This is a genomic window from Mesorhizobium tianshanense (assembly GCF_007830515.1).
Lineage (GTDB): Bacteria > Pseudomonadota > Alphaproteobacteria > Rhizobiales > Rhizobiaceae > Mesorhizobium > Mesorhizobium tianshanense.
Window position 1 is genome coordinate 1 of sequence record NZ_VLKT01000039.1, and the last position, 55,580, is coordinate 55,580.

58 protein-coding genes and 1 pseudogene are annotated in these 55,580 nt (G+C 62.3%); 26 read left to right on the plus strand and 33 right to left on the minus strand.

The window, feature by feature from the left end; translation table 11 throughout:
- Positions 1-63: 63 nt before the first annotated feature.
- From IQ26_RS26430 to glk, 5 genes and pseudogenes are all read left to right on the plus strand, one after another.
- Positions 64-1,407, plus strand: a complete 1,344-nt coding sequence (locus IQ26_RS26430; RefSeq protein WP_145721322.1) for an IS1380 family transposase — start codon at positions 64-66, stop codon at positions 1,405-1,407.
- Between the two features lie 232 nt (positions 1,408-1,639).
- Positions 1,640-2,362 (plus strand): annotated as a pseudogene (locus IQ26_RS26435) (GMC family oxidoreductase); the annotation flags it as partial.
- Between the two features lie 234 nt (positions 2,363-2,596).
- Positions 2,597-5,026 carry a phosphoenolpyruvate synthase gene (ppsA, locus tag IQ26_RS26440; protein WP_145721323.1) on the plus strand — a complete coding sequence of 810 codons (2,430 nt, stop codon included), beginning with the start codon at positions 2,597-2,599 and terminating at the stop codon, positions 5,024-5,026.
- On the plus strand, positions 5,013-5,705 hold the full coding sequence (locus tag IQ26_RS26445) for a CBS domain-containing protein (RefSeq protein ID WP_145721324.1): 693 nt from the start codon (positions 5,013-5,015) through the stop codon (positions 5,703-5,705). Before ppsA ends, IQ26_RS26445 begins: the two co-directional genes overlap by 14 nt.
- Positions 5,706-5,909: 204 nt before the next feature.
- Positions 5,910-6,890: a glucokinase gene (glk, locus tag IQ26_RS26450; protein ID WP_162458080.1), complete on the plus strand. Its 981-nt coding sequence runs from the start codon at positions 5,910-5,912 to the stop codon at positions 6,888-6,890.
- A 27-nt stretch (positions 6,891-6,917) separates the two neighbouring features.
- Here the strand turns inward: glk and IQ26_RS26455 are convergent, their stop codons facing one another.
- Genes IQ26_RS26455 through acsA form a run of 6 tightly spaced genes read right to left on the minus strand, consistent with a single transcriptional unit; the run spans position 6,918 to position 13,119 of the window.
- Positions 6,918-7,865 carry a 1-phosphofructokinase family hexose kinase gene (locus IQ26_RS26455; RefSeq protein ID WP_145721326.1) on the minus strand — a complete coding sequence of 316 codons (948 nt, stop codon included), beginning with the start codon at positions 7,863-7,865 and terminating at the stop codon, positions 6,918-6,920.
- On the minus strand, positions 7,862-8,125 hold the full coding sequence (locus tag IQ26_RS26460; RefSeq protein WP_145721327.1) for an acyl carrier protein: 264 nt from the start codon (positions 8,123-8,125) through the stop codon (positions 7,862-7,864). Before IQ26_RS26460 ends, IQ26_RS26455 begins: the two co-directional genes overlap by 4 nt.
- Entirely contained in the window at positions 8,122-9,348 is a 1,227-nt protein-coding gene (locus tag IQ26_RS26465) for a dihydrolipoamide acetyltransferase family protein (RefSeq protein ID WP_145721328.1), read from the minus strand. The genes IQ26_RS26460 and IQ26_RS26465 overlap by 4 nt, the downstream gene beginning before the upstream one ends.
- Entirely contained in the window at positions 9,345-10,352 is a 1,008-nt protein-coding gene (locus tag IQ26_RS26470) for an alpha-ketoacid dehydrogenase subunit beta (RefSeq protein ID WP_145721329.1), read from the minus strand. The genes IQ26_RS26465 and IQ26_RS26470 overlap by 4 nt, the downstream gene beginning before the upstream one ends.
- Positions 10,349-11,335 carry a pyruvate dehydrogenase (acetyl-transferring) E1 component subunit alpha gene (gene pdhA / locus IQ26_RS26475; protein ID WP_145721330.1) on the minus strand — a complete coding sequence of 329 codons (987 nt, stop codon included), beginning with the start codon at positions 11,333-11,335 and terminating at the stop codon, positions 10,349-10,351. The genes IQ26_RS26470 and pdhA overlap by 4 nt, the downstream gene beginning before the upstream one ends.
- On the minus strand, positions 11,332-13,119 hold the full coding sequence (acsA, locus tag IQ26_RS26480; RefSeq protein WP_240547248.1) for an acetate--CoA ligase: 1,788 nt from the start codon (positions 13,117-13,119) through the stop codon (positions 11,332-11,334). The genes pdhA and acsA overlap by 4 nt, the downstream gene beginning before the upstream one ends.
- A gap of 508 nt (positions 13,120-13,627) precedes the next feature.
- Here acsA and IQ26_RS41600 point away from each other — a divergent pair.
- The 5 genes from IQ26_RS41600 (at position 13,628) to IQ26_RS26505 (ending at position 16,133) form a co-directional block, all read left to right on the plus strand.
- Positions 13,628-13,921 (plus strand): YARHG domain-containing protein, encoded by a 294-nt coding sequence (locus IQ26_RS41600; protein ID WP_407660287.1) that lies wholly within the window; start codon positions 13,628-13,630, stop codon positions 13,919-13,921.
- Positions 13,922-14,022: 101 nt separating this feature from the next.
- A complete protein-coding gene (locus IQ26_RS26490; RefSeq protein ID WP_145721332.1) occupies positions 14,023-14,502 on the plus strand; it encodes a hypothetical protein in 480 nt (159 codons plus the stop codon).
- 17 nt (positions 14,503-14,519) lie between these two features.
- Positions 14,520-15,224: a DUF6636 domain-containing protein gene (locus IQ26_RS26495; RefSeq protein WP_145721333.1), complete on the plus strand. Its 705-nt coding sequence runs from the start codon at positions 14,520-14,522 to the stop codon at positions 15,222-15,224.
- Between the two features lie 274 nt (positions 15,225-15,498).
- Positions 15,499-15,924, plus strand: coding sequence for a L,D-transpeptidase (locus IQ26_RS26500; RefSeq protein WP_145721334.1), 426 nt, complete (start codon positions 15,499-15,501; stop codon positions 15,922-15,924).
- Between the two features lie 17 nt (positions 15,925-15,941).
- Positions 15,942-16,133, plus strand: coding sequence for a ChaB family protein (locus IQ26_RS26505; protein ID WP_145721335.1), 192 nt, complete (start codon positions 15,942-15,944; stop codon positions 16,131-16,133).
- Between the two features lie 499 nt (positions 16,134-16,632).
- Here IQ26_RS26505 and IQ26_RS39230 read toward each other — a convergent pair whose 3' ends face one another.
- Positions 16,633-16,872, minus strand: a complete 240-nt coding sequence (locus IQ26_RS39230; RefSeq protein WP_156090954.1) for a hypothetical protein — start codon at positions 16,870-16,872, stop codon at positions 16,633-16,635.
- 193 nt (positions 16,873-17,065) lie between these two features.
- Between IQ26_RS39230 and IQ26_RS26515 the strand changes: the two genes are divergently transcribed.
- The 3 genes from IQ26_RS26515 (at position 17,066) to IQ26_RS26525 (ending at position 18,763) form a co-directional block, all read left to right on the plus strand.
- Positions 17,066-17,392 carry a hypothetical protein gene (locus IQ26_RS26515; protein WP_208760217.1) on the plus strand — a complete coding sequence of 109 codons (327 nt, stop codon included), beginning with the start codon at positions 17,066-17,068 and terminating at the stop codon, positions 17,390-17,392.
- Between the two features lie 62 nt (positions 17,393-17,454).
- Positions 17,455-18,078, plus strand: a complete 624-nt coding sequence (locus IQ26_RS26520; protein WP_145721337.1) for a dienelactone hydrolase family protein — start codon at positions 17,455-17,457, stop codon at positions 18,076-18,078.
- A gap of 4 nt (positions 18,079-18,082) precedes the next feature.
- On the plus strand, positions 18,083-18,763 hold the full coding sequence (locus IQ26_RS26525; protein ID WP_145721338.1) for a phosphoribosyltransferase: 681 nt from the start codon (positions 18,083-18,085) through the stop codon (positions 18,761-18,763).
- 71 nt (positions 18,764-18,834) lie between these two features.
- Here the strand turns inward: IQ26_RS26525 and IQ26_RS26530 are convergent, their stop codons facing one another.
- Positions 18,835-19,302 carry a YbhB/YbcL family Raf kinase inhibitor-like protein gene (locus tag IQ26_RS26530; protein WP_145721339.1) on the minus strand — a complete coding sequence of 156 codons (468 nt, stop codon included), beginning with the start codon at positions 19,300-19,302 and terminating at the stop codon, positions 18,835-18,837.
- Between the two features lie 214 nt (positions 19,303-19,516).
- Entirely contained in the window at positions 19,517-19,690 is a 174-nt protein-coding gene (locus IQ26_RS41605) for a CapA family protein (RefSeq protein ID WP_208760221.1), read from the minus strand.
- A gap of 220 nt (positions 19,691-19,910) precedes the next feature.
- Between IQ26_RS41605 and IQ26_RS26540 the strand changes: the two genes are divergently transcribed.
- Positions 19,911-20,462: an HPF/RaiA family ribosome-associated protein gene (locus IQ26_RS26540; RefSeq protein WP_145721340.1), complete on the plus strand. Its 552-nt coding sequence runs from the start codon at positions 19,911-19,913 to the stop codon at positions 20,460-20,462.
- A gap of 240 nt (positions 20,463-20,702) precedes the next feature.
- Here the strand turns inward: IQ26_RS26540 and IQ26_RS26545 are convergent, their stop codons facing one another.
- The 6 genes from IQ26_RS26545 to argH form a co-directional block, all read right to left on the minus strand.
- A complete protein-coding gene (locus IQ26_RS26545) occupies positions 20,703-21,581 on the minus strand; it encodes a polysaccharide deacetylase family protein (protein WP_145721341.1) in 879 nt (292 codons plus the stop codon).
- A gap of 10 nt (positions 21,582-21,591) precedes the next feature.
- Positions 21,592-22,983 carry an MmgE/PrpD family protein gene (locus IQ26_RS26550; RefSeq protein WP_145721342.1) on the minus strand — a complete coding sequence of 464 codons (1,392 nt, stop codon included), beginning with the start codon at positions 22,981-22,983 and terminating at the stop codon, positions 21,592-21,594.
- Positions 22,984-23,100: 117 nt separating this feature from the next.
- Positions 23,101-23,931, minus strand: coding sequence for an ABC transporter substrate-binding protein (locus tag IQ26_RS26555; RefSeq protein ID WP_162458082.1), 831 nt, complete (start codon positions 23,929-23,931; stop codon positions 23,101-23,103).
- A 64-nt stretch (positions 23,932-23,995) separates the two neighbouring features.
- Positions 23,996-24,766 (minus strand): amino acid ABC transporter ATP-binding protein, encoded by a 771-nt coding sequence (locus tag IQ26_RS26560; protein WP_145721344.1) that lies wholly within the window; start codon positions 24,764-24,766, stop codon positions 23,996-23,998.
- A gap of 8 nt (positions 24,767-24,774) precedes the next feature.
- Entirely contained in the window at positions 24,775-25,647 is an 873-nt protein-coding gene (locus IQ26_RS26565) for an amino acid ABC transporter permease (RefSeq protein WP_145721345.1), read from the minus strand.
- Complete coding sequence (argH, locus tag IQ26_RS26570; RefSeq protein ID WP_145721346.1) at positions 25,647-27,110, minus strand: argininosuccinate lyase; 1,464 nt, start codon at positions 27,108-27,110, stop codon at positions 25,647-25,649. Before argH ends, IQ26_RS26565 begins: the two co-directional genes overlap by 1 nt.
- Before the next feature lie 189 nt (positions 27,111-27,299).
- Between argH and IQ26_RS26575 the strand changes: the two genes are divergently transcribed.
- Entirely contained in the window at positions 27,300-28,202 is a 903-nt protein-coding gene (locus IQ26_RS26575) for a LysR substrate-binding domain-containing protein (protein ID WP_145721393.1), read from the plus strand.
- A gap of 636 nt (positions 28,203-28,838) precedes the next feature.
- Here the strand turns inward: IQ26_RS26575 and IQ26_RS26580 are convergent.
- Genes IQ26_RS26580 through IQ26_RS26595 form a run of 4 tightly spaced genes read right to left on the minus strand, consistent with a single transcriptional unit; the run spans position 28,839 to position 30,344 of the window.
- Positions 28,839-29,141: an SDR family NAD(P)-dependent oxidoreductase gene (locus IQ26_RS26580; RefSeq protein ID WP_145721347.1), complete on the minus strand. Its 303-nt coding sequence runs from the start codon at positions 29,139-29,141 to the stop codon at positions 28,839-28,841.
- Positions 29,138-29,452, minus strand: a complete 315-nt coding sequence (locus tag IQ26_RS26585; protein WP_145721348.1) for a DUF6522 family protein — start codon at positions 29,450-29,452, stop codon at positions 29,138-29,140. Before IQ26_RS26585 ends, IQ26_RS26580 begins: the two co-directional genes overlap by 4 nt.
- Positions 29,453-29,484: 32 nt before the next feature.
- Positions 29,485-29,820, minus strand: coding sequence for a metal-sulfur cluster assembly factor (locus IQ26_RS26590; RefSeq protein WP_145721349.1), 336 nt, complete (start codon positions 29,818-29,820; stop codon positions 29,485-29,487).
- Positions 29,817-30,344 carry a DUF2249 domain-containing protein gene (locus IQ26_RS26595; protein ID WP_145721394.1) on the minus strand — a complete coding sequence of 176 codons (528 nt, stop codon included), beginning with the start codon at positions 30,342-30,344 and terminating at the stop codon, positions 29,817-29,819. The genes IQ26_RS26590 and IQ26_RS26595 overlap by 4 nt, the downstream gene beginning before the upstream one ends.
- A gap of 1,719 nt (positions 30,345-32,063) precedes the next feature.
- Here IQ26_RS26595 and IQ26_RS26605 point away from each other — a divergent pair.
- Positions 32,064-32,267 carry a DUF1858 domain-containing protein gene (locus tag IQ26_RS26605; protein WP_145721350.1) on the plus strand — a complete coding sequence of 68 codons (204 nt, stop codon included), beginning with the start codon at positions 32,064-32,066 and terminating at the stop codon, positions 32,265-32,267.
- Between the two features lie 6 nt (positions 32,268-32,273).
- Here the strand turns inward: IQ26_RS26605 and IQ26_RS26610 are convergent, their stop codons facing one another.
- Positions 32,274-32,978, minus strand: coding sequence for a Crp/Fnr family transcriptional regulator (locus IQ26_RS26610; protein ID WP_145721351.1), 705 nt, complete (start codon positions 32,976-32,978; stop codon positions 32,274-32,276).
- Positions 32,979-33,184: 206 nt separating this feature from the next.
- On the minus strand, positions 33,185-34,537 hold the full coding sequence (gene hemN, locus IQ26_RS26615; RefSeq protein ID WP_145721352.1) for an oxygen-independent coproporphyrinogen III oxidase: 1,353 nt from the start codon (positions 34,535-34,537) through the stop codon (positions 33,185-33,187).
- Between the two features lie 93 nt (positions 34,538-34,630).
- On the opposite strand from hemN, the gene IQ26_RS39235 reads away from it, so the two are divergent.
- Entirely contained in the window at positions 34,631-34,792 is a 162-nt protein-coding gene (locus IQ26_RS39235; protein WP_156090955.1) for a hypothetical protein, read from the plus strand.
- A gap of 758 nt (positions 34,793-35,550) precedes the next feature.
- Here IQ26_RS39235 and IQ26_RS26620 read toward each other — a convergent pair.
- The 3 genes from IQ26_RS26620 to IQ26_RS26630 form a co-directional block, all read right to left on the minus strand.
- Positions 35,551-36,006: a c-type cytochrome gene (locus IQ26_RS26620; protein WP_145721353.1), complete on the minus strand. Its 456-nt coding sequence runs from the start codon at positions 36,004-36,006 to the stop codon at positions 35,551-35,553.
- A 204-nt stretch (positions 36,007-36,210) separates the two neighbouring features.
- Complete coding sequence (locus IQ26_RS26625) at positions 36,211-37,692, minus strand: ATP-binding protein (protein ID WP_145721354.1); 1,482 nt, start codon at positions 37,690-37,692, stop codon at positions 36,211-36,213.
- Positions 37,689-38,408, minus strand: coding sequence for a response regulator (locus IQ26_RS26630; RefSeq protein WP_145721355.1), 720 nt, complete (start codon positions 38,406-38,408; stop codon positions 37,689-37,691). The genes IQ26_RS26625 and IQ26_RS26630 overlap by 4 nt, the downstream gene beginning before the upstream one ends.
- A gap of 316 nt (positions 38,409-38,724) precedes the next feature.
- Here IQ26_RS26630 and IQ26_RS26635 point away from each other — a divergent pair, with 316 nt between their 5' ends.
- From IQ26_RS26635 to soxA, 8 genes are read left to right on the plus strand one after another with little or no spacing between them, the layout of a single operon-like run.
- On the plus strand, positions 38,725-39,195 hold the full coding sequence (locus tag IQ26_RS26635; protein WP_145721356.1) for a (2Fe-2S)-binding protein: 471 nt from the start codon (positions 38,725-38,727) through the stop codon (positions 39,193-39,195).
- A gap of 12 nt (positions 39,196-39,207) precedes the next feature.
- Positions 39,208-41,382, plus strand: coding sequence for a xanthine dehydrogenase family protein molybdopterin-binding subunit (locus tag IQ26_RS26640; protein ID WP_145721357.1), 2,175 nt, complete (start codon positions 39,208-39,210; stop codon positions 41,380-41,382).
- Positions 41,369-41,713, plus strand: a complete 345-nt coding sequence (locus IQ26_RS26645) for a c-type cytochrome (protein ID WP_208760218.1) — start codon at positions 41,369-41,371, stop codon at positions 41,711-41,713. The genes IQ26_RS26640 and IQ26_RS26645 overlap by 14 nt, the downstream gene beginning before the upstream one ends.
- Entirely contained in the window at positions 41,700-42,962 is a 1,263-nt protein-coding gene (locus tag IQ26_RS26650; RefSeq protein WP_208760219.1) for an NAD(P)/FAD-dependent oxidoreductase, read from the plus strand. The genes IQ26_RS26645 and IQ26_RS26650 overlap by 14 nt, the downstream gene beginning before the upstream one ends.
- Before the next feature lie 5 nt (positions 42,963-42,967).
- Complete coding sequence (gene soxX, locus IQ26_RS26655; RefSeq protein ID WP_208760220.1) at positions 42,968-43,411, plus strand: sulfur oxidation c-type cytochrome SoxX; 444 nt, start codon at positions 42,968-42,970, stop codon at positions 43,409-43,411.
- A 2-nt stretch (positions 43,412-43,413) separates the two neighbouring features.
- Positions 43,414-43,896, plus strand: a complete 483-nt coding sequence (locus tag IQ26_RS26660; RefSeq protein ID WP_145721359.1) for a SoxY-related AACIE arm protein — start codon at positions 43,414-43,416, stop codon at positions 43,894-43,896.
- The gene (soxZ, locus tag IQ26_RS26665) at positions 43,896-44,216 is read left to right on the plus strand and encodes a thiosulfate oxidation carrier complex protein SoxZ (RefSeq protein ID WP_145721360.1); all 321 of its coding nucleotides are present in this window, start codon (positions 43,896-43,898) and stop codon (positions 44,214-44,216) included. Before IQ26_RS26660 ends, soxZ begins: the two co-directional genes overlap by 1 nt.
- A complete protein-coding gene (soxA, locus tag IQ26_RS26670) occupies positions 44,216-44,995 on the plus strand; it encodes a sulfur oxidation c-type cytochrome SoxA (RefSeq protein WP_145721361.1) in 780 nt (259 codons plus the stop codon). The genes soxZ and soxA overlap by 1 nt, the downstream gene beginning before the upstream one ends.
- A 231-nt stretch (positions 44,996-45,226) precedes the next feature.
- Here soxA and IQ26_RS26675 read toward each other — a convergent pair whose 3' ends face one another.
- The 8 genes from IQ26_RS26675 to IQ26_RS26710 all read right to left on the minus strand — a co-directional run bounded on the left by IQ26_RS26675 (position 45,227) and on the right by IQ26_RS26710 (position 54,022).
- Positions 45,227-46,306 (minus strand): ABC transporter ATP-binding protein, encoded by a 1,080-nt coding sequence (locus tag IQ26_RS26675; protein WP_145721362.1) that lies wholly within the window; start codon positions 46,304-46,306, stop codon positions 45,227-45,229.
- Positions 46,303-47,103 (minus strand): ABC transporter permease, encoded by an 801-nt coding sequence (locus IQ26_RS26680; RefSeq protein WP_145721363.1) that lies wholly within the window; start codon positions 47,101-47,103, stop codon positions 46,303-46,305. The genes IQ26_RS26675 and IQ26_RS26680 overlap by 4 nt, the downstream gene beginning before the upstream one ends.
- Before the next feature lies 1 nt (position 47,104).
- Positions 47,105-47,965 (minus strand): ABC transporter permease, encoded by an 861-nt coding sequence (locus tag IQ26_RS26685; RefSeq protein ID WP_145721364.1) that lies wholly within the window; start codon positions 47,963-47,965, stop codon positions 47,105-47,107.
- Positions 47,966-48,034: 69 nt separating this feature from the next.
- A complete protein-coding gene (locus IQ26_RS26690; protein ID WP_145721365.1) occupies positions 48,035-49,039 on the minus strand; it encodes an ABC transporter substrate-binding protein in 1,005 nt (334 codons plus the stop codon).
- Between the two features lie 66 nt (positions 49,040-49,105).
- Positions 49,106-50,581, minus strand: coding sequence for an aldehyde dehydrogenase (locus IQ26_RS26695; protein WP_145721366.1), 1,476 nt, complete (start codon positions 50,579-50,581; stop codon positions 49,106-49,108).
- Complete coding sequence (locus IQ26_RS26700) at positions 50,578-51,630, minus strand: LLM class flavin-dependent oxidoreductase (RefSeq protein ID WP_145721367.1); 1,053 nt, start codon at positions 51,628-51,630, stop codon at positions 50,578-50,580. Before IQ26_RS26700 ends, IQ26_RS26695 begins: the two co-directional genes overlap by 4 nt.
- 6 nt (positions 51,631-51,636) lie before the next feature.
- Positions 51,637-53,442, minus strand: coding sequence for an alpha/beta fold hydrolase (locus IQ26_RS26705; RefSeq protein ID WP_145721368.1), 1,806 nt, complete (start codon positions 53,440-53,442; stop codon positions 51,637-51,639).
- Positions 53,435-54,022, minus strand: coding sequence for an amino acid synthesis family protein (locus IQ26_RS26710; RefSeq protein WP_145721369.1), 588 nt, complete (start codon positions 54,020-54,022; stop codon positions 53,435-53,437). The genes IQ26_RS26705 and IQ26_RS26710 overlap by 8 nt, the downstream gene beginning before the upstream one ends.
- Positions 54,023-54,168: 146 nt before the next feature.
- Between IQ26_RS26710 and IQ26_RS26715 the strand changes: the two genes are divergently transcribed.
- Positions 54,169-54,840, plus strand: coding sequence for a GntR family transcriptional regulator (locus tag IQ26_RS26715; RefSeq protein WP_145721370.1), 672 nt, complete (start codon positions 54,169-54,171; stop codon positions 54,838-54,840).
- A 42-nt stretch (positions 54,841-54,882) separates the two neighbouring features.
- Here IQ26_RS26715 and IQ26_RS26720 read toward each other — a convergent pair whose 3' ends face one another.
- Positions 54,883-55,563, minus strand: a complete 681-nt coding sequence (locus IQ26_RS26720) for a GntR family transcriptional regulator (protein ID WP_145721371.1) — start codon at positions 55,561-55,563, stop codon at positions 54,883-54,885.
- Positions 55,564-55,580 lie beyond the last annotated feature (17 nt).

A 55,580-nucleotide genomic window follows, 5' to 3' on the forward strand; every position in this document is an offset into this window, starting at 1 on the left:
TTTGGCGTAGGATTCGGTTGTCTAAGCCAACCCTGCCACCACATTTCGCGAGCCACACCCGCCATGACCGACGATACGTTGCTGCAGCTCTCATTTCCAGCCGTTGGACGCAAGAAGATCACAGCTGCGTTTGACGGCGGACGCATCACCTCGGATGGTGGCGTCATGCTTTTGGCCGCGGCCGAGCGACGCCTGCAACTGGCCGACAGGCTGGCCGCTGCGATCGACGATCCGCGCGACCCCCAGCGGGTGACGCACGCCATGGCCGACATTCTGCGCGCCCGCATCTTTGCGATCGCATGCGGCTACGAGGATGCCAACGATCTCGACCGACTGCGCACCGACCCGGCCTTCAAGCTCGCCTGCGGGCGGCTACCCGACAGCGGGATTGATCTGTGCTCGCAGCCGACCTGCTCGCGCCTGGAGAACCTGCCCGACCTGCGCACCGTCATCCGGCTCGGCTGGGTGCTGGTCGATCTGTGGCTGTCGAGCTATGCCGCGCCGCCAAAAAGCGTGACGCTCGACATCGACGACACGGTTGATGTCGTTCACGGCCATCAGCAGCTCTCGCTGTTCAACGCCCATTACGACGAGCGCTGCTTCCTGCCGATCCACATCTACGACGCCGCGACCGGACGTCCGGTCGCCATGATCCTGCGTCCTGGCAAGACCCCGACGGGCAAGGAGATCCGCGGCCATCTGCGCCGGCTTGTCCGGCGCATCCGCGCCCGCTGGCCGGCCACCCGCATCCTGGTCCGCGGCGACGGCCACTATGGCCGGGCCGAGGTCATGGCCTGGTGCGAGAACAATGCGCTCGACTACCTCTTCGGATTGCCCGGCAACAAGGTTCTCCAGCGTCTCGTTGATGAAGCCGCCGACGATATCCGCACCCGCCGCGCGCTCGAGCAGAGGCCGGTGCTGCGCGGCTATGCCGAGACCCGATACAAGGCGAAATCCTGGAAGACGCAACGTCGCGTCTGCGCCCGCATCGAGGCAACCACCCGCGGCCTCGACATCCGCTTCGTCGTCACCAATCTCGACAAAGGTTCCGACGCGCATGTCTACGACGTGCTCTACTGCGCCCGCGGCCAGGCCGAAAACCTGATCAAGATGCACAAGAGCCAGCTTGCCTCCGACCGCACCAGCTGCCGCTCACCGATTGCCAACCAGGTGCGCCTCGTCCTCCACACCGCCGCATACTGGCTGATGCTCACCCTGCGCGAGGCGGTGCCCACAACCGATCATCTCAGCAACGCCGAGTTCGCCACGCTGCGGCTCAGGCTCCTCAAGCTCGGCGCCCGCGTCATCGAAACCGTCTCGCGAATCCGCCTGGCCTTCGCCGCCGCCTGTCCCGAGGCCAGCCTGTTCCGACAAATCGCTCTCACGCTGCAGCCCGCAGGACCATGAGCGCCGGGGCATCAAAGCCCCGCCGAAACCCAAACCTTGACCTCCAGCGCGTTCCAAAGTCCAGTCTCAGCTGCGGTGAAAAAGACGCCTCACACCTGCATGACCGAATGCTCAGCGGCGCTCGAACCACAAGGCTCATGAATAGGACGGGCTAGGCATCGAGCCAACTCGGAACCTCGCCCGGGTTGCCGGAACGGAGTATTACCGTACCGTAATCACCGGCCAACGTACGGATGTCGATGTCGTCGCCGAGCTCAACGGGCCGCACGGCATCGATCGCTACAAGAAGAAGCGCTGGCAGGCGGTCGCCGGTCTCGAATACGCGCTGTTCGGCAAAGGACCGGTGGCGTCCAACATCGTCGAAGCCGGCGGCTTCTGGTGGGGCGACCGCACTGAGAAAACTCCTGACATCCAGTTCCATTTCCTGCCTGGCGCTGGTGTCGAGGAGGGCATCGGCTCTGTTCCCGGCGGCAATGGCTGCACGCTGAACTCCTATCACGTGCGGCCCCGTTCGCGCGGCAGCGTCACGCTGCAATCGGCGGATCTTCTCGATCCGCCCGTCATCGACCCCAACCCCTTTGCCGAACACTACGATCTCGACCGCGCCGTCGATGGCATCGAGATCAGCCGCGAGATACTGTCCCAGCCGGCCTTCGCCAAATACATCAGCCGGGAGCACCTTCCGGGTGCGGCAACCAAGGGACGCGCGGCACTCGAGGCTTTCGCCCGCCAGCACGGGCGCAGCGCCTATCACCCGGTCGGCTCTTGCCGGATGGGCAGTGATGCGGACAGTGTCGTCGATCCTGAACTTCGCGTGCACGGGCTTCAGGGCCTGAGCGTCTGCGACAGCTCGGTGATGCCGCGCATCGTTTCGTCGAACACCAATGCCGCTGTCATCATGATCGCTGAAAAGGCCGCCGATATGATCGTCGGGCGAGGCCAACTGCCAGCGTAAGTATCTCACTCGTCCGGGAACATCGAAAGCTCCCTCAACTCAAGACGAAAGCGATCTGCTCTCAAGGAAAAGTAATTCGAGGCGCGGGTGGTTCTCGCTTGAGAAGACGCTGCGCTGGGACAGGTTGCCGATCTGCAAGCTGCGGGCAACAGCGTTCATCAAGATTCTTGACCGGGATCAAGGCTTATGGCCGCGAAATCGGCAGACTGACTGTGAATACCCGAGGGATAATTGATGAATGGAAAACCTCTGAGGTCCGCCAAGTTAACGGTACGATTTGAGGAAATCGGACGCGGTGATGTCGGCAGTGTCGGTGGCAAGAATGCTTCGCTGGGCGAGATGGTGCAGGCTTTGGCGCCGAAAGGCATTCGTGTTCCGCCTGGTTTTGCGACGACGGCTGAGGCCTATCGGGATTTCATACAAGCGAACCAGCTGAAGGAGCGCATCCAAGAGTTGCTTGGCGCATTGGATGCGGGCAAGGCTGCTCTTGCCGAGACGGGCCAAGCCATTCGGGAATTGTTTCTGCATGGCGATTGGCCCGACGAGACCGCGGCCTCGATCACGACCGCTTATCGCGAACTTTGCCAGCGAACCGGAAAGGCGGAAGTCGACGTTGCCGTCCGATCGAGCGCAACCGCAGAGGACCTGCCCGACGCGAGCTTCGCCGGCCAGCAGGAGACCTTCCTGAACATTCGTGGTGACGAGGCGTTGCTGGTGGCATGTCGCCGCTGCTACGCATCGCTCTTTACCGATCGAGCCATCAGCTATCGCCAGGCAAAGGGCTTCGACCACATGAGCGTAGCCCTTTCAATCGGCGTTCAGCAGATGGTCCGTTCGGATATCGGCGGGTCGGGCGTCATGTTCTCGATCGACACGGAAACCGGCTTCAAGGATGTCGTCGTGATCGACGCCGCCTGGGGACTGGGCGAAAACGTCGTGCAGGGCGCGGTGGATCCTGATGAATATCAGGTCTTCAAGCCTCTGCTCTCCGCTCCCGCTCTCGCACCCATTATTGGCAAGAAGTGCGGCGGCAAGGCGCAGAAGATGATTTACGCCGTCGGCGACAAGCCAACCCGCAACGTGCCAACCTCGAAGATCGAGCGCACGGCCTTCGTGCTCGAGGATCGGGATATCCTGGCGCTGGCCAGATGGGCGGCTGCGATCGAGGCCCATTACAGCTGCCCGATGGATATGGAATGGGCAAAGGACGGCGAGACGGGCGAGATCTTCATCGTCCAGGCGCGCCCGGAAACGGTCCAATCACGTCGCGATGCTGCAGCATTCAGGTCCTACACGATCACGCGAAGGGGCAGAAAGCTCATCAGCGGCCTTGCTATCGGCGATGCGGTTGTCGCGGGTCGCGTCTGCCTGATCGAAAATGCCCGCGATATCGCCAACTTCGTCGACGGCGCAATACTCGTCACCGGGACCACCGATCCGGACTGGGTGCCGATCATGAAGCGGGCAGCGGCGATAGTCACCGATCACGGGGGACGTACGTCGCATGCCGCCATCGTCAGTCGCGAACTCGGCCTTCCGGCAATCGTTGGCACCGGCAATGCGACCGAAGTGCTGCACGGCGAGCAGATGGTGACGGTTTCCTGCGCTGAAGGCGACCAGGGATTTGTCTATGAAGGCACCGCGGATTTCGAAACGGAAATGGTCGACATGACCAACCTTCCGCAGACGCGCACAGAGATCATGCTCAATCTGGCAAATCCGGCCGCGGCGCTGCGCTGGTGGCGTCTTCCTGCCGACGGAGTCGGTCTTGCCCGCATGGAGTTCGTGGTGAGTAACCACATTCGCATCCATCCGATGGCGCTGGTGCACCATGACCAGCTCAAGGACGAGGCAGCCAAGCGCGAGATCGCGGAACTGACGGCCGGCTATGCAGACAAGACGGAGTATTTCGTCGACCGGCTGGCGCGCGGACTGGCGCGCATCGCGGCGGCGCTTTACCCGAAGCCGGTCATTGTGCGCATGAGCGATTTCAAGACCAATGAATATGCCGGGCTGATCGGCGGCGCCCAGTTCGAGCCAGAAGAGGAAAACCCGATGATCGGGTTCCGGGGCGCGGCCCGCTACTACTCGCCGCGCTATCGAGAGGGGTTTGCCCTCGAGTGCCGAGCTATCCGCCGGCTGCGAAACGAAATGGGATTTCGAAACGTCATCGTAATGATCCCGTTTTGCCGCTCGACGCATGAGGCCGACCAGGTGCTCGAGGTCATGGCCGCGAACGAGCTGAGGCGCGGCGAAGACGGATTGGAGGTCTTCGTCATGTGCGAAATTCCATCCAACGTCATTCTTGCATCGGAATTCGCAAAACGCTTCGACGGCTTCTCGATCGGCTCGAACGACCTTACGCAGCTTACTCTCGGCGTCGACCGGGATTCCGCCGAGCTCGCGGGCCTGTTCGACGAACAGGATGCCGCGGTCAAATGGATGATCTCAAACGTCATCAGTGCAGCCCGCAAGTCTGGCGCCAAGATTGGCCTATGTGGGCAAGCGCCGAGTGACCATCCCGAATTCGCGACATTCCTCGTCGACTGCGGCATCGACTCGATTTCGGTCAGCCCCGACAGCTTCATCGCGGTGAAGCGGAAGGTCGCCATGGCGGAAGCGGCAATGAAAAACGGTGGGAAAAGAAACAATGAAGGCGCGTGACATCATGACCATGGGGGCGACGATGGTGCGCCCCGACACCACAATCGAGCATGCGGCGCGTGTCATGCTCGAGCACCACATCAGTGGCCTGCCGGTCGTGGACGCACAAGGCAAGCTGCTCGGCATCGTTACCGAGCGCGACCTCTTGCGCCGGGAGGAGATCGGAACCGAGCGCCGTCGCCCACGATGGCTCGAAGTCTGGCTGAGTGCGAAACGGCTGGCACAGGAATATGCGCAGGAGCACGGGCGCAAGGTCGAACACGTCATGAGCCGTGGGGTCGCAAGCGTTGGACCGGATACGCCTCTCAGCGAGATCGTCGATCTGATGGAAATGCGCGGCGTCAAGCGGTTGCCCGTCGTCAGCGACGGCAAGGTGATCGGCATTGTGAGCCGCCCCAACCTTTTGTTGGCGTTGTCGCGACATATGGGTGAAATCGCTCCATCGGTCGTCAGCGACCTGGCAATCCGCAAAAGCATCATGGACGAAGTCGAAAGCAAGGCCTGGAGACCTAGCGCGACGATCGACATCGTCGTTCGCAACGGCGTCGTTGATCTGAATGGAACCGTCACGGATGAAAGTGTGCGGAGCGCATTGCGTATCGCGGCGGAAAATACGCCGGGCACCGTTCGGGTGGTGGACAATCTCCGCGTTGTCTCCTTGCCGGCAGGCTACATGTAGGCGTCCGTTGGAGCGCCGCCGCCACGAGAGTCATCGCGGTTGCCGTGAGCACAGAGACCCGGATTGTCTTGTTGATGTGAATCAAGATGGTTCTGGGTGTTCGTGCTAGCGTTTATTGGTTTCCGGATGATCAGTTCGGCGGAAACATACCGCTACGTCGAACAAATGCATTTTGATTGAGTGCCAGGAAAGGTGACCCCAACAGTGAAATCTCGCACCGCTCTCGTGGCCGACATAGGCGGGACCAACGCGCGGTTCGCGATTTCGGACATCGATGAGCTCACAATCGAACATTTCGCCGCCTTTCGTTGCGATATGTTTCCATCGCTCCAGGCCGCGATCAAAGCCTACTTGGATTGCATCCCGCACCGGCCTTCGATCGCTGGCTTCGCGATTGCCGGTCCGGTAACGGAAGAAACCGTCCACATGACCAATCTGCCCTGGTCCTTCTCGCGCAAGGATTTGTGCCAGGCGAGCGGTGCGAAGTATGTTCATTTGGTCAATGATTTCGAGGCGCTGGCCCTGTCTCTGCCCTTCCTGGGCCCGCACGACCTTCGCAAGATCGGCGGAGGAGATCCGGTCGATCGCGCGCCGAAGGTCGTGCTTGGACCGGGCACCGGTCTTGGGGTCGCCGGCCTTGTCTTTTCTCCGTCGGGATGGATCGCGATTCCCAGCGAGGGTGGCCACATATCCTTCGCGGCTGAAGATGCGGATGAACTCTCGCTCATCAAGCTCATCGCAAAAGACGAAAAGCACGTTTCGGCGGAGCGTTTGATTTCGGGCCCGGGGCTGGTGCGGATTTATCAGGCATTGGCCGAGACGAGGGGAGTCGCGGTCGGACCAGCGTCGGCACCCGAGATCGTGGAACAGGCGCTGCACGGCGAGGATCGCCTCGCACTCGAGGCTCTCGGATATCTCGAGAGATGGCTTGGCCGCTTCGCCGGGGACATGGCCCTTGTCTACAGCGCTCGAGGCGGTGTCTATCTCGGCGGTGGCATCCCCGCGAGAGTCTTCGACCCATCGGAGGTCACGGCTTTCCGGTTGGCGTTTTTCCACAGGGAGTTTCAATCCAAGGGCCGCCTGTCGTCCTTCCTGGAGCCTACTCCCATATTTGTGATCAATGCTCTGGACGCGGGATTGCGTGGTGCGGCCGTGGCGCTGTCTCAAGCGGAATTCTTGTCCTGAAGTTGGGCAGTATTTTGCGCGCTTGGCTCAGCGCGGTTGACTTTCTTTGCTGTTCGACAGGGCGGCCGCGCTCAGGGCCAAGACTTCGTCTCTCCGGCAAAGCTGAAAGCCGGGCCTCATTATTGCGGCAGCGCCGGCTGCAACGCCTAACCTGAAGGCGTCTTCCGGGGTCTTTCCTTCGGAGAGTGCCCAGACCATTGCTCCAAGGAAGCTGTCACCCGCGCCGACGGCGGAGCGCACGCGCACATGGATCGCCGGGACACGCAGCACGCCCTGAGTGCTGGCAAGCAGAGCGCCGTCTGCCCCCATAGTAACCGCGACCAACTCGGCCGCGCCGCCGGCCACGATGTCGAGGGCGGCCTGGCGGATGCCTCCTTCGTCAAGTTTCCGGCCAGCGAACTGCTCCAATTCCCCACGGCTCGGTTTCACCAGGAACACACGCGACTGCTTGAGTGTCGTATCGAGCCCGGCGCCGGAGCTGTCGAGAACGAATTTCGCACCGCGGGCTGCTGCCAGCTTGACCATTCGAGCGTAAATGTCGGAGGGGGCGTCTGCGGGGAGACTCCCGCTCGCAATCACGTACTGTCCCTTGTGAGATGCAACTGCGTCCAGACACGGCTCCAATTCTCGAGGCTGTACCGGAGGCCCTTCGGGAACAAAGCGATACTCAAGGCCCGTGCTGCGTTCGAGAACCATGAAGCTGATCCTCGTATGACCATTGATCGGCACGAGATGACTGGAAACTCCTTCGGTTTGCAGCAGGCGAGCCAGCAGCGAGCCTGTCTCTCCTCCCGCAAGGAAATAGGCTTCGGCCTCTCCTCCCAGAGCCGTGATGACGCGGGCGACGTTGATGCCGCCGCCGCCTGGATCATACCTGATGTTGGAAGTTCGCACCTTGCGGATCGGGCGCACCGTATCCGTCTCGCTCGTGACATCGACCGCCGGGTTGAGCGTTATGGTCAGGATTGGTGTCATTGGGCGCCCGGCAAATCCTGCGTCTCCCTGATGAGGTGGGCAACAACGCCGTCCATAGTGAACAGCTTGGGGTAGTCTTCCTCTGGAATTGCCACGCCGGCGCGCTTGTTGAGCCCGATGATGAAGTTGAGGAAGTCCATCGAATCGATATCGAGCCCCTCGCGGATGTCCTTGTCACCGGCAAGCGTGGCAGGGTCGGTGTCGGGCGCGATGTCTGAGAGGATCTCGCAGGCAAGCCTGCGGATTTCGGCTTCGGTCATAGGGTTTCGGGCTCCTGCAAGAAGCGGTCGACAGCGGCAAGGAAGAGACCGCCGACGTGACCGTCGCTTGCTCGGTGGTCAGCGGCAAGCGAGGCCGTGAGGAGGGGGCGTGCGGTGACTTGTTCGTCCACGACCCACGGCCGCTTGAACACTCGGCCGAAGCCCAATATGGCGACCTGGGGTGGATAGATTACGCCAAGCGCCGACTCTGCGCCGCGGTCTCCGAGGCTGGTAATCGTGAAGGTCGGGTCCATCATTTCGGATCCGCGGATCCCGCCCCTGCGGGCGCGGCCTACGAGATCGTGCAGCGCTCCCATCAGGCTGGGCAGCGAATGATTGTCGACCTCGTGTATGGCGGGCGCTATGAGGCCGCCGCCGCGCAGCGAGATCGCCCAGCCTATATGGATACCGTCCGAAGGCCGGAAGCGGCCATTTTCCCAGAAGCCGTTGAGCTGCGGATTCTTGCGCAGCGCCAGCGCTGTTGCCTTGAGCAGCAGGACGGCCGGCAGAAGCCGCTCCTCTGGCTTGTGTTGCTTGTTGAACGTCTCAAGCCAGGCAAGCGACCGGCTCATGTCGATGGTGCTTGTGAGATAGTAGTGCGGGATTTCCCGCTTCGAACGCGACATCGCCGCCGCGATAGCCTGGCGCATCTCGTCTGGGTCGAAACCTTTGCGGCGCGCGGTGGGAACCGCAGCGGGGGAAGGCGCCTTCGACGACACACCTTTTGCTATCGCCAAATGGACGTCGGCAAGGGTCACGGACCCGTCAATACCGGTGCCTTTTAGCGCATCCAAGCCGATGCCGAGTTCGCCTGCCCTGCGACGGGCGACCGGGGTCACTCTTAGTCGGGACGCTGGCTGCGTGACCGAGGGCGAGGCCGGTGTCTCTGTGGCCCTTTCTGTCTCGACGACCGGTGCTGGCGCCGAGACCTGGATGACTTTCGGCGCAGCCTCGGGGGCCTTCGGGGGCGCGGCCGGGGGGGCTTCCCCCAGCTTTGCCAACCGCGCAAGAGGCGCGCCAACCGGCAGTTCCTCGCCTTCCTTGGCACACAACTCGGAGATGACGCCTTCCTCGAAAACTTCGATCTCGAATGCGCCTTTGTGCGTCTCGACGACGGCGACGACATCGCCCTTCCTGACGACACTGCCAGGCTTGACAAGCCAATGGACGAGCTTTCCGCTCTCCATGTCGGCGCCCAGCGACGGCATTACGAAATCGCTCATTGCGGCTTTACCAGACTGCGCGCGGCATCGACGATCTGCCGGGTCTGTGGAAGTGCCGCCTCTTCCATGTGCGCCGCGTATGGGATCGGGACCTCGCGGCTGCAGATGCGCCGGATAGGAGCATCGAGCTCGAAGAACAGGTCCTCCGACAGGCGCGCCGCGATCTCGGCGGAAATCGACCCACTCTTCCATCCCTCGTCGACGATGACGCAGCGGCGCGTGCGAGCGACGGATTCGAAGATGGTCGCGTTGTCCAGAGGGCGCAGTACGCGCAGATCGACCACCTCGGCCTCAATGCCGTCCGCGGCGAGTGTCTCCGCAGCCGCCAAGCACTTCGGCAGGCTGTTGCCATAGGTGAGGATGCTAACGTCGCGGCCGGATCTTCGGATCCTGGCGTTGGCGATGTCGACATGGATCACGTCGGGATCCAACTCACCTTCGGCGTTGTAGAGGACGATGTGCTCGAAGATCATGACCGGGTTCGGATCGGTCAATGCTGCCTTGAGCATGAAGCGTGCGTCTTCGATCGTGCCTGGTGCCAGCACTTTCAGGCCGGGGATATGAGCGAACCAGCCCTCCAGACTGTGCGAGTGCTGGGCGGCGAGTTGCCGTCCGGCGCCCGTCGCCATACGGATGACCAACGGAACGGCGAACTGTCCGCCCGACATGTGGGGGATCGTGGCCGCATTGTTCATGATCTGGTCGAGTGCGAGCAGGCTGAAGTTGCAGGTCATGATCTCCACGATCGGCCGCAGGCCCGCCATCGCCGCACCTATACCCGCTCCGACGAAGGTCGCTTCGGCAAGCGGCGTGTCGCGAACGCGCTGAGGCCCGAACTCGTCGAGCAGGCCTTTGGAGACGGCATAGCAGCCGCCATAGAGCCCGACGTCCTCGCCCATCAGGAAGGTACGTGGATCATTGGTAAGGGCTTCGCGGATCGCCTGCCGGCAGGCCTCTCGATAGGTCATGCGGTTCGCACCCGCCTTGGCGGCCTGCTCGTTCATTCCGGCACCTCATCCATCAGGACGAAGCGCTCGAGGTTCTCGATCTTTTCCCACTGGCCCCGTTCGGCGAAGGCCACCGCCTCTCCGATCTCGGCCTCAACGTCCGCCTCGATGTCACGCACTTCCTGGGGCGAGAGCATGTGAGTTTCCTCCAGCCATTTCTGCATGCGCGGGAGGGGGTCGCGCTCCCTCCACAGCCCTATCTCCTCGCGGGTACGGTAGAGCTGCGTATCGAACATGGAGTGAGCCCGGAACCGATAGGTGCGGCATTCGAGGAAGTAGGGGCCGTTGCCGCTCCGGATCGAAGCAACAGCCCTTGTGGCCGCAGCTTCCACTGCGATCGGATTCATGCCGTCGACCGCCTCGCTCGGAGTGCGATAGGCGGCCGCCTTGCGTGAGATATCCGTTTCGGCTTCGGCCAGTTCGAGCGGCATGCCCATGGCATAAAGATTGTTCTCACAAACGAAGAGCACCGGCAGGTTCCACAGCTTGGCGAGGTTCATGCTTTCGTGAAACGCACCTTCGCTCGCTGCACCCTCACCAAAGAAGCAGGCCGTCACGGCTCCAGGGCTGAGCTGCTTGTCGGCCATGGCGATGCCGATGGCGAGTGGCAGGCCGCCGCCGACGATCGCGTTACCGCCGTAGAAGCGTCGCGCGCGATCGAAGAAGTGCATCGAGCCGCCGCGTCCGCGTGAGCATCCTTCCACTTTGCCGTACATCTCTGCCATGAGCGTGCCCATGGGCAGGCCTCGGGCAAGCGCGTGGCCGTGGTCCCGGTAGGTGGCGACGACCGCGTCGCGGTCGTCAAGCGCCTGCATGACGCCGACGGCAACCGCCTCCTCGCCGTCATAAAGGTGCAGGAATCCGCGGATCTTCTGGGCCTGGTACAGCTCGGCGCATTTTGCCTCGAACCGCCTGATACGCATCATCTGCTTGAACAGGTGCCGGCCGGACTCGCGGTCGAGATGCGGCTTCTGGCTCATTTCTCGTCGCTTTCCAGCGTCGACAGGTCGCCCTCGGGCAGACCGAGTTCGCGCGACTTCAAGAGCCGCCGCATGATCTTGCCGGAGCGCGTCTTCGGCAGGTTGGCGCTGAAGTCGATCTCCTTCGGCGCTACGGCCGGCCCAAGCCGCTTGCGCCCGTGGCCGAGGAGTTCCTTGCGCAGGCTTTCCGAAGGCTCGTAGCCGGCCTTGAGCGAGACAAATGCCTTGACGATTTCGCCGACGACGGGATCGGGCTTGCCGATCACGCCCGCTTCGGCGACAGCCGGATGCTCCATCAGCGCGCTTTCGACCTCGAACGGACCGATCAGGTGCCCGGCCGACTTGATGACGTCGTCGGCGCGGCCAACAAACCAATAATAGCCGTCGGCGTCACGCTTGGCGAGGTCGCCCGTCAGGTACCAGTCCCCGACGAAGCATTTGCGATACCGTTCCTCCTCGTTGAGATAGCCGCGCATCATCGAGGGCCAACCTTTCCTCAATGCCAGTTCGCCTTCGACCATCAGCTCTTCGATTAGCTCGACGTTGCGCCCCTTCTCGTGACGCAGGATGGCGGCCTCTATGCCGGGGAGTGGCACGCCCATGGAGCCAGGCTTGATGTCAAGCGCGGCAAGATTGGCGATCATGATGCCGCCGGTCTCGGTCTGCCACCAATTGTCGTGGAAGGGCAGGCCGAAAGCTTCCAGCCCCCACACGACAGCCTCCGGATTGAGCGGCTCGCCGACGCTTGCCATGAAGCGAAGCGCGGACAGATCGTAGCCCTTGGCGGCTTCGGCGCCGAGGCGCATCATCATGCGGATAGCGGTGGGCGCGCTATACCACACGGAGACGCGCTCGCGCTCGAGCGTCGAGTACCATGTCTGGGCGTCAAACTCGGCCTCGACGACGATGCTGGTGACGCCGTTGGTCAGCGGTGCCAGGATGCCGTAGCTCGTGCCGGTCACCCAGCCGGGATCGGCTGTACACCAATAAATGTCGTCCTCGTGCAGGTCGAGCGCATAGAGGCCGGTCACATGATGCGCCACTACTGCGCCATGCACATGAACGGCGCCCTTCGGTCGTCCCGTCGTGCCGCTGGTGAAGTGCAGAAGCGCCATATCCTCAGGATCGGTCGGGGCAATCGTGTAATCCGGCGAAGCTGCATGCATGAGCGAAGGCCAGCGATGCAGGCCAGGGCCGTCGACCTCGCCGTCGCCGACGAGGATGACGTGCGACAGGCTCGGCATTTTATCGCGCACGGCTTGAACCTTGCGGCGATACAACTCCGGCGTCGTGATCAGGACGTGGCCCTCGCCGATACCGACCCGGGTCGCGATCGGCTCGGGTCCAAAGGCGGAGAAGAGCGGCGAGGCCACGCAGCATGCCTTCAGCGTGCCGAGGACAGCCACATAGAGTTCGGGTAGCCTTCCCATGAGGATGAAGACCCGCTCTCCAGGCCTGACGCCGAGACCCGCGAGCGCGTTGGCAAAGCGGTTCGTCTCATTGCGGAGATCCCCATAGGTGAAGTCGCGCCGCTCGCCCGTCTTGCCGATCCAGCGGATCGCCACCTTGTCGGCGCGCGAGCCGGTCGCGTGGCGATCGACGGCTTCATGGGCTATGTTGTAACCCCTGCCGCCGGGCAAGCCGTCGAGCAGCTTCCAGGCGTTGGCCCAGTCGAAGCGGGACCTCTCCGCGTCATAGTCGAACAGGTTTGGCCGCGGAGAAAGGGTGGCTCGATCCTTTGTGATGCGCCGTTCGGACATTCCAGAAGGAGAACTTAGGTTCATCGCAATCCGCGCTTTCCCATTGGCGCGACGGTGCTTGCCGAATCGATTCCGACCGGTACCTCCATGGCTTCCACTCCTCATGCACAAACTAAACGATACCGCTCTTTGCCCATGCGGTTTTGACGCCGATCAAAGCGACGACCATCCACCGCAAACGATTTGGTCTCGATGGCTATGCACGGGCGCAACGCCGCGGCACCATCGGAGGTCTGCCGGAAAGCGTTGCCGGCGTGGCTTCGTCGCTACAGATGAAGGCCGGTTGCGAGATCGAATATCTTGGCGCGATTCATGTCGTTACTACGCACGACGCGACCGCGAAACTCCCGGTCACAAGGCCACGGCAAGCGTCCCTGCACCTACGACATGTGATTGATCTTGATGCAGATCAATACAGCCCCGCATCTAGATGGGGGATGCTATCGTAATGTGGAGAACCGACGTCATCTGCAAACGCGTTCGATTGCTCGCCATGGCTGCCGTCGCGGCAATCGCAATATCTGGCCCCGCGATGGCCGATTGCTATGACGTCCTCGGTTGTTCAGATCGAAATTTGTTCTCGAGACATTTCGATGATTATCTGGCTGCCCCCAACCCCGACGGACCGACCTGTGAGTTCCTATGGGAGATGCGCAACGCAATTTTGGCGGGGCGCGGATACTGCTTTCACACGGCGCGAGGTAAGGCCCACTTCAGTAACGAGGGTTGTCGATACGACGCCGTCGATCGGGTGCCGCTGTCTTCGATCGAACGATCCAATATCGCGACTATCGCACGCGCCGAGCGACTGAGGGGTTGTCGCTGATATCCAAAGGACTCCATTCTGAGCTTGTTCGCTGTATAATTCGAAAAGGCGTTCCGTTTTATTTCGCAAATTCTATACCTTCATGGTTGAAGGAGGAGACAATGTTGTCTCGGAGGTTATTTATTTCTGCATGCGCATGGTTTATAATTAAATTTCCAAGTCAAAGTTACGGCCAGGAGGCTTGGACGAGCTACAGGAATGCTAGATTCGGCACCTCGATCGCCTATCAAGAGTTTTTTGAGCCAGACCCTCCGCCAGCCAATGGCGATGGCCAATCGTTCACGGGGCCCGAAGGCGCGAACTTCCGTGTTTACGCGCGGCAAAATGCCGACAACGAAACGCCCGCATCGCATTTGGTCGAACTGCTTGCAGACTCTTCGCACGCAAATGTGACCTATTCGCACATCAGGAATGACCGTCTCACCATCAGCGGGGTTCGTGGAAACCTGATCTACTACGAGGCTTATGTCTTTTCCGGACGAGGCGTTCTCCACGCTTTTGAAATGGAGTACCCGGCCAAGTTCAAGGCTTCCTATGACCCGACCGTTCAACGAATGGCGCGTTCCTTCAAGGGCCCTTGACAGTCGGAGGTGAGGCCATGCGCAAGACAATTGTGACGATCAGCCTTTGCTTCGGACTGGTTACGGCAGTTCGTGCGGCCAATGAGGATTACGTTGGCCCGTTTCCCACCGAAGGCCTCTACATGATGTGCTCGCAGAGCAATCAAAGAGACAAATGCCTGATGTATATTCAGGGTTTGATGTACGGATTAAGGATCCAAAGAGAGATGCACGAACAGGGCATGCCGATATGCGTGCCGGAGATCAGTTCGGAAGAAGCCCGCGTCCGTATATTGAATTTCATTGATGGGGCGACGGGCGGGAACCCGCAAACTAACAAAGACGGAGGCGATTGGATGGCATTTATGGGCCTTGCCGCCGGGAATGTTTGTGGGCAGCATATCGGCTTTAGAACGCCATCAAACAACATTCACTGCCAGCTGAATGGCTCAAACAATTATCTGCGTTGTGACATCAGGGAGCTATCCAACGCAGTACCACAAAAGCCCCGGGACTGCGATTTGGAGTGGGGCACTACTTTTAGCATATCGGAAGATGGTGATTCTGGAAGCCGCATGTGCGTGGGCGACACGGTTGAGGACGACGCGTTGCCTATCCTTGATTACGGGAGCAGTTGGAATCGCGGCGGCTATGAATGCAAGTCCGAGCCAAGCGGGCTAAGCTGCGTCAACGCATTGGGGCATGGCTTTACAATCTCAAGGAACCGTCAAGAACTATTCTGAGAAGCGGCCCGTAATTGAACATGAGGACCTGCAATTGCTCGCGGACCATCGATGGCTGACGCGCTGGCGCTGGCCGCCGAAAACGTCGACTGGGCGGCGGTCGAGATAGACGCCCGCCCGTCGGCAAAGCGCAGATCCCGACGAGGGTCAAATTGTCCGAATCCAGCGAGGCCAAGGAGACTCGCCCGAGAGTGATTTGGATCAAGGCGCGCTTCCTTCGTCATCGATTAAAGCTCGACGCTCTTGAGACTACTCTACCTGAGGGATTGCAGTCGTGCGCGTGCTGGTTCCTGTCTTTGTTTTGCTGTTGGCGTTGGGGCGGCCGCCCGCTGCTCTCGCGGCTCAGCTTGGCGTCTTGATCGATCTTTCAGAACAGACGATGACGGTGTCTCTCGACGGCCGCGCCGCTTACAGATGGCCGGTGTCGACAGCCCGCCGGGGCTACCGGACTCCAGTTGGACGGTTTCACCCAATTTGGCTCGCACGTGTCTGGTATTCAAGCAAGTACGACAATGCTCCAATGCCGCACTCGATCTTCTTCCACGGCGGCTATGCCATTCACGGCACAACAGAAATCAAGCGGTTGGGCCACGCAGTGTCGCACGGTTGCATCCGTCTTCACCCGAACAATGCCCGCATCCTGTTTGGCCTAGTGCGGGCATACGGTTCAAGGTCGACCACGATAGTCATCAGACGTTGAGGGATGTGGAGTCGACAATGCCCTACGCAGCTAACATCGACCTCCCACCGTCCATAAGGCGATCTTTGCCAAGGCATGCCCAGGATATCTATCGTGAGGCATTCAACCACGCATTCGCCGCCCATAGCGGAGATCCGCGTCAGGAGGAGGCATCTCACAGGATCGCTTGGAGCGCAGTGAAGCGATCCTTTGTCAAGATCGGAAATTAATGGGTCGCACGCGGCCTCGTGGGTTGAAGATAGCCTGGTGCTACCGCTCATCACCTGCTGCGTACTTGCGAAGCTAAAGCCTGTAGTTGTTCAGAGTGAAATGGAACCCTGTTGGCTGAGCTGATGATCCCCTTCAGCTCGGGCGGCCTCACTGCTCTTCGCCAATCTCCGTCTGGATGTGTCTGTGGGATGGACGGGTCTTGGGCGATCGAACCCGGCATTCGATCCCCCGCGAGAGGGCCACCAGCAAATCGGCGCGGATCGAGTGGAGGATCACCGGACCTGAACGGCGGCACTTCGTAGAATCCCCTAAGGGTATAACCGAATTGTTGGATGGGTGTTTTTGCACTGGAATCCAAAGTGCAAACGACGTCCCGACATTCAGTCGAAGTACCTGATGGTCGTCGGACGTCTACTCGACATGGGAGTGGACCGATGCTCTTCGCACACCTGACATCCAAAGCTATCGCCATGGCAGCCTCCCTGTGGGGAGGGCCACTCATCGCAAGTGCACTGCAAGCGCTTGTGACAGAATTGTTCGATCCGTACCGGCCGGAGCTTCACTACATGCGCGGTCCAGGACCGAAATGGCGTGAGAAGCACGCCCATCTGCTGGCGCGCCGGCAAACTCAGGCGCGATGATCAGAACCCGATGGCCAGCCGCCCGTAAACCTTCGGCAAGCCAGGTGACACTATGGGCTACGCCGCCGATATGAGGGGTGAAGGTGTTGGTGAACATCAATATCTTCATCGATTCCGGAACCCAGCCACAATCTCTGCCTAAGCTTGTTATCGAAGCACCTACCATGATTGCAGACACCGGTTTCTACATTCGTTGATCGGCATCAATGCCGCGGCATGGCCGGCGCGCTTTATGAATAGCCGTGGTGCGACAGTCGGCGCCGTCCCCGCGAACCCAGGGATTGAATTCGATGGCTGTGATCGATCTTGAGCAGGCTTTGAACGACCCGGCATCGGTCTTTGGCGAGCCGGAAGAAGTCTTGGCGCAAACAACGCTGTCAGAAGAACAGAAGATCGAGATCCTCCGTCGCTGGCAGTACAATGCGGAAGAAGAGGCCGTCGCTCTCGAGGAAGGCATGCCCGGCGAAGAGACTGACGTGCTGCGTCAAGTTCTGGTCGCACTTGGGACGCTCACCGGCCCCATTGATGTCGAACATAATGCGCCCTCGAAGCAGCACGGCCAATCGCAAAGCTCTGTTACTGCCCCGAAATCAGACCGGCCTGGAGCGAAGCGGTGAGTAGGAGTCCTAAATCGTACCGCGGTAATCGCGCGGAAGTCGCCGAGGTTTTGATTCCTCCGATGGGACTGGTCGGATCACTACGCATTCCACAACAGTCGTGCGGCGTCATCGCTTTCGCTCACGGCAGCGGTTCAAGCCGACTCAGCCCGCGCAACACCTATGTGGCGGATGCACTCAACCATGCCGGATTTGCCACCTTGCTGTTCGATTTGCTGACGAAGGACGAAGAGGCGGATAGATACAATGTCTTCAACATTCCGCTGCTCGCGGAACGTCTGATCGCAGCCTTGAATTGGATCTCTGTGGAACCGAGGACAGCGCAATTACCTGTCGGATTGTTCGGCGCGAGCACCGGTGCCGCCGCCGCCCTCGTCGCCGCAGCGTCGCTCGCAGACAAGGTAGGCGCCGTCGTGTCGCGCGGTGGACGGCCGGATATGGCGGCGGCTGCGCTCGAAGAGGTCCGTGCGCCGACATTGCTGATCGTCGGCGGGAACGACGAGGATGTGCTTGCGCTCAACAGAGCGGCGCTGGCTCGTCTTTCCGGACCCAAGGAACTCAAGATAATTCCTGGCGCGAGCCATCTTTTTTCAGAACCTGGTACACTCGATGCCGTTGTCGCCGAGGCCGGCGCGTGGTTCACGCGCCACCTCCCGCCAGCAGATCAAAGTGCGGGAGAGGGCTGATCCCATGCCGTTCGCAGATCGCTCCGAAGCAGGAAGACGACTGGCCGAGGCTCTTAATCGCTTTCGAGGCAAGGATGTCGTCGTGCTGGCCTTGCCTCGGGGTGGCGTACCGGTCGCGGCGGAGGTGGCCGCCTACCTGAAGGCTCCGCTCGACCTGCTTCTGGTGCGCAAGATCGGGGTGCCGACCCAGCCAGAGCTTGCCATGGGCGCTGTCATCGACGGTGATGACCCGGTCATTGTGCGCAACGATAACGTCATTCGCCTTGCCTGGGTGTCGGCGGCAGAGTTCGACAAGTCATGTCAACGGGAACTGGCCGAAATCGAACGCCGGCGTCGTCTCTACGTTGGCGATCGCCATCTGGTCGATCTCGAGGGCCGGATTGCCATCATCGTCGATGACGGGATTGCAACAGGCGCGACCGTCCGGGCCGCGATCCGCGGGCTGAGGCGACGCAAGCCCGGCAGCATCGTGCTGGCGGTACCCGTGGCCCCGCCTGACACGATCGAGGCGCTGAGGAAAGAGGCCGACGATGTCATCTGCCTCGAAGAACCCGAATTCTTTCAGGCGATCGGTCTCTATTATCGCGATTTCCGTCAATTGAGAGATCAGGATGTGATCGCCTTGCTGGATTCCGCGCGGTCGCCAGTGATTGCGGAGACGCCCTCGGCGGGAAAGGAACCTTAGGACCGTCAGGCACCATACCCTTCCCAGCAAGGCTTCTATCGTCTGGATCGATCCGAGCCCAAAAAGGGGCATCAACGTTCATAGTGGCCGATGATTTCCGCGGCGGCCAGCAGATGGGTCCGAGCCGCTTTGGCGACCTGTCGGCAGTGCGCCTGGCTACCGAGGCCGAGATGATCAACACCAATCGCCAGCAGTCGAAAGTGATAGTGATGAGTGCCATGGCCTCTTGGCGGACAGGGGCCGGCGTAGCCAATCCTGTCGAAATCGTTCACCGCTTGCCTTAGACCGTCGGGAAGAGCCTCCATTCGGGGCAACCCTTCAGCAATCCGCTGCGAGTCGGCAGGGATGCCGAATACCGCCCAGTGATGGAAACTGCCGCCGGGCGCGTCCGGATCGTGACAGAGTAGAGCGAAACTCTTCGTCTCTTCCGGGGCTCCCTGCCATTCGAATGGCGGTGAAACATCTTCACCTGTGCAAGTGTGTCGGCCCGGGATGATCGTGCCGTTGGCGAAAACCGGGCTTGTCAGCGTGAAGTCCATCTCAGTTACACCTTGCGCGGTTGGCCGGAATGCCCGGCGTCAGCGTGAGACTCCCGATTGACATAGGCATCAGAGGTTCCTTCCGTTCCTGAGTTCGCATCGAGGCACCTCAAGCGAAACGGCACCATCTCCATGGCTCGCAGCAGATGGTTCTAGTCGTCAATGTCGAGGAAATAGCCGAGCACCAGATCTGGCCAGAACGCCTCGTGTCGGCCTATCCCTCATAGTCGTTGATGAAATCGCCGCATCCGTAGAGGATCGGCCTCCCCGCATGGGCTTCGATGGCCAGCGGATGATGCAATGAATGCCCGTGGATGGCTCGGCGCCGGCCTCGTCGACGAGACTGCGGGCAAATCGTCGATGATCGTCGGGAATGTCGTAGCCCCAGTCCAAGGCTGCGCCTCGATGCCGCGGCCGGTCATTACGTCGCCGCAAAGAAAGACCCTCATCGAATGCCAATCCCAACGCCGGCGACTGCAGCGTTCCTGTATCAACTCAAGTTTTGAAGAATGCCATCAGGCCGCGTGTGTCGGTTTGACGCTAATCAATGCATTCGCTCGGCGCCGCGCAGAATTTGATCGTTGTTGATCTCTCATTGCGAGGACGTTATGGAAATCACACCACAGATACGGTTTCGCGGCATGGAACCCTCGCCGTCGGTGGAGGAAGTCATCCGCGAGCGCATTGGGCGGCTGGCGCGCTTCGACGACCGGATCACATCATGCAACGTCGTGGTCGAAGCACCGCACCGGCATGGCCGCAACGGCAAGATCTATCATGTGCGGGTCGATATCACCGTGCCTGGCCGCGAAATCGTCGCCGGCGGCGGTCCGGAAGAAAACCATGCCCATGAGGATGTGTATGTCGCGATCCGCGATGGCTTCAATGCGGCGCAGCGCCAGCTGGAAGACGTCGCGCGCAAGATGAGCGGGCATCGCGTCAAACCGCATCCGGAAAAACACCACGGCACGGTCGTCAGGTTGGTACCCGAGGAAGGTTTCGGCTTCATTTCAGGTCCGGATGGGCGCGAGTTCTTCTTCCGGCGCGAGAGCATGGCCTCCAGCAGCCAATGGGAGGCCCTTGCGGAAGGCACTCAAGTGCGTTTTGCCGAGAATGAAGGGGATAAAGGTCCCTACGCCTCCGCCGTCACGCCAGCCTGATTTTATTGCATCGGAGGAATGACCTACGGCATGCGGGCCGAAGCAATTGTCTCGATGTCGCAGTCCGGTTGGGCAAGCTATCCCGACGAGCGGGCGTTGGGCGCGCCAGAGAACGTCACCTATCGAGGCCAGCAATTCTCTCCCTCCGGGACCTGCAACTTATCGGCAACATCTGTCACAACGCTCGCCTGCTTGCCGCTATCAAGGTCGAAAGGCTCATACTCGAGCCCCATGTATTTTTCAGATGGAAGGGGAGACCGCTTCGCAGGCTTCAAAGTGGTTGGCGATCTGCTGGCCAGTTGCAATCCAAACATCGGCTTTGCTCTGCACATGACGCAGGAAGTCGCGTAGGCTGTGCCAGCGCATCGGCCGTCCGGATACCTGAGGATGAAGAACGAGTGTTGTGACGCCGCCCCAATCATGAGTGGCCTCGAACTCGTCGATCCACAGCGGAAGTACGGCTTCGCGTCCAAACAACGGTCGTGGGCTGGTACGGCTCGACATGCCGAAGTTCCAGTCATCGAAGGCGAAGTTGACCGGAATTTCAACCGGTCCCGCAATGCCGTTGTGGGATGCGTGTCGATAAGGCAGGATGTCGTCGCGGAAAGAGCTGGAATAGCGGATGCCGGATTTTGCGAGATAGGCCAGAAGTTCCGGAAAATTCTCGCCCGAAGGCGCCCGGTAGCCGACGGGTCTTACGCCGAGAACGTTTTGCAGCGCCTCGAAACCGCGGTCGATTTCCTCGAAGGCCTCCTCCAAGCGCTCGCGCTCCGGTAACTTGTGCAAATAGCCATGATGGCCGATTTCGTGGCCAGCTTTCAGGATGCCCTCGCACGCAGCAGGGTGCGCGAGCGCCGTCCACCCTGGCGTGAAGAACGTTCCCTTGAGGGAAAGTTCGTCCATCAACTCGAGAATCTTGCCTATCCCGACACGGGCATCGTAACCACCATGCGACGTGGTTACCATGCGATCGACATTCGATGGATTGTTGCCGATCCAGGCTGTCTCGGCGTCGACGTCGAAACCGATGAACAAAGCGCTCTTCGCGCCGTTCGGCCAGGTCATCGGTGGTGTTTTCGGAGCCGGGTTGAGCGGGCGGGGGCTGAGATCGTAGGTCAAAACAGGCACCTCATTGAAACAGCGAGCGGGTGCCGGCATCACCTTCGAGCATAGCATCCAGCGTGCGGCAGTCTTCCAGATTTTCAAGATCGGCAAGGGTGGACCACAGTTTTGCCGCCTGCTCGGCCGGCAGGCTCATGGTTGCCAACTCATGGAATTTGGCCTCGATCGCTGTCGGCTGCATAGGTCTTTCCGCTGATCCGGTGGCGCGCGGGACCATGCGCGAAAAGCTTAGACCATCCTCGAAGACGAGAGCAACGACCGGTTCATCAAGCGGCAACATGGCCTCATCAATACTGAGGCTCATCTTTTGCATCAGCGCATGCACACGCCTGTCGGCGCGGCGCTCGGCGGAATAAGCCTGCAGGCCGGCCGTGCCGAATACGCAGCGGGCGGCGAGCGCGTAGGGGAGGCTCATCTGGGTCGGTGCCATAGCAGCGTTTTGCTTGGCACCGCACATCTCCATCAGCATGGCGCTCATGCGCAGTTCGATCCTATCGATCTGGGTGGGATCGCGCCCTGTTTCGTGGAGCAGGTCCTCGAGTGCGTCAACCGCGGAATGGGCGCCCCGACAGGACGCATATGGTTTCAGCACCGCGCGTTTGATCTTCCAGGTCTCGCCAAGATCCTCGCAGAGTTTCTGCGGCTGGCAGGCCTCCTTGTTGAAAGTGCGAAAGAAACCGCCCCAGACGTCTTCGAAGACCTTCGAGGGACCAGCAAAACCTTGCGACGCCAAAAGGGCTGCAAGCAGGCCGCCTTCGGCGGCGCGACCGGCATGGATCTTCTTGGCCTGCGATCCGTCGTGGATGAAGGCCCAAAGGCCGGACGAAAAACTGGTGGCAAGCGTGATGGCGTCGCGGGTGGCGGGCGCATCAAGGCCGCGAAGATTGGCAACGGCCGCAGCGGCGGCGAGCGTACCGCATGTGCCCGTCGAGTGCCAACCGAGACTGTTGTGGCTGTCGTAGCCGCCGGTCGCCTCTAGGATGCGCCGTCCGGTGTCGTATCCGGCGACGATCGCGGCGATCATTTCCTTGCCGGATATTGCGCGCGACGATTCGGCCAGGGAAGCGAGCACGGCGGGCAACACGACGGCGCCCGAGTGGTCACACCCGCCGGCGTCGTCCAGTTCGAAGGCGTGAGCGGCAACGCCGTTGACCAGCGCGGCATCGCGCGCATTGGCGAGCTCGGCGGTGCCCCAGATACGGACCTTGCCCTCCGATCCGATCACTTGTCGCGCTATTCGGAACTCGTTCGAACGGGCGCCGGCCAGGGCGGCGCCGAGTGTGTCGGCAATGTGTATTTTCGTCTTTTCGATGACGTCGGCAGGAAGCAGTTCGAACCGAAGGGTCGAAACGAAAGTCGCCAGTCTGTCGACAGGGGCGTCTTCGAGAACGCGGGACATGGTTGTCTTCTCTGGGTACAGGAACTGGGTCGGCATCCCGTGCTTCGTCTGCGGCGTTAGCCGCGCGGCCAGTAGTCTGGCCCCGGCCGAAAGGGTCGGGGCCAGGATGTGTTCGCGCTACTTGACGGCATTGCCGTTAATGTAGATTCCGTCGAGTAGGGTGCCTTCGAGGCCATGCTTGGCGAAGATCGCCTTGTATTCTCCACTGTCTATCAACGCCTGGAGGGCGGCTGCATAGGCGTCGCGCAGTTCGGTGTCCTTCTTGGCGAAGCCGATGCCTTGGTAGACAGCGGTGAAGGGTTCGCCGACAACAGCATAGGTATTCTTTTCGAGGTTCAGTAGGTAGGGGAGCGTTTCGGAGCCCTGCACCGCTGCATCCACGCGGCCCTGCTTCAACTGCGCGCGGGCATCGGCCGAACCTTCCGTGCCGACGACCTTGATGGCCGGCAGACCGGCAGCTTCGCAGTTTGCGGCGCTCCACTTCACCGTTTCATCCGGGAAGGAGGTGCGTCGGCTCATGCCGACGGTCTTGCCGCAGAAGTTGGGCAGGGTCTTAAACTCGTCCTTGCGGGCAAAGGTCGTGTAGAACTGGGCGCCGGACTTCATGTAGTCAACGAAGTCGAGCGTATCACGGCGCTTCGGCAGATCGCTCATGCCGCTGTGGATGAGGTCGACGCGGCCCGTGGTCAGCGAGGAGATCATCTGCTCGAAGCCGATATCGGCCCACTCGACCGTGGTGCCGAGCTGCTTTGCGAGAGCAAGGCCGAGATCGATGTCGACGCCCATCAGTTCGTTGGTCGCCGGATCCTTGTATTCCATCGGAGGGTAGTTCGGCTGGTTGGCGACGATCACCTTGCCGGCTGACTTGATTCGTTCCGGCAGTCCTTCGGCATTGACCGAGGTGGCGGCAAGGCATGTAACAGCGACCATTGCGAGATGCTTGTTCATGTGGTTCCCCATTTCTGATCCTGGTTTGGTACTGGAAGATTTTTCAAACCCGCCAGTTTTTCTCTCAGCTGTGAACGGCCCTGATGAATTCTTCCGTTCTGGCACTTTTCGGGGCACTGAGAACCTCCGATGCCAAGCCTGTTTCAACCACTTTTCCGGTCTCCATGAAGGTGACGGTATTGGCTACATTGCGTGCGAAACCCAATTCGTGAGTGACGACGATCATGGTCATTCCGGACGCTGCCAGATCTTTCATGACGTCGAGGACTTCCGAGACGAGCTCCGGATCGAGCGCCGATGTGGGCTCGTCGAAGAGAATGACATCCGGCTGCATGCCCATGGCGCGGGCGATGGCGACGCGCTGCTGCTGGCCGCCCGAAAGTTCAGACGGGTAATGATTTGCCTTTTCCGTGAGGCCGACACGTTCAAGCAAGGCGAGAGCTCGCTCGCGTGCTTCCTTGACCGGTTCGCTCAGCACATGAACCGGGCCTTCGATAATGTTCTCGATCGCTGTTTTATGCGGGAAAAGATTGAACCGCTGGAAGACCATGCCGATGCGTCGACGCTGACGGGATATTTCCGCGTCACTTATCTCGTGCAGATCGTTGCCTTCCCGCCGGTAGCCCATCAGTTCGTCGTCTACCCAGATGGCACCCTTATCCATGCGCTCAAGCAAGTTGATGCAGCGCAGGAGCGTGCTCTTTCCGGAGCCAGACGGACCGATGATGCAGCTCACTTCGCCGCGAGCAACGTCCATGTTGACTTTATCGAGGGCGCGGAAGTCTCCGTAGTTCTTTGTAACATCGACGGCCTTTATGAGGATGTCCTTAATCATGACCGACCTCACATGGATGCGCGGATAGATTTCGAACCGCGTCCGAAATAGCGTTCGATGTAGTGCTGGCCGACCGACAGGACGGAAACTACGGCGAGGTACCAGAAGCTTGCCACCAGCAGCAGTTCAAGAACGCGGGTGTTGGCGAAGTAGATTATCTGGGCATTGTGCAATATTTCGGAATATTGGATGACGCTTGCCAGCGATGTCAGCTTTACCATTCCGATCACTTCATTCCCGATCGGTGGAACCATGACGCGCATGGCCTGTGGCAGGACGATACGGCGCAGCATCTTCATCTGCGTCATACCGATGGTCCGCGCTGCTTCGTACTGACCGCTATCCACCGACAGAAGTCCGCTTCGCACGACTTCCGAAGTATATGCTCCCTGTGAGATGCCGAGGCCGAGCATGGCGGCAACGAAAGGTGTCATGATGTCCACCGTCCTGATCTCGAAGAGGCCAGGGATCCCCATCGTTGGAAATATCAGTGCCAGATTGAACCATAGCATCAGCTGCAACAGGGCCGGTGCTCCGCGGAACACCCAGACATAGCCGATGGCAATCGAAGACAGTACTGGATTGCCGGAAATGCGCATGATGGCGATCACGACGCCGAGCACGATGCCGATGCTCATGGCTGCTGCCGTCATAACAAGTGTGTTCACGAGGCCGTCGAGAATGGCCGGCGCAAACAGGAAGTCGCGTACGTAGCTCCATTCGATCTGCCCGACGCTGAAAGCACGAGCCAGGCCAGCCAGCAGGAGGAGGACGATGGCTGCGGCGACCATTCGGCCAATATGGCGCTTCGGTACAAGTTTCAGATGGGCGATCTCGTATTTGTCGTCGGCGCGGGCGGGGCTGTCGGTTGCGGCAGTCATCAGCTTCGCAACTCCTGAGCGTCGTTCCTCTGGTGGTCGGCGGTATGTGCCTTCACGGGCGCTTCGGCGAAGGCGCGGCAGGCCTCGATCGCCATCTCGAACCGCGCGATCTGTTCGCGGACACGGACTGGCGCTGTGGCGCCATAACCGGTCCTGCTGGCAAGAGCCTTGTCAAGCGCGATGGCTGCAAGCATGCCTGCGTTCAGACGCAGGTCGATCTTCGGCAGATCATCCTCCGTCAGGCCGGCGAGATCATGGCCACGCTCCTCGCAGTAGCGGACAACCGCGCCGGTTACCTCATGCGCCTCCGCGAAGGGTACGTTCTGCCCGACCAGCCAATCGGCGACCTCGGTTGCCAGCGTGAAGCCCTTTGGGGCCTCCTCGCGCAGTTTCTCGACGTCGAATTCAAGCGTGGCAACCATGCCGGCAAAAGCCGGAAGAACCAGCTCGAGGATGTCGATCGCCTCGAACAGGCTGCGCTTGTCTTCGGCCAGGTCGCGATTATAGGCGAGCGGCATGGCCTTCATCGTGGCGAGGAAGCCCGCGACATTGCCGATCAGCGTCCCAGACATGCCCCGCGTCAGTTCGGCGACATCGGGGTTCTTCTTCTGCGGCATGATAGACGAGCCAGTGGAGTATGAATCGTGCAGCCGAACCCAGCTGAATTGCTTGGAGCTCCAGATGCAGATCTCTTCCGCCAACCGCGACAGGTCCACCGCGACGAGCGAGCAGATGAACAGAAATTCCGCCACGTGGTCGCGGGCCGAGACGGCATCTATGGAGTTTTCGCAGGCGGCGGAATAGCCAAGCTCGATGGCGGACTGGTCCGGCCGGCAGGCAATGCCGGAACCGGCAAGCGCGGCGGCACCGAGCGGTGAGCGGTCAAATCGGCGATCCCAATCCTGAAGCCGCAGCAGGTCGCGCAACAGCGACTGGGCGTGCGCCATCAGATGGTGACCGAGCACGATCGGCTGTGCGGGCTGGAGATGGGTAAAACCTGGCATGACCGTTTCGGTGTGACGTGAGGCTTGGTCCATCAGGGCTTCCTCGACGGAAATAATGCCCCGCGAGATTTCGCGGGCCATCCGGCGAAGATAGAGGCGTGTGTTGTTTGCGGTTTGGTCGTTACGGGAACGCCCCGCTCGCAGCTTTCCGCCGAGGGCACCCAGGCGCGCCATTAGTAGACGCTCCAGGAACGTATGAACGTCCTCGTCGCCGGCGACAGGCTCCTCTCGGCCGCTTCCGACATCCGCCTCGATAGCGTCGAGCGCAATTCGAATGGCGGAGAATTCGTCTTCATCCAGCACGCCGGCACGTTTCAACTCGGAAGCATGGGCGCGGGAGCCGGCGATATCCTCCCGATATAGGCGGAAGTAAGACTTCGGAGCGCGTGAGAGATTGGCTAGGGCTTCCGACGGTCCGGACTTGAAGCGTCCACCCCAGAGCTGAGTGGGTGCAGCCATCCGCAATCCCCTGTGTAAACTTTTAGCAAGGCTCCCATGTGCCCCTTTGTTGGGCAAGCGAAGTTATTTCGCTTCACTATGACAAAAACGACTAGTTCAGATATTCGGTTGGGTTTACTGGCTTGAAGCGAAGACGTCGGCCATGGACGGATGCATGGCATGGCCAGTTGGAACAAAGCGGAGAATTGCGTGGCATCCGGCCGACGGCGCTTACCTTCGATAACCGCCCTACAGGTGCTGCTGGCAGTGGCCGAGAGAGGATCGACCAGCGCCGCTGCCGACGGCACGTCCCTGTCGCAGAGCGCCGTCAGCAAGCAATTACTGGCGTTGGAGGACCTGATCGGCAGTCCGGCATTCGTCCGCACACCGCGTGGCATGATACCGACCGAGGTCGGCTCGATTTACATCGAACAGGCGCGGACAGCGTTGAAGGCGATGGAGGACGCGGCGCTGCGCGTCGCACGCCTGAAACCTGGACCCCGCGTGCTGCGTCTTCAGGTGCCACCCATCTTCGGAGATCGCTGGCTGCTGCCGCGCTTCGTGCAGTTCACCGAGAAGCATCCCGAGATCGAGGTGCAGTTCACCACTTTCGTGTCGCCCACCCAATCGGAGGTTCCGGACGGCATATTCCGTTTCCTCTCGAAGCCTCAGCAGGGGGAGGAGACGCATTATCTCTTCGGGCGTGAGGTCCTCCTGGTGAGCGCACCGTCCTACTGGGAAAAGGCCGGTTGGCCGCAGACGATCGCGGACCTAGCCAGCGGTGTGATGTTGGAGCATCCCCAGACCCCGCTGCATTGGCGACACTTTGCCGAGAGCCATGGCGAAGCCGGACTGGAAGCGCGACATACGACGCGCTTCGGCTACTACACCATGGTCATCCGCGCCGCACTGGCTGGACAGGGTATGGCGTTGATCCCGCGCGGCTTGATGCTCGACGACTTGGCAGCCGGGCGGCTCGCCAACCCGAGCGGTTTCGGCTACCGTAGTGACTACGGCTACTGGTTCGCAAAGGCGCAAGATATCGCGCCGAGCGCATCGATACAGACCTTCGAGAAGTGGCTGATGGCGGAAGCCGAGGGAATGCGGGACTGAATGTTGCGCCGCCCAGGTCGCCAGCTTGCGCAGCGTTTTCTCGGATCGAGCTCAACGTCGCCAAGGGGATCACTGCCAGTCTGCGAAAAAAAATCGACCGGTCCTAGCGATAGTCCGCGAAAGCGCGGAATTCGCGAACAGCCGAAATTCGTCAATGAAGTCAACAGCCCAGATTTTTGACGGTATGCTCGGCCTGAGCGAAAATAAATTACCTCTTAAAATCAATTTGATTACCATGAGTTGAAACAATCGAGTGGGAGTGACGGGTACAAACGACGGTAATAGAGTAGTTTTGGCGGCGATTTTCGCCATCGTCTAATTGCTTTTTCCGCCCGGATGTCACTCAATTAGCCAGCGTTCTCCATCTTTGACTTGTAAGTGCGATCTGCGCTCGCTTTTAGGAAGATGTCGAGCCGCTTCAAAGGACGAGAGCACTCTAGCGTAAATTGGCGCGCACAAAGGCGGTCTGCTTCGCGCGCCCATCTCGGCCATCATCCATCCAAAAGCGCTCGTCAGCTCATCCGCGAGCCTTGATTAGGAGGAAATGGCCGCAACCGGTTTCTTTGCGGTTGCGGCCAGGCGGACTGCGTGAAGGTCTATTGAATCATTTGATCTTCTTCGCCCGATCTTCGGCGCTCAGATCCCGATACCACCGGCTATATTTATAGTCTCACTGTTGATGTAGCCCGCAGAAGGTCCGGCGAGGAAGCAGATGGTTTCAGCCACTTCCTCAAGGGTTGCGATGCGACGGATCGGATGCATGTCCAGGATGACCTCGCGGTCAGGAAGCTCACCGGCGACGTCCGAGGCCATGTCCGTGGGCATGATCCCCGGCTGTACGACATTCACAGTGATGTTGCGGGGGCCGAGGTCACGCGCGATCCCCTTGGCATATCCGGCGAATGCCCATTTGCCGCTCTCTGACTGCGTCCCGGTCAAACCCGTTTCCGCCTGGGTGCGGTCACGGTCAGTTCCTGGCTGATGATCTCGCCATCATGACCGACGATCATCGTCAACTCGCGGTCATGATGCTGGAAGGAAAGGCGGTGTCTGCCCTCGTCCTCGCCAATCCCACGCTCGACGCGGCCCTTTATCGAGCCCCTCTGCATCTGCCTGAGGAAATACTCGACCGCGAACTTCATCGCTCGCGCGGCCACCGCGGCGTCGATTTCGGGCACGCCATCCGTCCAACGAACCGGGTCATGCCGGATCACTCCCAAAACACGCTCCACCGGGTGATTGTCCCGCATGTCGTCGACAGCCTTGCAATCCGGGCAACTGCTCACCATCCACCTCGGTCCGTGATGCCCAGTCGCAGTCGCGCGTCTGGTGTCATCATCCTCGGCGACCATGGCGGCTCGTAGGTGAGCGCGACATCGACGAATTTAACGCCTGGCACGGTCCGTGCGCTGTCACGAACGCCTGCCTTGAGATAGTCCGTGGCTGGGCAGCCCGGCGTTGTCGTGGTCATGACGACGTGCGCGGTGCCACCCTCCTGGATGGCGACATAGTACACCAGTCCCAGTTCGACGATGTTGCCGCCGAGCTCGGGGTCGATCACGAGGCGAAGCGCATCCTCGACGTGCCGGACCAGATCGTCGGTCTCCGCCACGTTCATTCGGCAGCCTCGCGCCTGGCGCCGATCCGGACGAGCAGCCGATAGGTCGTTCCGTCGCGGTCGAACCCGCCGCGCCAGTCGTGGCCGCGCTTCTCCAGTTCCGGCATAAGGAAGACCGGCTCGCGGCAAAGCAGCGCTGACAGGACTTCGCCTGTCTGCATCGCCTCGATCGCCGCCAGGATGCGAACCATCGGCTCGGGTGGTTCGAGATCACGATTGTCGAGATGCATCAGCGGGCTTGGCCATGCCGCTTCGACGAAGGCCGACGCCATCTCGTCCGCGAGATCCTCCTGGTCGGCGTGGCGGAAAAGTACTTCCCAATCGCCGTCGCTGATTTCCCGATCCTCGTGCGCAAACCCCATCGAGCCGAGAGCCTGGAACAGAGGTACCGGCCTGAACGGCGCCAGCAGCCGGAATCCCTGGCCCGGAGCGAGCGCACCGATCGTCTCCATGATCTTACCCAACGGCTCTCCGCCTGCGGCCAGGATCGGCCGGACGTCCAGTTCCACGAATGTCGTCATGATCGTCATCCTTCCTTTGTCATGCCCTTTGGGCGAACGAATAGAGCAGGCCGGGCCTATGCGCCCCTCGGGGAAACGAGCTTCGGCGCTTACATCGACAAGGCGCCGGGCGCGCAGAAGCTGCACAATTATCCCGGCGGTCGCGACAAGCATGCCCGCCGCAGTCGCTTGGAACGCCGGCGAATGCTCGTACAGTAGGGCCGCCGCGCCTCCCCAAACCGACGCGAAATACAAAAGGAACCACTTTTCGGCGCGGTTTTCGACGACCAGGTCCTGAACGCGCGGCGTGGCTTTCTTGCCGAGAACCGGGCCATAGCATTCGAGCCAGGTGAGGAACGGCACGATCTTGTAGAGCATGGCCAGTCCGAGCCCGGAAAGCCAGCCGAATGCCGCGAGGAAGACGACGGCTGCGGCGTGCCGCTCCAGCGCACCCAACCCGGCAAGAATCGCGGTGAGCAGGACGGTGAGTCCCAGCGAGGCGAAGGCGAACACGGCCATGCGCGTGTTGAGTTCAATCGTCCGTCTTTTGCGGGCGCGATAGAGATACAGCATGTCGCGGCCGTAAAACCCAAGCGCAGCGAACCCGACCGTGCCGGCCGCGAGCAGCATCGGGTCGAGACTTCTCTCGGACAGGATGGCCAGGATGCCGCCCGGCACCGCGATGACCAATGCGCATATGGCGAGATGCAGCACGAGCCTGGTGCCGCGCCGGTCCAGTTCCGGCGCCAGCATGAACATGGCGAACAGCCTGTAGCTGACGCCGATGGCGCAAAGGGTGAGCCAGCCGGCGAGACCGGCAAGCGCATGGAGGGAAACACCTCGCCCTGCAAGATCGATGAGATAGGCGTCGTCCGTGACGCCGCCGCGCACCAGCGCGAAGATGGTGCCGAGCGCCGTGGTCAGAGAGATTCCAACCAGTCCGACACCGACGAAACGCGCGGGCAGGGGAAGCGGCCGCCCGGATATCAGCGTTCCGGCGAGGTTCCATATCACGAGGGCGAAGCCGAAGCCGAGCAGGATGCTCGCCAGAGGAAAGAAGGGCAGCGCGTCCTCGATTTGCCCATCGAGCCAGAGAAATCCTGAAAGCAGTGCAACAAGACCGCCAAGCAGGCACAGAAGTGCCGGCATGGTCAGGACATTGTTGAACAGCGGACGGTGGATCAGAACCGGCACGAACTGGAACAGCGCCCCGCACATCAGCAGGCTTAGCCAGCCGATCGTCACGATATGCACGACGATAAGGGTCCGCGGAGACTCGACTGACGCGGACGGGTAGCCGTACCCGGCCGCCATCAGCCCCTCTGCCAGGAGGAGCGCGGCAAGCGCTGCGGCGAAGTAGGACATGGTCCAGCGGGAAAGGGAGACGCCGGTCACCATAGTTCTCCTCTGTCAGGATCGCGCTGGAGACGCGTTCCACCAAACTGTTGGCCCAAGCTTATCGCTTCAACCGGAACGTTCTTTGCGCTGACGCAAGCAAATCCGTTTCCAAAAGCATTGGGGTCGGGGTCGCTAGTGGACAATCACGGTGTCGAGTCGTTCATAATCCGTCTAGGCACGGTTGATCGCCAGACGCCGGCCGACATCGCACTCTCGCCGCAAGACGTTCCGCAAGTACCGACGCCGTGGCGGAAGACTGGCGATTCCTTTTTCGCCGTTTCTGTTTGCTGATCCGCAATGACGGGGGCGCTCCGAAGCCTGATGATGTGTTCCAGGAGCGGAGCCATGAAACCGAAGTTTCACGACGACATGACGATGGACGCAATCATGCGCGAGTGGCCGGACACCATTCGCGTCGTTCTTGATCATGGATTGCTTTGTGTAGGCTGTCCCATCGCATCCTTTCACACGCCGGCGGACGCGGCCAAAGAGCATCAGGTGGACGAAACACGGCTCATCCACGATCTGGTCGATGCCATGAAGGGATAGGTCGCTTCAGCTCTTCTCCGCGCGTCCCTGCGCAAGCAGGAACAGGCGGTGCGGTTCGACAATAGTCACTTTCTGGCGGCCGCTCTTGACCAGACCCTTGTCTTCCCAGGAGGTGAGCAGACGGCTGACCGTATGAAGCGTCGTGCCGGTCATCTCCGCTATGTCCTGGCGTGAGATCGGAAAGTCAATGAGAATGCCTTCGTCCGTGGTCTTTCCGGTCTGCTTGACGAGACGTAGCAACGCATGGGCAACGCGCTGTTCCACCTGCTCGGTAGCCATCTCGACGACACGGCTGTGCGTGTCGTTGAGCCTGGTCCCCACCGTCTTATAGGTGTTGGCGCCAAAATTTGGGAAAGCGGTTGCGAAGTCCGACCAGAGGTTGCCCGGCCAGGCCAGCGCCACGCAATCGACCGCTGCGATCGCGCTCGCCGGATAAGTGGATCGGCCCAATGCCTGGGCGATGCCCATCAATTCCCCCGGACTGATGTAGCGCACTATCACCTGCTGACCGTCCAGTGTCGTCTTCACCACGCGGACATGCCCTGCGATCAGGAGGAAGAAGGAATGGGCTTCGCCCTCTTGCTCGAAAACCGCCTCATCCTTCGCTATCCGCAACGAACGGGCCTTCTGAAGGATGCGATCGAGGTCCGCCGGAGCCACGCCCTGGAATGGAGACAGCCCAGCAATCAGCGAGCGGTCGAGGCGGCTCACGGTGACTCCTCCTTCCATCGGGTGGAACTCAAAAGACTCGATGCGCGAATGCATCGCCACAATGTCACATGTGACGGAACGGCGACAAGCCGTCACCAGTGTGGCCTTTTCACGCCCCTCGGTTGTGCGCGTACGATCGGACGCGTGCCCCATGCCGGCATCGCGCGAGCTAAGCCGGTCTGGATCTCCCGATTTTCTGGAGCGGGCTAAGCCGCCTTGCTGTGGGCGCGGACCGACTGGTCCAGATAGGCATCGAAGGCGGCGGCGACTGCACGGATGACGAAGCGGTGATCCTGGCGAACGCGGATGAACCCATCCGTCATGTCGAGGACGCCATCCTGCATCAGCTCTTCCAGCCGGCCACCAGTCTCGAGAATCCGGGCGGGCTCGAAGCCGTGCGACGCACAGATCGCAGCCACATCAGCCTCGAAGTCGCACATCAGCCGCTCGATGATTGCCGCTCGTACCAGATCCTCGGCCGTCAGCCGGTAGCCCTTCGACGTCGCAAGGCGGCCGGCGGCGACATGGCGCGCATATAGGCCCGGCGCCACCTCGTTCTGGATATAGCCTTCCTGCGTGCGGCCGATGGCGGAGGCGCCGAAGCCGAGCAGCGTGTTGCAGTTGTCGGTCGTGTATCCCTGAAAGTTCCGTCTGAGGGTCCCGGTCTGCTGGGCCCGCACCAGATCGTCGTCCGGCAGCGCAAAGTGGTCGAGGCCGATCTGCCGGTAACCGGCGGCAACCAGCGTTTCGGCAATGGCCGATGCCTGCTCGCTGCGCGCTGCGCTGTCTGGCAAGGCGGCTTCGTCGATCATTCGCTGATGCTTCTTGAACGTTGGGACGTGGGCATAGCCGAAGACAGCGAGCCGATCCGGTTTCATCGCAACCGCTGCCGTCGCGGTATCAACACAGGACTGCGCGGTCTGGTGCGGGAGGCCGTAGATCAGGTCGAAATTGATGCGGGCGACGCCATGGCGCCGCAGATTGTCGACGGCTTCGGCTGTCTGCTCCTCGCTTTGGATGCGGTTGACGGCCTTCTGCACCACCGGATCGAAGCTCTGCACGCCAAGGCTTGCCCTGCCGATGCCGGCGGCGCCAAGAGCTTCGGCCATATCGGCCGTGAGCGTGCGGGGATCGATCTCGATGGCGATCGAAGCCGCTGCGGTGAACTCGAAGCGCTGGCGCAGGAGTTCCATCAGCGAGGCGAACTCCGCCGGCTCGATGATCGTTGGCGTGCCTCCGCCAAAATGGACTTCGCCGACCTGCAATCCTTTCGGTGCGCGATCCGCGACGATGCGGATTTCCTCTCGCAGCGCGTCCAGATAATCGAGGATCGGCTGGTCCTTCCTCGAGATGGTGGTGTGACAGCCGCAGTACCAGCACATGGACCGGCAAAACGGGATGTGGAGGTAGAGCGACACGGGGTCGCCGGACGGAAGGTCGCTCAGCCAGCCCTCATAGATATCGGCACCGACCGCCTGAGAGAAGCGCGGCGCCGTCGGGTAGCTGGTGTAGCGGGGCAGGCGAGCCTCCCCATATTTCCGCAAAATGGTCACTTGCAACGGATTTCCTGTGCTGCACGGGATCTGTCCGTTCTACCTACCCGCGCCGCCGGCATCATTCCTTGCGAAATATCAAGCACCGGCGATGTCGACATGGAAGCCTATGAAATCACCCATATCGAAGGCAGCACCCATTGGATGCCGGGCGCCAACGACGCCGGGCGCACTGCCTGGGTATCCCACGAACCGGATGCGGTTCTCGATCCGGTCAAGGATTTTCTGGCCCAAGTGCTCAGGGAACGACGCAACGCATAGCTGCACTCCGCGCAATCTTCGGAAAGCAGCGACCGGGAGCGCTACTTCCGTTCCTTCGACAGCGCTCGCTTACCGGATCTGAGGACGACGCCGACAGGTGTTGGCCGCCCGAACGCGGATAGCCGGCCGATAAAAATTGTAGCCAAATTTGTCGAAGCGACCCGAAATCCAAGAACTACGCGGCTCTCGCGTAGATTCGCATACATTCGGGTACATTTCGATCGTACTCGGGCAAATCCCTGCGACAGGCGTGGCGTAAGTTTCAATCGTGAGCAGGAAGCCTCGTCATGGTGACGAGACAGAAAGCCGACAGCGGTTTCGCAAGCGGGAGTCAACACCGCGCGAGGCGCCGGTCGGCGGTCCGCTCATTCCAAGAAAGGAAAATACGATGAAGAAACTTGTAACGGCTTTCGCCCTTCTTGCCTTGTCGACAGGGGTCTCTCTCGCTGCCAATCAAAACCCGGACCGCGACCCGACCCGCGGGTTCGCTCCTGATGTCGACAAACGCGAAATGACCTTGGATACGAGTCATACGGCTTCCTTGCCGCTACCCGTAGTGGCCTCGCAAGAAGGACAACCACAGCCGGGCAAGGCCCATAAGGGTCGTGCACCATGGGCGGGCCGTTAATATACTGAACTGCCCGATCCAAAAAATGTCCAGTCACCCTCCATGCAACGAGGGTGGTTGGACATGCGGCGCACGAAAATCGTCCCGCCATCGATGAATCTCGCAGGTCGTTGAGTGTGCGGGCCGGACGCTACCGCGTGACCGCACCTTCCAAATAGGCGATAATCGCTGCCCGCTGGGCGGCATTGGGAACGCCCACTGTCATCGACGTGCCTGGCACCGCCTGTCGCGGTGCCGCGAGAAAGGCATCAAGAATGCCGCCTTCCCAGACGATGCCCGACTCCCGCAGTGCCGCCGAATAGCGGCCACCCTCCACACTGCCGGCCGTGCGGCCGATGACGCTCGACAGATGCGGGCCGACCCTGTTCTGGCCGGGCTCCAGGCTGTGGCAGGTGCCGCAGCGCTGCCGAAACAGCCGCTCCCCTTCTACCTGCTGCGCGAAAGCGGCGGCCGGCAACAGCAGGCCAGCGGCGGCCAAAAGCCCAGCCAGGAACGCGCGCGCTCGCGTGGCAGACGTCGCCAGGGATGCGGCCGCAGCTCCAGCGGAAATGATGTGGTTGCGTGTCGTGGCTTGTGAACGGTTCATTGGATGACCTCTGCGGAACGTTGGGGGATGGGCTTTGCTGGTGGCAGGAAGCTCCGGGCAGGACCAGCCGCTCACCAGCGGGAGCGGCAGCCGGGCCAGGGAAGGTGCTGGGGAGGATGCGGGTGGTGACTTGTCCTTCGTTGCCGCGGCGATGATCGGATCGTGGCACGGCATCGCGTGTTCCGATCGCGGGACGGGTTTCGGTCAAACCGGCAAGGATCGCAGTCCGGTCGGAGGGGTCGTCTTAGGCACAGGCGCCGGGGCAAGCTGCTTGGCCATGTCGATCAGCGGCAGCCTGATGACCGCGCGAAGGCCTTTGCTTCGGTTCTCCAGCACGACGTCGCCGCCGTGGTGGCGGGCGATGGCGCGGGCAATTGACAGGCCGAGCCCGACGCCGCCGGTCTCCCGGTTGCGCGACTGCTCCAGGCGGAAGAAGGGGGCGAACACCTGTTCCATATCGCCTGCCGGAATGCCGGATCCGGCGTCCTCGATCACGATGTCCAGGCTGTCGGCACTACTGACCAGGCTCACCTCGGCATGCTCGCCGTAGCGGACGGCATTTTCGACGAGGTTGCGGATCGCCCGGCGCAGCGAGTCCGGACGGCAGCGATACAGCACCTTGGGTCCGTCGCTGACGGTGACGTCTTGACCCAGCTCCGCAAGATCGTCGCATAGGCTACCGACCAGCGCCGAAAGATCGACGGTCCGCGTCTCCTCTACCGCGGCGTCCTCGCGCGCGAAGGCGAGCGCCGCTTCCGTCATCGTCTGGATTTCCTCGATGGTCTTCAGCATCTTTTCCTGGAGATCGGGATCCTGGACGAACTCCGCGCGCAGCCGGAGCGAGGTCAGCGGCGTGCGCAGGTCGTGGCTGATCGCTGCCAGCATGCGTGTGCGGTCCTCGACGAAGCGCTGCAGGCGCTCCTGCATGCGGTTGAACGCCTCGGCGGTCTGGCGGATGTCGTCCGGCCCGGATTCCGGCAGCCGCGGCACGGCCTCGCCGCGGCCGAACAGTTCAGCGGCATTGGCGAGGCGTCGCAGCGGACGCGCGATTGCACGCGCCCCGAAAATCGCTATGGCGGACAGGATGAGTGCGGTGAGCGCCAGCGACATCGCTGACTGCGTCGTCCAGAAGGCGTTCGGCATCGCCTTGGCGTAGGCGGCGTTCAGCCATGTGCTGTCGTCGAGGCGGACGGAAAGGCCCATGCCGTTTGGGGCGGCGTCCATATAAAGAAACTTGGCCGGCCGCGAGAACGGCCTGCCATTGCCGGACAAATCCAGCATGCGCGGCGGCACGGAAGGATCGGCGGCATCGACTGCGCTCGAAGCCTGTCCGTTCATATAGGCGGCATACTTGCCGGCAATTCCGGGCAGCGGCTTGGCGAGCTGCGTCAGGGCTTCCTGTTGCCAGGCGAGGGGATTGCTCGGGCCGTCGTCCGAGGTCCAGAAGCGCGTATAAGCCGTGCCGCTGACGTTGAGGATGTCGGGCCGAAGCGAGGGCGGCGTCGTGTCCAGCAGAAGGGCAAGGGAGGACGTGCGGCTGACGAACTCGCCCTTGGCCGCCGCATGCAAGGCCTGTCCACGCTCGTCCCACGAGATCAGAAAGGTGATCGCCTGCGACAGGGCAAGCGCAAGCAGCACCAGCATGAGGAAGCGGGCCGCCAGGCTGCGTCTCCACAACAGCATCATGCCTGGGCCACCTCGGCCGTGAAGCAATAGCCGCCGCCCCAGTGCGTCTTGATCAGCATCGGGTTCTTCGGGTCCGCCTCGATCTTCTTGCGCAGCCGGCTCACCTGGTTGTCGATGGCCCGGTCGAAACCGTCGGCGGTGCGCCCGACCGTGAGGTCGAGCAGTTGATCCCGGCTGAGCACGATCCCGACATGCTCGATGAAGGCGGTCAGAAGGCGGAATTCAGCCGTGCTGAGCGCTACCGCCACGCCGTCGAGCCCAACCAGCTCGCGGCGGCCGACATTCAGCGTCCAGCGGTCGAACCGCAACGCGTTCGACTTGAGACGGCCACGCTGCGGCGGCAGGCTGTGAACGCGCCTGAGCACGGCCTTGATCCGCGCCAGCAATTCCCGCGGATTGAACGGCTTGGTCAGATAGTCGTCGGCCCCGATTTCAAGGCCGACGATCCGGTCGATCTCCTCGGCCATGGCGGTCAGGAAGATGATCGGAACGTCGACCGTCCCGCGCACGTGCCGGCAGGCGGTAATGCCGTCGTCGCCAGGCATCATGATGTCGAGGACGATGAGGTCGGGCAGGCTGCGGTCGAGCAGCCGCTTGAGCGCCGCGGTGCTGTCGGCGACACTGACGCGGTAACCCTGCTGGGTGAGGTACTTCCCCACGAGATCGCGGATGTCCCTGTGGTCGTCGACGACCGCGATGTGCTGCGCTGCTTCCATGCATTGCTCCAAGGCCGCCAAATAGTCGGCCAGTATCGACGATATCTAGTTCGCGTCTACACGGATGATCACCTTCCGCACCATGGCGGCAAGCTCGCGCAGGTTCAACAAAACGTGAGAAGTGTAACGAAGTGTATCAGCGCCCGCGCCTGCGACAGCTTGCGATGAACTACCGGTCGTCCGGACAAGGTTCTGCGACAGCTCCTGGCTAGCTTGGCCTCGTCGCTAGCCGGGACTTCCGGTCTTTGCCGCCAGGCCATGCTGCACGGCATCCGGCCGGCGGTCCTCGCCAGCCTTGTTCGAAAGGATTTGCACAATGGCCAGACTAACCATCAACGGCGCGCCCCGTGATATCGAGGTCGATCCGGACACGCCGCTGCTGTGGGTGATCCGCGAGCAGATCGGGCTTACCGGGACGAAGTACGGCTGCGGGGTTGCCGCCTGCGGCGCCTGTACCGTCCATATAGACGGCGTCGCCACGCGCTCCTGCGTGCTTCCGGTGAGCGCGGTCGAGCCGGACCAGCAAATCACCACGATCGAGGGGCTTTCGCCGGACAGTTCGCATCCGGTCCAACAGGCGTGGCTGGCACTCGATGTGCCGCAATGCGGTTACTGCCAGGCTGGCATGATCATGGCTGCGGCGGGTCTGCTCATGCAGAACCCGAATCCGACGGACGAGGACATCAACGCCGAGATCACCAATATCTGCCGCTGCGGCACCTACAACCGGGTGCGCGCCGCGATCAAGCTGGCCGCCAATAGCGGCGAAGCTGTGCAGCGCGGTTGAAGGAGAACGTTCATGAACGCCATAATTTCCATCTCCCGCCGCAGCTTCATCGTCGGCGTGGCCACCACGGCCGGCGGTCTGTCCCTGGGCTTCAACCTGCCGTTCATCAAGGCGGCACTTGCCGAGGGCGCCGAGACGGCGCCGGAGATCAATGCCTGGGTGGTGATCAGGCCCGACGACACGGTGGTCATCCGCATCGCCCGCTCCGAGATGGGGCAGGGGACGCTGACCGGCCTGGCGCAACTGGTCGCCGAGGAGTTGAATTGCGACTGGTCCAAGGTCACGACCGAATATCCGTCGCCGGCGCAGAACCTCGCGCGCGATCGCGTGTGGGGCAATTTCTCGACCGGGGGCAGCCGCGGCATCCGCGAGTCGCACGAATATGTGCGCATTGGTGGCGCCGTCGCGCGCGAGATGCTGATCGCCGCAGCGGCCGCCGAATGGGGTGTGCCGGCCAGCGAATGCACCGCCAGGATGGGCATGGTCACACATCCAGCATCGGATCGCGCCACCTTTTATGGACAGTTGGCCGCCGCCGCCGCGCGGATGACGCCGCCTGCCAATGTTACGCTGAAGGACCCGAAGGATTGGACCATAGCCGGCAAGCCGCTGCCGCGGCTCGACACCGCTGACAAGCTCAACGGCAGCCAGGTCTATGGCGTCGACCTCAAGCTGCCGAACATGCTCAACGCGGCGATCCGGGCCTGCCCGTATTTCGGCGGCAAGGTGGAGAGCTTCGACGCGGCGGCGGTCGCGAGCATGCCCGGCGTGCGCACCGTCGTTCAGGTCGACGAGACCGCCGTTGCGGTTGTCGCCGACACGTGGTGGCGGGCAAAGACCGCTCTCGATGCCCTGCCGGTCGTCTGGGACGAAGGTCCCAACAGGCAGGTCACCAGCGCCTCGATCGCGGCGATGCTCGAAGAGGGGCTCGGCGCGAATGACGCCTTCATCGGCGCCGAGCAGGGCGATGCTGGTGCTGCCCTGTCCGCTGCCGACCGGACGGTCACGGCGACCTATGCCTTCCCCTATCAGAACCACGCGACCATGGAGCCGATGAACGCGACGGCGCTCTACACGCCGGAGCGTTGCGAGGTATGGGTGCCGACCCAGAACGGCGAGGCGAGCCTTGCGGCGGCGGCCGAGGCCGCCGGCCTTCCGGTGCAGCAATGCGAGGTGCACAAGATCCATCTCGGCGGCGGCTTCGGCCGGCGGGGCAACTTCCAGGACTACGTGCGCCAGTCGGTCAGCATCGCCAGGCAGGTGCCAGGAGCGCCCGTAAAGCTCGTCTGGTCGCGCGAGGAGGACATGCTGCACGGCGCCTATCACCCGACCACGCGATGCCGGCTGACGGGCGCGCTCGACGCGGACGGCAACCTGACCGCTCTGCACATGCGCATATCCGGCCAGTCGATCCTTGCCGCGGTGCGGCCGGAAGGCATGCAGAACGGCATGGACCCGGTCGTCTTCCAGGGCCTCGTCCTCAATGGCACGGAAGGCACGCTGGGATATACGGTGGACAATCTGCTTGTCGACCATGCCATGCGCAACCCGCCGATCCCGCCAGGCTTCTGGCGTGGCGTGAACCTCAACCAGAACGCGCTCTACGTCGAGTGTTTCATGGACGAACTCGCCCATGCGGCCGGCGTCGACCCGCTCGCCTTCCGACGCAAGCTGATGGCCAACCATCCAAAGCACCTCGCCGTGTTGGAGGCGGTTGCCGAACGGATCGGCTGGGATACCCCGCCCGCGGCTGGCATTCACCGCGGCCTGGCGCAGATCATGGGCTTCGGCAGTTATGTGGCGGCGGCAGCGGAGGTATCGGTCACCGACGGGCAGCTCAGGATCCTCCGCATCGTGGCGGCCACCGATCCGGGTCATGTCGTCAACCCCGCACAGGTGGAGCGGCAGGTCGAAGGCTCCTTCGTCTATGGTCTATCCGCCTGCATCTACGGCGAATGCACCGTCAACGGCGGCCGCATGGAACAGGAGAACTTCGACAGCTACGAGGTCGTGCGCATGGCCGACATGCCGGCGGTGGAGACGATCATACTGCCGTCCGGCGGCTTCTGGGGCGGCGTCGGCGAGCCGACCATCGCGGTCGCCGCGCCGGCCGTCCTCAATGCGATCTTCGCCGCCACCGGAAAGCGCATCCGCACGCTGCCGCTGAAGAACCATGACCTCGCATGACCTGAGCGCTTCGAAGGATAGGCGCGGCAGACGATCGCTCGCGCCCGTCTTGCTTATGACGCTCGTGGCTAGCGCGCCGGCATGGGCCGACGCGGCGCCCGGTGCGGCGGCATGCACCGGTTGTCACGGGCCGGCGGCGCTCGGCTCAGCCATCCCCTCGCTCGACGGCCACGCGGCGGCTGATATCGTCGCCCCGATGCAGGCCTTCCGTTCCGGTGAGCGTGAGGCGACTGTGATGGATCGCATCGCCAGGGGATTTACCGAGGAAGAGACGCGCGCCATCGCCGAATGGCTCGCCAAGCCGGAGGCGGCACGCCATGCCAAGCCGTAGAGCCTGGATCGGCGGCGCGGCGGCCAGCGTCGCCGCGGCCGTCCTTGCCGCGCCGCAGGTGCGCGCGCAGGCGCAGCCCAGTGTGCTCGTGGTCGGCGGCGGCTTTGCCGGGGCCAGCTGCGCCCGGGCACTGAAGCAACTGGATCGCGACCTTGCCGTGACGCTGATCGAGCCGGAGGCGGACTATTTGGCCTGCCCGTTCAGCAATGCCGTGCTTGCAGGGCTGCGCGGCATCGAGGCGCAGACCTTCCGCTATGACCGGTTCAGCGACGTCAGGCTGATCCGCAGGCGCGCGGTCGCCGTCGATGCCGAGCGCCGGCGCGTTCGGCTGGATGACGGTACGGACATCGGCTACGTCAGGCTGGTGCTGGCGCCGGGTGTCGACCTGCGCTTTGACGCGTTGCCGGGCTACGACGAGGCGGCGGCAGAGATCATGCCGCATGCCTGGAAGGCGGGGGCGCAGACGCTGCTGCTGCGCGACCAGCTCACGGCGATGCCGGACGGTGGGGTCGTCATCCTCTCCGCGCCAGCCAATCCGTTCCGCTGCCCGCCCGGTCCCTACGAGCGGGCAAGCCTGATCGCGCACTACCTCAAGACCAGCAAGCCACGTTCCAAGCTGATCATCCTCGACGCCAAGGATGCCTTTTCGAAGCAGCGGCTGTTCGAAGCGGCCTGGCTGGAGCTCTATCCCGGCCTGATCGAATGGGTGCCGCTGTCCTCGGGCGGCAGGGTAACGGAAGTCGACCCGGCGACAAGGACGCTGGTGACCGAGTTCGGCAGCCACAAGGCCGCTATCGCCAACGTGATCCCGCCGCAGCGCGCGGGCAAGATCGCGCAGTCGGCCGGCGTCGCGGATCAGACGGGCTGGTGCCCGATCGACCCGGTCACCTTCGAGTCCCGGCTGCAGCCATCGATCCATGTCATCGGCGACGCGGCGATCGGCGGGGCGATGCCGAAATCCGCCTTCAGCGCCAACGCCCAGGCAAAAGCCTGCGCCGCGGCGGTCGCCGCCCTCGTCAGGGAGCGGCAGCCGGTGCCGCCGAAGCTCATCAATACTTGCTACAGCCTGGTCGCGCCCGGCTACGGCATCTCGATCGCCGGCGTCTACCAGCCGCGCGCCGGCCTGCTTGCCGAGGTGGAGGGTGCGGGCGGCACCAGCCCGCTCGAAGCGCCACCCTCCGTCCGCGAACTGGAAGCAGCCTATGCGCAGGACTGGTTCCGAACGATCACCAATGAAGTGTTCGGATGATGAGGATGGCTTGCCTTGCTCTTACGGGATTGCTGCGTGCGGCCACGCCCGGTGCCGGCGAGGAGGCGAGGTCCTATGCCGTGACCGGCGATACGATCATGGAGCCTCTGGCCGGCGGCAAGGGCGATCCGGCGCGGGGCGCCGCGCTGATCTCGGACCGGCAGCGCAGCCTCTGCACGCTCTGCCACAGCGGGCCATTTCCCGATGCGCATCTGCACGGCACGCTGGCGCCCGACCTGACAGGCGTCGGGGCGAGGCTTTCTGAAGGCCAGATCCGGCTGCGCGTGGTCGACATGAAGCGGCTGGCGCCGAATACGATCATGCCTGCCTACTACAGGATCGCGGATGAGGAAGGCCGGCGCGTCGCCACCGTCTGGCGCGGCAAGCCGATCCTGACCGGTGCCGATATCGAGGATATCGTCGCCTATCTCACGACGCTGAAGGGGTGATCATGCACGAAGGCCCGCTTCGAGTTCACGGAAGGTTGGTCGGACGGCGGCAACTTCTTCGGGCCGGCATGACCGGCCTGCTGGTGACCAGTCTGCCGCGCTGGGCCATTGCCCGTCCGAGCCTCGACGAAGCGATCCGCGCCTTCACCAGGGGAGCCGACGTTCTCGACGGCCGCGTCCGGCTCGACCTGCCACCTCTGGTTGAGAACGGCAATGCGGTCGGGATCACAGTCGCCGCCGAGAGCCCGATGACCGCGGGCGATCATGTCCGCCGCATCGCGGTCTTCAACGAGAAGAACCCGGAGGCGAATGTCGCGGTCTTCCATCTCGGCCCGCGCTCTGGCCGCGCCGCGGTCTCGACGCGGATTCGGCTTGCTAGCTCCCAGGTGGTGGTCGCCGTCGCGGAGATGAGCGACGGCAGCTTCTGGTCGAGCAGGGCGAGCGCGATCGTCACGCTGGCCGCCTGCATCGAGGATCTCTCATAATGGCTCGCGCGCTCATCAACGTGCCGAAGACGGTCAAACGCGGCGAAATCGTCGAGGTCAGGGCGATGATCGCGCATCCAATGGAAACCGGCTACCGCGTCGGCCCGAACGGCTCCAACATCCCCCGCGACATCATCCGCCGTTTCGCCTGTACCTATGGAGGCGAGGAGGTGTTTTGGGCCGATCTCCATCCGGCGGTATCGGCCAATCCCTTCTTCGCCTTCACGCTCGTCGCTTCGACGAGCGGCACGATCAAGTTCACCTGGACCGACGATGTTGGAAAGACGCAAACCGCGTCGGCCGAAATCACGGTGAGCTGATGCGCGCCCTCTGGGGCCTTGCGGGGATCATCGCGGCGCTCGTCTGCAGCATGGCCATCGCTGTCGCCATCGAAGAAGGCGGAAGGCGCTCCGGCTTCGACTTCATGACGCCGGAGACACAGGCTTTGCAGGCCGACGACATGAGCAACCCCGGCATGCTGTGGGTGCTGCAAGGCGAGCAGCTCTGGCAGCAGGCGGAAGGAAGGGCGGGTGTCACCTGCTCCGGCTGCCATGGCGACGCCTCTCAGACGATGCGCGGCGTTGCCACGCGCTACCCGGCCTTTGATGAGGCGACGGAACGACCGATCGATCTTGCCGGGCGTATCAACTCCTGCCGAACGCGGCAGCAGCAGGCCGAGCCGCTGGCGCCTGAGTCTAACGCGTTGCTCGCCCTGACGACCTATGTGGCGCACCAGTCGCGCGGCATGCCGATCACGCCGGCGACCGACGCCCGGCTCGCGCCGTTTCGCGACAACGGCCGGCGTCTGTTCCAGAGCCGCATCGGCCAGCTCGAGCTCTCCTGCGCCTCCTGCCACGACGGCAATTGGGGAAAACGACTAGGCGGCAGCGTCATCCCGCAGGCGCATCCGACGGGCTATCCGCTCTACCGGCTGGAGTGGCAGACGGTCGGTTCGCTGCAACGGCGCCTGCGCAACTGCATGATCGGGGTCAGGGCCGAGCCCTTCGCCTTCGGCGCGGCGGAACTCGTTGACCTGGAGCTCCATCTGACGGAGCGGGCCCGCGGCATGCTGGTCGAAACGCCGGCCGTGCGGCCGTGACGCCGGCCGGCAGTGATCAAGCTCGTGCCCCGAAGCACCCAGAAGGAGCGACAGTCGAATGGTAGGCAAAGCAAAAAAGCTGCCTGCAAAACGAGATATTGCCCGGCCAGCGTCATTGACCTAGCCACTACGTCCTGTCAGCTCAGCACAATGCCGCCGTCCACATTAAGCATCTGGCCGGCCGGTGCTGCCCCTAACCGTAATGTCGGGCCTGTCGCAAACTGTCGTCCGTCAGGCGGGAAATAGAAATGCGGCGGCGGGATCGAAAAAAATCTGCTGTCTGCTCGGGGCGATGCCTTCCTGTGCTTCTGCCATGTCGGAAGTCGGCCTGACGTCGATCTCCTGGCCGGCTGCGGTGCGCGCGATGACGCGCCGCCGCTCGCCGAAAAAGGCGGTGTCGATGAACTCGACCGCAAGCCCGGCAGTGGCCGGGCCGGGTCTCAGCCGAAACGCTTCCGGCCGCACCATCAGCCTGGTCTTCTGGCCATGGCTGAAGTCCTGATCGATCCTGACACCCGAGACAACCGAGCCATCGGCCAGGCGGATCGTGGCGGAGCCGTTGACGGTTTCAAGATGTTCGGCCGGCAAGAAGTTGGAATTTCCGATGAAGCTGGCCACGAATTCGCTCGCAGGTCTCAGATAGAGGTCCTCGCCAGTACCGATCTGCTCGATGCGCCCATCCCGAAACAGGGCGATGTGATCAGAAAGATGCAGGGCCTCGTCCTGATCGTGGGTGACGTAAAGGATCGTTACGCCGGTTTCGCGGTGGATGCGCCGTATCTCGGCCTGGATTTCCTCGCGCAGCTTCTTGTCGAGTGCCGAAAGCGGCTCGTCCATCAGAAGGATCGGCGGATCGTAGGCAAGCGCCCGGGCAAGCGCCACGCGCTGCTGCTGTCCGCCCGATAGCGCGCCCGGATATCGGGTGCCGAAGCTTTCCAGCCGCACCAGCGACAGCATCTCGGCGACTTTTCGTTTGACCTCGGCGTCCGGCCGGCGCCGCACGCGTAGCGGAAAGGCAACGTTCTCGGCGACGGTGAGGTGCTGGAACAGCGTGTAGCGCTGGAACACCATGCCGATATTGCGCTTGTGCGACGGCACCGACAGCAGCGACCTGCCTTCGAGAAGAACGTCGCCGGATGTCGGATGCTGAAAGCCGGCGATTGCGTAGAGCGTCGTCGACTTGCCGGAGCCGGAAGGGCCGAGAAAGGTCAGGAACTCGCCCTTGGGTATATCGATCGTGACGTCGTGCACGGCGACGAAGCTGCCGAACGCCTTGCGCAGGTCGCGAATGGAGAGGAAGGGTTCGGTCATTTCGACAATTTCCGCCGAATGAGTGCCGTTACGATCATCAGGCTCAGCGTCAGAAGAACGAGAAGGCTGGAGGCCGCGGCGATGACCGGGCTCAGATCCTGGCGCAGGCTGCCCCAGATCTTGACCGGCAAGGTCTGCAAGGTGGGGCTGGCCATGAAGATCGCGACCACCACCTCGTCCCATGAGGCGAGAAAGGCGAAGATCGCCGCCGAGAAGATCCCGATCTTGATCGCCGGCAAGGTGACCCGGAGTTTTGCTTCGAATGGGCTCGCGCCGCAGACGATCGCCGCGTCCTCGACGGATTTGTCGAAGCCTTCGAGTGCCGCGGTGATGGGAATGATGGCGAAGGGGAGTGCCAGGACTGTATGGGCGATGACGAAGCCTGCCGTGGTGCCGCCGAGCCCGATCCGCAGGAAGAATGCGTAGATGGCGATGGCGAAGACGACGACCGGCAACACCATTGGCGTCAGCAGAAGGCCGCGAAGCGTGTTGCGCCCGCGAAACTGTCCCCTGACCAGGGCGAAAGAAGCCAGGAGTCCGATGGCGACGGCAAGAATCGCAGCCATGGTGGCAATGCGCGCGCTGGTCAGCGCCGCTTCGAGCCAGGCCGGATCGGCGAAGAGTTCCTCATACCATTTCAGCGTCCAGCCGGGCGGCGGAAAAGCCAGCCATCGCGACGATCCGAACGACAGAAGCACGATGAAGACCACCGGCAGCAACAAAAACGCGGCAACCAGGCCGGTGAAACCCAGAAGGGCTGCCCGTAGCCAGCCCAGCCGGTCGTAATCGAGCAGCATCTCAGATGCCTCCTGTCATGCGCTTGGCGCCGACGAGGCGCAGTTGCAGCGCGTAGAGCGCCATGGTGACCAAAAGCAGGATGAAAGCGGCCGCGCTTCCGAGCCCCCAGTTGAGCAAGGACTGGATCATCTGGGCGATCATTCCGGCGAGCATCATGTTGGAGGTGCCGCCGAGCAGCGTGGGCGTCACGAAATAGCCGAGCGACATGACGAAGACCATCAGGCCGCCTGCAGCGATTCCCGGAAGCGACAAAGGCAGCAGGATGCGGCGGAAGGCATCGAAGGGGCTCGCACCGCACAGAGCGGCGGCACGCAGTGTCATCGGATCAATGGCGCACAGGGTTCCGACCAGTGGAAGTATCATGAAGGGCAGCATAATGTAGACCATGCCGATGGTGACGCCGGTCAGGTTGTTGATCAGCGGCAGCGGCTCGCTGATCAGGCCGATATCCATCAGTGTCCGGTTGATGACGCCGGTGCGTTGAAGCAGCACCATCCAGGCATAGGTGCGGGTGAGCAGATTGGTCCACATCGACAGGATGATGATGCCGAAGACAATCGAACCGAGGGCGGGCGGCATGATCGCCAGCATCCAGGCGACCGGAAACGCCACGATGACGGTGACGGCGGTGACGACGGTGGCGACCAGAAAGGTGTTGAAGAAGACCCGCGCATAGGTGCCGTGGCCAAACAGGGTGGCGTAGTTCTGCAGGCCCGGTACGGGTTCGGTTACGCTGCGCAGCAGCAACGCAACGACCGGCACCACGAAGAACAGGATGATAAGGATCAGCGCCGGTAAGGCGCCGCCGATGCCATCCGGCCCTCGGAGGATTGGCGGTCGATGAAGCAAATTGCCCGACATGGCGATGATCCCGTCAGATCAGGCGGGACGCCTTGCAGCGTCCCGCCGGTTCACAGGTGAAGTCAGCGGCTATTTGGCCTGCCAGGCGTACCAGCGCTCCGCGATCGCGTCGCGGTTTTCAGCCCAGTAGTTCATGTCGAGGTCGATCTGCCCGTCGACATAGGCGTCCGGTAGCGACTTGACGACATCGGCCGGCATTTCGGCCTTGGCTGCAGTATTGATGGGTGCGTAGCCGCTAGCTTCGGCAAACATTGCCTGGCTTTTCGGGCTTGTCGCGGTGGCCAGGAATTTCATGGCGCTCGCCTTGTTCTTAGAACCTTTGGGGATGACGAGTACGTCGGCGGCGGTCATGTTCTGATTCCAGGATGCGCCGACATCGGCGCCGTCCTGCTCGAGGGCGAAGACGCGTCCGTTCCAGAGCTGGCCGAAGGCCGCTTCACCGGAAGCGATCAGCTGTTGCGACTGCGCGCCGCTGTCCCACCAGACGATTTCCGGCTTGATCGTGTCGAGTTTCTTGAAAGCCCGGTCGAGGTCGAGCGGGTAGAGCTTGTCCGCAGGCACTCCATCGGCCAAAAGCGCGATCTCGATGACGCCCGGCGCCGACCATTTATAAAAGGTGCGCTTACCGGGAAATTTCGTCAGGTCGAACATGTCGGCCCAGCCCGTCGGTTCGCCCGACACGGCCCCTTTGTTCCAGGCAAGAACGAATGAGTAGTAGAAGCTGCCGACGGCATGGTCGGTGGTGAAGCGAGGATCGAGATCGGCTTTCGGCACGACGCTGAAATCGATCGGCTCCAGCAGGCCATCCTTGGCCGCCTTGATGGCGAAATCCATTTCGACATCGACGACATCCCAGGCGACGCTGCCGCCTTCCACCATGGCCTTCAGCTTGCCGTAGTCCGTTGGGCCGTCCTGCAGCACCTTGATGCCGGAGCTCGCTTCGAACGGAGCAGCCCAGGATTTGGTCTGCGCTTCCTGGGTGGTTCCGCCCCAGCTGGTGAACACCATTTCATCGGCGTGCGCGGCAGTGGCTGCCAGGAGCCCGGCCAGGAGGCCGGTCAAAATCAGTTTCATGTCATTCTCCTCTGTTGGTTGCTTGGTTTCTTGTTGTTATGAAATTGCGCGACCGCGGCGCCGGCCTCATCGCATGACGAACGGATCCGGGATCGGCTCGTCGGATGTTCGTATCCAGACGGATTTCGAGCGCGTGTAATCGCGGATGGCGTCGGCCCCGCCCTCACGGCCGAGCCCCGACTGACCATAGCCGCCGAACGGCACGAGCGGCGAAACGGCGCGGTATGTGTTGACCCAGACGACGCCTGCATGGATCTCGCGCGCCATGCGGTGCGCCTTGGCGAGATTGGTGGTGAACACGCCCGAGGCCAGGCCGAACGGCGTATCGTTGGCAAGCGCCAGTGCTTCAGCTTCCGTGTCGAAGGCAAGCACGCTGAGCACCGGACCGAACAGCTCCTCCCGCACGCAGGGCAGCCCTGTATCCTTGGCGTCGATGATGGTCGGTGCGTAGTAGAAGCCGTGCGGATGACCGTTGGGCCTTTTTCCGCCGGTGACCAGCGTCCCGCCATTGGCGAGGCTCTCGGCAACGATCTTTTCGATCCATTCCCGCTGGCGTAGCGTTGCCAGCGGTCCCATTTCGGTGGCCGGATCCTGCGGATCGCCGATTCTAATGGCCTCGGCCTTGCGCTTGAGCCTGTCCAGGAAATTGGCCTTTACCGAACGCTCGACCAGCAGCCGGGAGCCTGCGACACAGCTTTGTCCAGACGCCGCGAAAATCCCGGCCACGACCGCGTTTGCCGCACTGTCCAGATCTGCGTCGGCGAAAACGACAACCGGGCTTTTCCCGCCCAGCTCCAGCGTCGTGTAAGCGAGATTTTCCGCCGTGTTGCGGACGACCGCGCGAGCGGTCGAGGGTCCGCCGGTGAAGGCGACGCGTGAGACCAGTGGATGACTAGTCAGGCGTCGGCCGCAATCGTGCCCGAACCCGTTCAGTATGCTGACGCTTCCGGCGGGAAATCCGGCCTCGTGAACGAGCTCCGCGAAGGCCAGCAGCGGCGCTGGGCCGTCCTCCGAGGCTTTCAGGACGACCGTGCAGCCGGCCGCCAGCGCCGGGCCGAGCTTGACGGCCGAAAGGAAGAGTTGCGAATTCCACGGCACGACGGCGGCGACGACGCCGATCGGCTCGCGCCGGATGGTGACGTCCATATCGGCCTTGTCGATAGGCACATGCGAGCCTTCATGCTTGTCGGCAAGCCCGCCATAGTAGCGGTAATAGTCGCCGACATAGGCGATCTGGGCGCGGGTCTCGCGGATGATCTTGCCGGTGTCGCGCGTCTCCAGTTCGGCCAGGCGGCCGGCATTGGCGACCACCAGGTCGCCGAGGCACGCCAGCAGCTTGCCGCGCGCCGTCGCTGTCAGCGAGGCCCAGGCGGCGGAGTGCAAAGTCCGGTGCGCCGCTTCGACGGCGCGGTCGACATCGGCTTCCGTCGCGGCCGGCATCGTCGCCCAGGGCGCTCCGGTTGATGGATCGATGCTTTCGAAGGTGGCCGTCGGCGGATCGAACGCCCCGTCTATGAAGTTCCTGAAGGCCACAAGGGTCATTGCGGCCTCCCGTGCCGGAAGGCCGGCATCACCTTGTCGACGAACAGCTGCAGGGACTTCTTCTTGCGTTCGTGTGGCAGGCCGCTGTCGATCCAGATCGAATATTGGTCGTAGCCGAGCGCCTCGTATGCCTTCAGCCGGGTGATCACCACTTCGGCTTCGCCGATAACCAGGTTCTGTCGGATCTTGTCCGGCGCGTATTGCGGCATGGCCGCGATCTCGTCGTCGGTGAGCGCTTCCAATATGCCTTGGCGAACGGGCTTCTTGTTCTGGAACCACGCGCCGAACTGGCAGTAGAACAGCGACAGGTCCTTCGTCAGCTGCTCCGCATCGGCGGCGTCCTCGGCAACGAATGTGTGCATCAGCAGCATGATGTCGGGGCGCGCCATGTCCGGATGCGCCGCGCACGCAGCGTTGAAGCGCTCCATCAGGCTGGTTACTTCACCGTCGCCGGAGGCGAGCGGCGTGACCTGGACGTTGCAGCCGTTGGACACGGCGAAGTCGTGCGAGTTCGGATCGCGCGCCGCCACCCAGATCGGCGGGTGCGGCTTTTGCACCGGCTTGGGCGACGAGGTGGTGGGCGGAAACGACCAGAACTCCCCGGACATCTCGAAGTCGCCTTCCCAAAGGCCCTTGATAGCGGGGATGATCTCGCGCATGCGCTGGCCCGCGCCCCAGGCGTCGAGCCCGGGGAACAGGCGTTGGTATTCGTAAACGTAGGCGCCGCGCGCGATGCCGATGTCGAGCCGGCCGCCCGTGATGACGTCAGTCATGGCCGCTTCGCCGGCGAGCTTGATCGGATGCCAGAACGGCGCGATGACCGTTCCCGTGCCGAGCCGGATGCGCTTCGTCCTGGCGCCGAGATAGGCGATGTTGATGAACGGGTTCGGCGAGATGGTGAACTCCATGCCGTGGTGTTCGCCGATCCAGGCCGTCTCGAAGCCTGCTGCCTCGGCCATCAGAACCAGTTCCTCAAGCTCGTCGATGAGCTCGGCATGCGGCTTTGCAGGATCCGAGCGTTCCATATGGACGAAGAGCGAGAACTTCATTTCTGTTCACCCCGGATTGGAAATGGAGGGTTTCATGGACATCGGCTTGGCGAGCGGACGGACTTCACCTTCGACCTCGTTGCCGACATAGACTCCAAACGCATCCTCCCGACACTCTCGAACGTAGCGGGCAAGCATCGAGCGCACAGCGGCGTCGGCGATGTTCAGTCCGGCAATCCTGTCGATGTCGACGAGCCGGACCTGGCCATCGCTGGAGTGCGGCGCGTCTACCGTGCCGCGGTAGTAGACATGCGTTCGCGATGGGTTTGCTGCGTCGTCCCAGACCGCAAACAGGAATCCGAGATGAGCCTCGATCGCTTTCGCGGCGAGGCGTCCCTTGAGGCTTCGCGTGTCGCCGGGCGTCCCGAGTCCTCGGCCCGCCGGCAGTTCGAAAAAGCCGTCGACGGTTTCGAAGAACAGCACGCGGCCTTCATCTTCGAGGATAGCGCCGACCTCCATGTCGGGCGGCGCGGCCGCCAGCGCTTCCTGGCTGAGACCGGGCGAGACATAGGCGCCACGGCAATAGCCGAGGGGCTGCGATGAATTGTGAGAGAATTCGCGAACGCGGCCGATGAGGATCGAATGATCGCCGGCGTCGACCAACTGCTCCATGTCACAGTCAAACGTCGCCACCGATCCGCCGAGCAACGGGCTGCCGGTCGGGCCGAAACGCCATTCGACAGCCGAGAACTTGTCCTGCGATTTCGAAGCAAAGACGCCGGACGCGGCTCTCTGTTCCTCCGAGAGCACGTTGATGGCAAAGCACTTCGAGGTCGAAAACACGGGATGACCCAGCGCTTTCTTGGCGATGCAGACCAGAACAAGGGGCGGATCGAGCGAAACGGATGTAAACGAATTGGCAGTGAACCCCCGAGGCTCTCCTTCCGGGCCGATCGCGGTGACGATGGTAACGCCGGTCAGGAAAGAACCGAGCGCCCGCCTGAATTCGCCCGCGTCGAACGCTGTGTCCATCGCCGGTCGCTCCGATCGGCTTGCGCCGTCGTTGCTCTCTAGAAAATCGACGATGCGCCGTGTGACCGTATCGGGCGAGGCTATGGCCATCATGTGTCGTTCGCCCTCCAGAACGACGCAGCGACCGCGTGGCGCGAGGCGCGCCATTGCCGCCGACATTGCAGGTGAGGAATTCCTGTCCTCAGAGCCGGTTATGAATAGAGCCGGCATCGCGAGACCGGAAAGACGATCGCCATGCGCGGCATCCGCGTGGGCGAAAAGTTGATATGTGCGCTTATAGCCTTTCGGGTTGACGCTTTGCAGTGCCGCGCGCGTCGTCCTTGCGGCCTCGGCCAGGGTGTCGGGGACCGGATTGCCGAACCAGCGCGCGATCGTTGCGTCCGTTCCTGACGGGTTCTTCGCGCCATTCAATTCGGCGGCGCGCTCGCGTACCGCCTGCGCAAGGTCGGCCGGGCGGCGAAAGACCGCGTTGAGCGACACGATGCGGCGGACCCGTTTGGGTGCACTGAGAGCGATTTCCTGCCCGACCAGCGCCCCCATTGAATGGCCAACGATCGAGACGGCATCCAGGCCAAGATAGTCGAGAAGCCGGATTGCCTGTCCGGCATAATCGGCAAGGCTGGCGTCCTCGGGCGGCAGCGGCGACGGGCCATGTCCCAGCATGTCGATCGCGATCACGTCCCATCTGCCCTTCATCAGCGCGACCTGGGGCCCCCAGATCGCCGCGTTCATGCCGACGCCATGGATGAGGAGGACCGGCGCGCCCGATCCGGTACGGATGAAGCCGGTGCCGTCAGGCGCCGTTCCGCGATGCCAGCCAGGAGCCGTCGGCTCAACCATGCAGATCGCCGACCTCCTTGAGATCCTGGTAGCGGTCGCCGATGCGATGGTGCGGTCGCCCGCCGATCGAGGCGCCAAGCGCCACCACCAGCTCGTCCGGCGCCGGCGCGTCGCCGATCTGGAAATGCACCGTCAGGTAGTGCGAACGTCGGCCTTCATCGTTCTTGTCCATGAGCGGGATCATGATCGGCGTATTGGGTCCACCGCGCAGATTGGTGAAGGCAAGATAGGTTTTGGCGCCAACGGCACGCCGATAGTGGTTGCCGAAATGCAGCGTGTGGATGAGTGCCGAGGCATGCTCGACCTCGCCCGACGTGCCGCAGATTGCGGCCTTGCCGTAGCCTTCGATCGCTTCGCCAGATCCCGCCACTGCGAGGATTTCACCGGTCAGCACTTCCCCCAAGACCGGCGCATAGGCGCGGATCTCGGGAGAAAGGTCCTCGGTGAAACCGCGCCCGGCCCAGGGATTGTCGAGCACCGCCGCCACGCCGATCAGGCGCAGCGGCCGTGGGGCCGCCTTGCCGCCTTCGATCAGCGTGTTCTCGATATAGGTGACGATCTTTCGGATGGCCGGCTTCATCAAATCCTCGGTGGTCGATCGGGAGGGCATCCGGAAAAGTCACCTTTTGCCCCTGTCGTCTTATGGTATACCATACTATTGAAGACCAAATCCCTTGTCAACGGATCGTCGAATCTGTTTCCTTGCGGATGGTGGGAGTAGATGAATTGGCCGACGACACACTCAGGATCGAACGATCCACCAAGACGCTCAGAACACTGGCGCTGGAGCGCATGCGCGACGCGATCATGGGGTTTCACTTCCAACCCGGCGAAAGGTTGGTCGAACGGCCGCTTTGCGACCAGCTCGGCGTCAGTCGCTCGGTGGTGCGCGAAGTTCTGCGGCAGTTGGAGACCGAGGGCCTGGTCCAGATGATACCAGGTCACGGACCCGCCGTGGCCCGGCCAGATCTCAGCCGTACCGACGAGATTTATGAACTGCGCGCTCTGATGGAGGGCATTGCGGCGCGCGCCTGCGCGCTGACGGCGACGGCGGACCAGATCGTCGCGCTTGAGCGCGCGTTTGATGTACTGCTCACGGCGTGGGCCTCAGCCGATCCGATCGAGGTGATGCGGGCGACGACAAAATTCTATGAAGTGCTTTTCGATGCTGCCGACAAGCGTATCGCCTGGGAGATCGTCCAGGGTCTGAACGTCCGCATCAACCAACTGCGTTCCATGACCATCGCTTCGGTGAATCGGCGCGATGCCGCAATTGCCGAAATGACCGACATCATGAACGCGATCAAGTCGCGCAACGGCGATGAAGCCGAAGCCGCGGCCCGGCGGCATGTGGAGCAGGCATGGCGAATTGCGCAACAGACTCTTCGCGATAGCTGAAGTAAGGGATTGGCCTGCGCACCAGCGGCAGTGCTTTCGTCGCTACTTCAGCAGGTCGATCAGCACCATGAAGGCGGCATCGATGTCGGCGCGGACCGCCGCCCGAACCGCTTCCGCATCCCGGTTGCGCAAGGCCGCAAACATCTCCTGATGGTGCTCGTTGGCGGTCGAGTAGTTGCCGGAATCGTGCAGCATGTTGAAATAAGGGCTGATTTGCAGCCACAGGTTCTCGATGATGTTGAGAATGTTCTCGGAGCCCGCCGCCCGGTAGATCGAGAAATGAAAGGCGTAGTTGGCGCGCAGGTAAGATTTGACGTCGCCGGCGGCATTGGCCTGTTGGAGCGCATCCAGATGCTGGCCGAGCTGCGCCATGCTTTTGTCGTCCATGCGTTCCGCGGCCCATGCCGCCGCGATCGCCTCGATCTCGAACCTGACATTCCTGAGATCGATGAGGCGCGCGCGGCTTAGTGCCGGGATGCCGATCGAGCGGCCCGAAACCACCATCAGCGCGTTCGCGGCCGTCAGCCGTCGCAGCGCCTCCCTGACCGGCATCGGGCTGACGCCGAAAGCGTCGGCAAGGCTCTGCACGGTCACCATCTCGCCTGGCACGATGCTGCCGTCGAGGATCAGTTCGGTGACATGGCGATAGACCCTCTCCTGCAGGGTATCCCTGGACAGGGGAGTGATCTCGACACCCGGCCTCCTGAACGCTGCCCCAGCCATATGCATTAACCTTCCCG

Bases quoted from the DNA above. Each gene is read 5' to 3' on its own strand.
- IQ26_RS26430 (WP_145721322.1), top strand. From the start codon at position 64: ATGACCGACGATACGTTGCTGCAGCTCTCATTTCCAGCCGTTGGACGC.
- ppsA (WP_145721323.1), top strand. From the start codon at position 2,597: ATGAATGGAAAACCTCTGAGGTCCGCCAAGTTAACGGTACGATTTGAG.
- IQ26_RS26445 (WP_145721324.1), top strand. From the start codon at position 5,013: ATGAAGGCGCGTGACATCATGACCATGGGGGCGACGATGGTGCGCCCC.
- IQ26_RS26455 (WP_145721326.1), bottom strand. From the start codon at position 7,865: ATGACACCAATCCTGACCATAACGCTCAACCCGGCGGTCGATGTCACG.
- IQ26_RS26460 (WP_145721327.1), bottom strand. From the start codon at position 8,125: ATGACCGAAGCCGAAATCCGCAGGCTTGCCTGCGAGATCCTCTCAGAC.
- IQ26_RS26465 (WP_145721328.1), bottom strand. From the start codon at position 9,348: ATGAGCGATTTCGTAATGCCGTCGCTGGGCGCCGACATGGAGAGCGGA.
- IQ26_RS26470 (WP_145721329.1), bottom strand. From the start codon at position 10,352: ATGAACGAGCAGGCCGCCAAGGCGGGTGCGAACCGCATGACCTATCGA.
- pdhA (WP_145721330.1), bottom strand. From the start codon at position 11,335: ATGAGCCAGAAGCCGCATCTCGACCGCGAGTCCGGCCGGCACCTGTTC.
- acsA (WP_240547248.1), bottom strand. From the start codon at position 13,119: ATGAACCTAAGTTCTCCTTCTGGAATGTCCGAACGGCGCATCACAAAG.
- IQ26_RS41600 (WP_407660287.1), top strand. From the start codon at position 13,628: ATGGCCGATTGCTATGACGTCCTCGGTTGTTCAGATCGAAATTTGTTC.
- IQ26_RS26490 (WP_145721332.1), top strand. From the start codon at position 14,023: ATGTTGTCTCGGAGGTTATTTATTTCTGCATGCGCATGGTTTATAATT.
- IQ26_RS26495 (WP_145721333.1), top strand. From the start codon at position 14,520: ATGCGCAAGACAATTGTGACGATCAGCCTTTGCTTCGGACTGGTTACG.
- IQ26_RS26505 (WP_145721335.1), top strand. From the start codon at position 15,942: ATGCCCTACGCAGCTAACATCGACCTCCCACCGTCCATAAGGCGATCT.
- IQ26_RS39230 (WP_156090954.1), bottom strand. From the start codon at position 16,872: ATGTTCACCAACACCTTCACCCCTCATATCGGCGGCGTAGCCCATAGT.
- IQ26_RS26515 (WP_208760217.1), top strand. From the start codon at position 17,066: ATGGCTGTGATCGATCTTGAGCAGGCTTTGAACGACCCGGCATCGGTC.
- IQ26_RS26520 (WP_145721337.1), top strand. From the start codon at position 17,455: ATGGGACTGGTCGGATCACTACGCATTCCACAACAGTCGTGCGGCGTC.
- IQ26_RS26525 (WP_145721338.1), top strand. From the start codon at position 18,083: ATGCCGTTCGCAGATCGCTCCGAAGCAGGAAGACGACTGGCCGAGGCT.
- IQ26_RS26530 (WP_145721339.1), bottom strand. From the start codon at position 19,302: ATGGACTTCACGCTGACAAGCCCGGTTTTCGCCAACGGCACGATCATC.
- IQ26_RS26540 (WP_145721340.1), top strand. From the start codon at position 19,911: ATGGAAATCACACCACAGATACGGTTTCGCGGCATGGAACCCTCGCCG.
- IQ26_RS26550 (WP_145721342.1), bottom strand. From the start codon at position 22,983: ATGTCCCGCGTTCTCGAAGACGCCCCTGTCGACAGACTGGCGACTTTC.
- IQ26_RS26555 (WP_162458082.1), bottom strand. From the start codon at position 23,931: ATGAACAAGCATCTCGCAATGGTCGCTGTTACATGCCTTGCCGCCACC.
- IQ26_RS26560 (WP_145721344.1), bottom strand. From the start codon at position 24,766: ATGATTAAGGACATCCTCATAAAGGCCGTCGATGTTACAAAGAACTAC.
- IQ26_RS26565 (WP_145721345.1), bottom strand. From the start codon at position 25,647: ATGACTGCCGCAACCGACAGCCCCGCCCGCGCCGACGACAAATACGAG.
- argH (WP_145721346.1), bottom strand. From the start codon at position 27,110: ATGGCTGCACCCACTCAGCTCTGGGGTGGACGCTTCAAGTCCGGACCG.
- IQ26_RS26585 (WP_145721348.1), bottom strand. From the start codon at position 29,452: ATGCGGGACAATCACCCGGTGGAGCGTGTTTTGGGAGTGATCCGGCAT.
- IQ26_RS26590 (WP_145721349.1), bottom strand. From the start codon at position 29,820: ATGAACGTGGCGGAGACCGACGATCTGGTCCGGCACGTCGAGGATGCG.
- IQ26_RS26605 (WP_145721350.1), top strand. From the start codon at position 32,064: ATGAAACCGAAGTTTCACGACGACATGACGATGGACGCAATCATGCGC.
- IQ26_RS39235 (WP_156090955.1), top strand. From the start codon at position 34,631: ATGGAAGCCTATGAAATCACCCATATCGAAGGCAGCACCCATTGGATG.
- IQ26_RS26620 (WP_145721353.1), bottom strand. From the start codon at position 36,006: ATGAACCGTTCACAAGCCACGACACGCAACCACATCATTTCCGCTGGA.
- IQ26_RS26625 (WP_145721354.1), bottom strand. From the start codon at position 37,692: ATGATGCTGTTGTGGAGACGCAGCCTGGCGGCCCGCTTCCTCATGCTG.
- IQ26_RS26630 (WP_145721355.1), bottom strand. From the start codon at position 38,408: ATGGAAGCAGCGCAGCACATCGCGGTCGTCGACGACCACAGGGACATC.
- IQ26_RS26635 (WP_145721356.1), top strand. From the start codon at position 38,725: ATGGCCAGACTAACCATCAACGGCGCGCCCCGTGATATCGAGGTCGAT.
- IQ26_RS26640 (WP_145721357.1), top strand. From the start codon at position 39,208: ATGAACGCCATAATTTCCATCTCCCGCCGCAGCTTCATCGTCGGCGTG.
- IQ26_RS26645 (WP_208760218.1), top strand. From the start codon at position 41,369: ATGACCTCGCATGACCTGAGCGCTTCGAAGGATAGGCGCGGCAGACGA.
- IQ26_RS26650 (WP_208760219.1), top strand. From the start codon at position 41,700: ATGCCAAGCCGTAGAGCCTGGATCGGCGGCGCGGCGGCCAGCGTCGCC.
- soxX (WP_208760220.1), top strand. From the start codon at position 42,968: ATGGCTTGCCTTGCTCTTACGGGATTGCTGCGTGCGGCCACGCCCGGT.
- IQ26_RS26660 (WP_145721359.1), top strand. From the start codon at position 43,414: ATGCACGAAGGCCCGCTTCGAGTTCACGGAAGGTTGGTCGGACGGCGG.
- soxZ (WP_145721360.1), top strand. From the start codon at position 43,896: ATGGCTCGCGCGCTCATCAACGTGCCGAAGACGGTCAAACGCGGCGAA.
- soxA (WP_145721361.1), top strand. From the start codon at position 44,216: ATGCGCGCCCTCTGGGGCCTTGCGGGGATCATCGCGGCGCTCGTCTGC.
- IQ26_RS26675 (WP_145721362.1), bottom strand. From the start codon at position 46,306: ATGACCGAACCCTTCCTCTCCATTCGCGACCTGCGCAAGGCGTTCGGC.
- IQ26_RS26680 (WP_145721363.1), bottom strand. From the start codon at position 47,103: ATGCTGCTCGATTACGACCGGCTGGGCTGGCTACGGGCAGCCCTTCTG.
- IQ26_RS26685 (WP_145721364.1), bottom strand. From the start codon at position 47,965: ATGTCGGGCAATTTGCTTCATCGACCGCCAATCCTCCGAGGGCCGGAT.
- IQ26_RS26690 (WP_145721365.1), bottom strand. From the start codon at position 49,039: ATGAAACTGATTTTGACCGGCCTCCTGGCCGGGCTCCTGGCAGCCACT.
- IQ26_RS26695 (WP_145721366.1), bottom strand. From the start codon at position 50,581: ATGACCCTTGTGGCCTTCAGGAACTTCATAGACGGGGCGTTCGATCCG.
- IQ26_RS26700 (WP_145721367.1), bottom strand. From the start codon at position 51,630: ATGAAGTTCTCGCTCTTCGTCCATATGGAACGCTCGGATCCTGCAAAG.
- IQ26_RS26705 (WP_145721368.1), bottom strand. From the start codon at position 53,442: ATGGTTGAGCCGACGGCTCCTGGCTGGCATCGCGGAACGGCGCCTGAC.
- IQ26_RS26710 (WP_145721369.1), bottom strand. From the start codon at position 54,022: ATGAAGCCGGCCATCCGAAAGATCGTCACCTATATCGAGAACACGCTG.
- IQ26_RS26720 (WP_145721371.1), bottom strand. From the start codon at position 55,563: ATGGCTGGGGCAGCGTTCAGGAGGCCGGGTGTCGAGATCACTCCCCTG.